The following is a 57671-nucleotide window of genomic DNA, read 5'->3' on the forward strand; positions in this document are numbered from 1 at the left end:
GTAACAGATCCGGGCTTCGCCAATACTTGACCTCGCTCAATCCCTTCACGGTCAACACCGCGAAGCAGAGCACCAATATTATCACCCGCTTGACCTTGATCTAAAAGCTTACGGAACATTTCAACACCTGTGACTGTTGTCTTAGATGTTGGACGAATTCCGATAATCTCGATTTCTTCCCCAACCTTAATAACACCGCGCTCAACACGACCCGTAACAACTGTTCCACGACCTGAAATCGAAAAGACATCTTCTATCGGCATCAAGAATGGTTGATCAACAGGACGTTCAGGGGTTGGAATATACTTATCAACCTCACTCATCAAAAGACGAACCGCATCTTCACCAATGCTTTTATCCTTGTCCTCAAGGGCAGCCAACGCTGAACCTTTAACAATTGGCACATCATCACCAGGAAAATCATATTTAGATAAAAGTTCCCGAACCTCAAGCTCTACAAGATCTAAAAGTTCGCTATCATCAACCTGATCAACTTTATTAAGAAAAACAACAATCGCAGGAACACCAACCTGACGGGCTAGCAAAATATGCTCACGCGTCTGAGGCATTGGGCCATCAGCCGCAGAAACAACCAGAATAGCACCATCCATCTGAGCTGCCCCTGTGATCATGTTTTTCACATAATCTGCGTGTCCGGGGCAATCAACGTGGGCATAGTGACGATTTTCTGTTTCATACTCAACGTGGGCTGTAGAAATGGTAATTCCACGGGCGCGCTCTTCTGGTGCTGCATCAATTTGGTCATATGCTTTAAACTCACCAAAAAATTTCGTAATCGCTGCTGTCAATGATGTCTTCCCATGATCAACGTGACCAATCGTACCTATATTAACATGCGGTTTTGTACGTTCAAATTTGCTCTTCGCCATTGCTATTAATCTCTTGTTTTATTCTCTATCTTTGTTAGCACCTAGAAACAGGCCTGCAAAACTGAATTCAACTGGACCGTACACCAAGCCCAATCACCACAACTCTTAACCTTAGACGGAAAATCCCGCCCACTTTAATAATGGAATACCTTCCATCATACCTACTTGCCTAATCATCAACAACCATTTGGAGCGGGTAGCGGGAATCGAACCCGCATATTCAGCTTGGAAGGCTGCTGCTCTACCATTGAGCTATACCCGCATGATCCACCTACTAACACTCCTTCGATGAATGGTGGAGGGGGTTGGATTCGAACCAACGTAGCATACGCAACGGATTTACAGTCCGCCCCCTTTAACCACTCGGGCACCCCTCCATTACACCGGCAAAGTCGCGCGATGAGGCATCACGACAATCATCTCGAACACCCATTCAATTCAATCTGATTGCGAAGTGGTTATGACGATTACGATTGTATCTGTCAACAGAATAAATACAATTCTGTACAAATTTCCTGCTCATATTTTTAAATCATAGATTTTTTCTAGCACTTTTTCTTATTAAAACGCTATAAAGAAGTTATGAAAGAAAAAACATCACAAAATTCTCATTATGCTCGTTTACGTCGCCGATATCGGGATACGAAAGGCTCTCCTTCTCGATCTTCCACAAATCTGAAGAAGGGAGCTGCTTCTTTACAGCAAGGGATAATCCATCTTTATGGCATTCATGCCGTTCAGGCTGCTTTAAAAAACCCAAAAAGAATTTTTAAATGTCTGTACGTTACACAAAATGCCTTAAAAAGATTAAATATATCCGAATCAGATTATCCTTGCTCTGTTAAATTATGCGCCCCCAAATATCTTGATTCGCTTGTTGGAAGTGAGGCAGTTCATCAAGGGGTTGTTTTGGAAACCTCTCCTCTCAAACCATGCAAACTATCGGAATTAACCAATACTGATCTGGTCATTGTCATGGATCAAATTACTGATCCACATAATGTTGGCGCTATTATGCGCTCTGCCGTTGCATTTAAAGCGAAGGCACTTATTACCACTTTCCGTCATTCTCCCCACGAAAGTGGCGTTCTTGCAAAAGCAGCATCAGGGGCTCTAGAAATGATTCATTATATTACCGTACGAAACCTCGCTGAAACTCTTCAAGAACTCCACCAAACAGGTTTTACAAGCTTTGGTCTCGATTCAGAAGGGGATCAACCTCTAGAAACAACATTAACAGGGAATAAAATTGCTCTTGTTTTAGGAGCAGAAGGTAAAGGTTTACGAAAAAAAACACGTGAAACCGTTTGTGCTCTAGCGCGCCTTGATATGCCTGGAAATATTAAATCATTAAATGTTTCAAACGCAGCAACAATAGCGCTTTATGTGGCGCATAAATATCTTAGATTCTAGTTTTTAATTTTTTTTGTGAAACATCAAAAAAGCCAACCAACAAAAAACCCGCTAAAAACCCGCCAATATGCGCTTCCCATGCTATTGAGAGACCATTTTCTTCAAACAGAATGGAAGAAATACCTATGATAAAATCAGCTGCCAGCCATACACTTATATAAATAAGTACGCCTTTGGAACAAAGGGCTTTTTTGATGGATAATAAAGACCCAAAAGGTTTTTCGTTCTGCGCATTGACACCTAAATAGCTGCTAGGGAAACCGTAACGTGCAATAGCTCCCATCATTCCAGATACGGAACCTGATGCCCCAACAAGTGATATGATACTTTCTTGATGAAATGTAAAATAAGTCAAAACAGAAATAACTGCCGTTAACACCCAAAAAACTAAAAAACGTAAAACACCAAAATGCCTTACTAAAGGAGAGCCAAAAACCAAAAGCCAAACCATATTAAGAGCAACATGTTTAAAACTACCATGCATAAATGAATAACTCACCATGGTATAGAAAAATGCGATAGGATCCTTCTTAAACAATGCTGGTGTAAATGAAAAAAACTCAAAACTCTCAATATAAAGCTGACGAGAAAAAAAATACTGAGGAATGCAATAAAGACAAAAACAAAATGCTATCAAGACAACAATAATAAACGGAACATTCAATAAAGGTTCTTTAGATTGTCTCGGCAATCGGGAAACATTCTTATATTGATGACGAGAATCTTTCATTATATAAAATCTCATATTCTTTAAAATAACTGGTTATTCTTTACACAAAATAAAGATACTACTATCCAAGTAATAAGGAATCTTTTAGCGCCTCTTAGCCCCCCTTTTTAATCTTCAATAGCTCACCGTAAAAACATGTGTCTCTTATACAAAAGATTTTGAAAAGTATGGATATCAAAAATATGATTCACAAAATGAGCGATATCCTGCTTATTGAAATATGAAGGTTTTCACGCAATATGCAAGAGCTTATGAATAAAGAAAATCACTTATAAAGCAGTCTATAATGAAAATGTAAAATACATAAATATTGCTTTTGCCAGAAATGTACCAATTTTTGCATTTTTTAATCAACCTATACTTCAATTGAAACTTTAAATAATCTTAAACTTCAATTGTTCCAACAACAGCGCTTGAATTACTTCTACTTTTTGAATAAAAAAGAAATCTCCATGAGAAGAAAGGCTCACCCAACACAGTTGTTTTCTCTCGATATAATCATTGGTGTTTCATAAATTACGCAATTGAATCAATCAAAACCATTCGCTTGCACATTACAAGCGGGAAGAGTCGTGTTGATAAAAACTGTACAAGAGAGGAATAAAAATATCTCTTATGAAGAGTCTTCAAGTGCCAAGGACTATCCGGTAATATTGGGCGCTGGCAGAGTGTGTGATGGTGTCTACTTGCTCCTTTACATGCGTAAAGGGAGAGAATACTCAATGGATTTATCGTTATAACATTCATGGGTTCTGTTGCAAAACGGATGTGACGAGCCTTAAGAGAAGAGGTCTCTTTAAAACAAGCCCGTAAATATGTAATACAATGACGTTCTGTTTTTCATGAGAGATGCAACCTATTCAATGCAAAAGAGTCAATTCATCTCTTGAACAAATATAAACAAACCTTTCATTTCTACCTCTAACAGATATAACTCAAGAATTTTTTCTATGGAACACTCAAAAAAATACGTTGATTTGCATAGTGAATCCTTGGATTTAAACGTTTCATAAGAGAAACTTTCATTCCTTTCTTAAACAGTAGTATTCACACGTCCACCGCTTGTAACAAATAAGGCAATAATTTTGATCGTTTCAATATAAGAAAGTTTGAAATGAGAAAATCATAGAAATGCGAACCTCTCATTCAAATTGTAAAATGATAAATCATCATTATAAATCAATGTATTATAAATAGATAACACACTATTCCTGAAGAGGTATATTTTGGGAATTTTGCTTGCAATCTTTTAACCACACATCATAAATAGGATGTTCAACAGCGTTCAAACCAGGACTATCTGCAAACATCCATCCTGTAAAAATACGCCGTATTTTTTTATCTAATGTTACTTCGTTGACTTCCACAAAACCTGTTGTACGCGTTGGTTCATCTTTAGAGCTCGTATAACAAGCACGGGGTGTTACCTGTAATGCACCGTACTGATAAATTTCACCAAGAGAAACTTCAAAACGTGTCGTCCGCCCCGTAATTTTATCAAGACCTGCAAAAACTGCAATTCCATTGCTAATACGCTCAGCCCGCCCCCCACTATTTAAGAATAAAAATACTAAAATTCCTATTAAAAAAATATGTATAAAATGCCTTAACCTTAACAATAAAAAAAAACTCACCATATCAAAACCAATCGCACCTTAAAAATAACTTTTGTCATAACGTAGAGCCAAACAAAACAAAAATACACGCGCCCATTAAAACATTTTATTTTTTAGGTGACCACGCATCATAATCTTCATGCACACAAGGACGCTCATCATTGTAAGGAATAGCCCCCTTTGGCCGATAAGCCTCACTTGTTCCTGTCATATTTGCGACATGAGGTTTTTCCCATTCATAGGGATGATAATCTTCTTGGGTTGGTGGACACTCAAAGCGATGATGAATCCAGCCGTGCCAACCTGGTGGAATAGTAGAGGCTTCAGAATAGTCTTTATAAATAACCCAACGACGCGGATAACCATCCTTATGAAGTCCCCCTTCATAATATATATTCCCAAATTGATCTTCCCCTATCCGCTTACCTTTGCGCCATGTAAAAAAACGCGTACCAATGGTATTACCACCCCACCACGTAAAGATTTGCTTAAAAAAACGAGCCATTTTCTATTCCATTTCTTCAGCATACTCATGAAATCAATCGCTGGAATAAACTTGCTAATGCTTGAAATTACCGAAAAAGTTACTGGTAATTCAGCCGCAACTTCAATTGATAGGATAACTCTCCATCCCTTAATTTCAAGAAGATATCATATTTATAGATTCTTCTCCACCCCATAAAATTTAATCTATGCCAAGTTTCATCTTAACCAACTCATTAACAGTTTGAGGATTTGCCTTACCCCCAGTTGCTTTCATTACTTGTCCAACAAACCAACCAGCTAAAGCAGGTTTTTGCTTTGCCTGCACAACTTTATCATAATTATTGGCAACGATCTCATCAACTGCTCTTTCAATAGCCTTTGTATCTGTTACCTGCTTCATATTGCGCTCTTCTACAATTTGGCGTGGATCTCCCCCCTCATTCCAAACAATCTCAAAAAGATCTTTGGCAATTTTTCCAGAAATTGTTCCCTCTTTTATAAGATCAATAATGCTTCCCAACTGATTTGGCGATACTGGTGATTCTTCAATTTCACGATTATCTTTATTTAAAGCCCCTAAAAGATCATTAATCACCCAATTGGCAACTATTTTTCCATCACGCCCATACGCTACTTCTTCAAAATAATCAGCAATAGCTTTTTCTGTCACAAGAATGGAAGCATCATACACCGTCAATCCCATTTCCTTAATAAAACGTGCTTTTATCGCGTCAGGTAATTCTGGTAAATCCGCTGCCAAAGCATCCACAAATGCTTGATTAAATTCTAATGGTAAAAGATCAGGATCAGGGAAATAACGATAGTCATGCGCTTCTTCCTTTGAGCGCATAGAGCGGGTTTCACCTTTAGTTGCATCAAAAAGCCGAGTTTCTTGCTCTATGATGCCGCCATCTTCTAAAATTGCGATCTGACGACGCGCTTCATACTCAATCGCTTGACCAATAAAACGAATAGAATTAACATTTTTTATTTCACAACGCGTTCCAAAATCTTCACCAGGACGACGAACAGATACATTAACATCCGCACGCATAGAACCTTCATCCATATTGCCATCGCAAGTCCCTAAATAACGGACAATCGTACGTAATTTTGTCATATAAGCTTTGGCTTCATCTGATGAGCGCATATCAGGTTTGGAAACAATTTCCATAAGAGCAACACCAGAGCGATTAAGATCCACGAAAGACATCGTTGGATGTTGATCATGCATCGATTTCCCAGCATCCTGTTCAAGATGTAATCTCTCAATTCCTACTTCGATATCCTCGAACTGGCCATTCGAATCTGGACCAACAGATATGATAATCTTCCCCTCTCCTACAATGGGATAGCGAAACTGAGAAATCTGATACCCCTGCGGTAAATCTGGATAAAAATAATTTTTACGATCAAAAACAGATTTTAAATTAATACGCGCTTTTAATCCCAAACCTGTTCGAACAGCTTGACGAACACATTCTTCATTCAAAACTGGCAACATCCCTGGCATAGCCGCATCAATAAGTGATACATGATTGTTCGGCTCTGCACCAAATTTGGTTGATGCTCCTGAAAAAAGTTTCGAATTTGATATGATTTGCGCATGAACCTCCATGCCAATGATGACTTCCCAATCACCTGTAACGCCAGAAATAAAACGCTTAGAATCAGGAATACGCGTATCAATGATGCTCATTGCCAATCCACTACCAATATTTTAAAATCTATCCCATGGTTTATCTAAAACCGTTCACAGTGCAAGCTCAAAATACAATCTCACAACAAGTCCGATTTTATCGGGCTTGTTATGTTTGCATAAATATTAAGCTTTTTTAGGAGCCTTTTTCTTAGCTGATGTTTTTTCTGCAGACTTTTCTTTCACAGTAGATTTTTTCTTTGCCGGCTTTTCTTCAGGGAGATCTAATTCATCATATTCTTTCATCAACTCTTCAATCGTCACTTCTTTATCTGTGACTTTTATCTGAGCTAACAAATGATCAATAACCTTTTCTTCAAAAATCGGAGCACGTAGATTTTCAACAGCTTCCGGAGTCTTCCGGAAAAAGTCCATAATCTCTTTTTCTTGTCCAGGATACTGACGAACTTGCTCAAAAACAGCCGCTTTTAGTTCATCTTCATTAACTTTAACACCAACCTTCATTCCAATTTCAGAAAGTACCAAACCAAGACGAACACGACGTTGTGCAAGGATACGATACTCCTCCCGTGCCTTTTCTTCTGTAATACCCTCATCCTCAAAACTACGTCCAGCCTTTTTCAAATCATCATTAACCTGAGCCCATATATTATTGAACTCAATTTCTAAAAGTCCTTCAGGAATCTCAAAATCATAATCAGCATCTAAAGCATCAAGAATTTGACGCTTAACTTTTTGACGTGTCATTGAACCGTATTGGCTTTCTATCTGCCCACGAACAACCTCACGCAAACGATCTAGAGATTCTAAACCAACTTTTTTCGCCGCTTCATCATCAATTTTTAATTCATCTGGCTTAAAGACAGCTTTGATAGTAATGTCAAACTCTGCTTCCCGTCCTGCCAAATGTGCCGCACTGTAATTATCAGGAAATTTAACAGAAATTGTTTTTGTATCCCCAGCTTTCACACCAACCAATTGCTCTTCAAAACCAGGAATAAATTGTTTGGATCCAAGAATTAGTTGTGCATCATTATCTGCTCCACCTTCAAATGGAACCCCCTCAAGCTTACCCAGATAGTCTATGGTAATACGATCACCTTCTTCAGAAGATCCCTCTTTTAGGGAATAATTACGCGTAGAAGAAAGGACACGATTGACTTGCTCATCAATATCCTTTTCAGGGATAGCTGCAATTTCACGAATAACCTCAATATGTTCAAAGTCCTTAATTTCAATTTTTGGTAAGACTTCATACTTTAAACTAAAAGTAAAATCGGCTTTTCCATCTAAAATTTTTTCATCTTCATCGATATCAATTTTCGGCTGCATCGCTGGACGTTCATTACGGTCCGCTAAAATAGAACGTGGCGCATCACTGAGTATCTCATTGAGAATCTCTGCCATAAAAGATTTACCATACATTTTTCGCAAATACCCACCCGGCACCTTACCAGGACGAAAACCATTAAGTCTGATCTTACCCTTGGTATCATCCAATCGTTCATTCAATTTTTCTTCTAAATCTTTCGCTGGAACCACGATCTTAATTTCGCGCTTCAGTCCTTCATTAAGCGTCTCGGTAACCTGCATTAAACACCTTCATTTTTCTAAGGAGAGGGATAAACCCACTCTAATCATCATTACATTCTAACACTTCAAGTGTTACATTACCATGAAGCGGAATTCCAGACACGTAGAAATCCGTAGCACTTAAGGGATTGCTTTGGTGCGGATGGAGGGACTCGAACCCCCACGGTCTCCCGCCAGAACCTAAATCTGGTGCGTCTACCAATTTCGCCACATCCGCTCAAACTTAGTAAGCTAATGACCTTATACAAGCGGCGTTTCTATACCATTAATTATAGAAAAAAAGCAAACAAATATATTAAAAAAACTCAATACACCTCATTCTTACAAAGAACAAAAACAAAATCTATGCTTTTCATACACGGCGGCTTACGCTAAAAGTCGATTATGTTAAAGATATTTGATACTCCAATTCATATTATCGGTGGCGGTCTTGCGGGGTGTGAAGCAAGCTGGCAAATCGCTCAATCAGGAATTCCTGTTATTTTGCATGAAATGCGCCCCCAAAAAAAATCAGACGCCCATAAAACCGGTAAATTGGCAGAACTGGTTTGTTCAAATTCATTCCGTTCTGATGATTCATCAACAAATGCCGTAGGACTTTTACATGCTGAAATGCGATTAGCAAAATCATTAATTATGGAAGCTGCTGATGCCAACCAAGTCCCTGCTGGGAGTGCCCTTGCTGTTGACCGTGATGGATTTTCAAAAACCGTGACATCAGCACTTGAAAGCCATTCACTCATAACGATCAAACGCGAAGAAGTTCAAGAAATTCCTAAAGATTGGAAACATGTTGTCATTGCAACGGGGCCCCTTACCTCACCAGCACTTGCTCAAGAATTAAAAGCAATAACCGGTATAAAAGCTCTTTCTTTTTTTGATGCTATTGCACCTATTATCCATACCGATAGTATTGATATGAATATTTGTTGGTATCAGTCTCGCTACGATAAAATTGGTCCTGCGGGAACAGGAAAAGACTATCTTAATTGTCCCCTCAACAAAGAACAATATGAAACATTCGTTGAAGCACTAAAAAATGCAGAGAAAACAGAGTTTCGCGACTTTGAAAAAACGCCCTATTTTGATGGATGCCTCCCTATCGAAATTATGGCTGAGCGCGGACTTGAAACTTTAAGACATGGGCCTATGAAACCTATGGGCTTAACCAATGCCCATAATCCCACCGTTAAACCCTATGCTGTCGTTCAATTACGCCAAGATAATAAACTCGGAACGCTTTACAATATGGTCGGCTTTCAAACAAAACTGAAATACGGTGAACAAGTCCGCATTTTTAGAATGATTCCTGGTCTTGAAAAAGCAGAATTTGCACGTCTTGGTGGTCTTCACCGCAATACCTATCTCAACTCTCCAATCATTCTTGATCAAACCCTTCGTTTAAAACAAAAAAAACAACTACGCTTTGCAGGACAAATTACCGGATGTGAAGGTTATGTAGAATCAGCAGCTATAGGGCTTCTTGCTGGACGTTTTGCCGCTGCAGAATATCATCACAACTGTCCTTGCCTCCCCCCACACACCACGGCATTCGGAGCTCTTTTGAATCACATTACGGGGGGACACATTATCGATGAAGAAGCAGAAAGGCAGTCTTTTCAGCCAATGAATATCAATTTTGGACTCTTTCCCCCTATTACTTCTATTAAACATTCAGGAAAACGCTTGCCAAGTAAAGAAAAAAAATTAGCAAAAAAACAAGCTATAACAGCGAGAGCTCTCAATGATTGTATTCAGTGGTTAACAAATAAAGAATCAAAGAACTCCTGTTTATAAAAAAAACACGCGATTCGTCACTCATCCCATCTACGAATAGATCTCTATGATTCTCATGAAAAAAATCATTCTAAAGCCTTGTTAAAACACTATCTCACTCAATAGACGCTGTTCTACACTTCATCATTTATTTAATAATGTAAAAGATATGAAATAATTACATCAGTATATTATAATAATAAATAGTTGAAAATAATACTTTATTTTTAATATTAATATTTTTCTACCCTATTTATTATTTGATAATAGTTTTTTTTAATTTTTACTTCCTTTGTTAATATTTATGAGCCCCTCTTATTTTAACTTTTGTGTGATGAAAAAAATTTTATGATGAATAAAAAATACTCGCTTGCATAGCGCAAGGGAAATAAAAATATTTAAGACAGAGTTGAATATATCTTTTCCAGCTCAAGTGCTAAAAAAAATCATAATACTGAAATTACAATGCAACTTTATAAATTTACAATGCATTGCTTCATAATAATAATTTATCTTTTTCTATAGTGATTGAGAAACCTAAGTATCGTATTTTTTTTGTTTCAGACTCTCTTATAGTCAATCAATAAAGACCATCTACTTAGTCAGTCAATTAGGCTGCGTCACACAAGCGAGGTTGGCTATTCTAAGTTAAGAGAACTACTAAAGAAAGGAATAAAAATGTCCCGTATGCACCCTCTCAAATGCCGAGAGCTAGTCGCAACATTATAGAAACTGAGAAAAATAGTATGATGGTGCCAATGTGCACCTCTATTAAGCGAAAAAATGGCGGTTTATGTAGGTTTTATACATTTCACAGAATGTTTTGTCTTATATCATTTACAGATACTGTTCTGAACAAACACTTTAGCTCTTTCACATATAAAAGTTAACGCCATATTTTATAAGCCACACAATGCTTCATTATTAAAGTGAAATATTTACTGAAAAGGCTAAAAATTATACATTCCAAGCCTATGGTATTTTATGCAATTTTTACAATCATTTTCAAAAACATTAGCAATTCATAAAATAAGAAAAATGGTACAAAGACCTCAAATTTCTATATGAAAAACATGTACAATATATCTGTTAAAAAAATATCTGTAAAAAAAACCCGCTTATAAATAAATCGGGTTTTTTTAAATGTTGTTTAAATTATTTTTTATTAACTGCTTCTTTAAGGCTTTTTCCTGCAGAAAATTTAGGTACAGAACGTGCTGGAATATCAATTTCAGCACCAGTTGAAGGATTACGCCCCTTTGTCGCAGCACGATGAGAAACTTCAAAAGAACCAAAACCTGGAAGACGAACATCGCCTCCTGAAGCCAAAGCTTCTGTTACAGAAGCCATAAAAGCGTCAACAACAGCACCAGCTTGCGCTTTCGAAACACCTGCCTTTTCAGCAACGGAACTAACCAATTCACTTTTATTCATGAGATATTTCCTTTCCCTATATTACACAACATGACCTAATCATGTTATTGGTTAGTTTATTGAAAAGTACAGCAAACAGAAGTCTTATTTTTATCCAAAACATTGTTTTTTTAGCAATAATCACAGTTATTCACGGAATTTTTCACTTTTTTTAACAAAAAAACAGAATAATAACCACAACAACACCTTCTGCCCCTTTAAAAATGCCGTTATAAACGAGATGAGTGAATCAGTGCGCAATCTGTATTCCTTCACTATCGCTACTCTCTGACCGGATAGGAACAGCCGCTGTAGAAGGTTCTTTCCACTCAATAGTGTCAGGGGAATGAACCAAAGCGTGTTTCAAAACTTCACTCACATGATTTACCGGAATAATTTCCATGTTATTTTTGACATCGTCAGGAATATCAACCAAATCTTTTGCGTTTTCTTCAGGAATAAGTACTTTTTTTATCCCTCCTCGAAGCGCAGCTAGGAGTTTTTCTTTTAATCCACCAATTGGTAAAACACGTCCACGTAAAGTAATTTCACCAGTCATTGCAATATCTTTATGCACAGCTATTCCTGTAAGGACCGAAACAATTGCTGTCACCATTGCAATCCCAGCAGATGGACCATCTTTCGGTGTCGCCCCTTCTGGAACATGAACATGGATATCGCGTTTTTCAAAAAGTGGAGGTTCAATACCAAAATCAACAGCACGAGAACGTACATAAGATGCTGCCGCAGAAATAGACTCTTTCATAATATCACGCAAATTTCCAGTTACAGTCATCTTGCCCTTTCCCGGCATCATCACGCCTTCAATAGTCAATAACTCTCCACCCACTTCTGTCCACGCAAGGCCTGTCACAACACCAATGTGATTTTCTCCTTCAATCTGATTATAGTGATAGCGTTTAACACCCAAGAAATCATTGAGATTATTTTCTATAACTTTTACAGATTTTTGATGCGTTTTGAGAATTTTTGTAACAGATTTACGGGCAATTTTCATGAGTTCACGCTCAAGATTACGAACACCTGCTTCACGTGTGTAAAACTGAATAATCGACCTTAGTGCTCCATCAGAAATGCTGAGTTCTTTTTTAGACAAACAGTGATCTTTGAGTGCCTTTGGTAAAAGATGCTGCTTAACAATTTCCATTTTTTCACATTCAGTATAACCAGCAATACGAATAATTTCCATTCGATCCATTAACGGACCTGGAATATTAAGCGTATTGGCAGTCGTGATAAACATGATATCAGAAAGATCATATTCAACTTCCAAATAATGGTCAATGAATGTACCATTTTGTTCAGGATCAAGAACTTCTAATAAAGCAGAGGAAGGATCTCCACGAAAATCTTGTCCCATTTTATCAATTTCATCAAGCAAGAAAAGCGGATTAGATTTTTTTGCTTTTTTCATAGACTGGATAATTTTTCCAGGCATCGAACCAATATATGTTCGGCGATGTCCGCGAATTTCTGCTTCATCCCGTACACCTCCCAACGAGATACGAACATATTCACGCCCCGTCGCCTTTGCAATAGAGCGCGCTAATGATGTTTTCCCAACACCAGGAGGACCTAACAAACAAATAATGGGACCTTTTATCTTTGACGCACGACTTTGTACGGCCAAATATTCAATAATTCTCTCCTTAACTTTTTCAAGACCGAAATGTTCATTATTCATGACCTTTTCAGCAAAATCTAAATTGTTTTTAATCTTAGATTTTTTACCCCAAGGCATTGCTAATAACCAATCAAGATAGTTACGCACAACCGTCGCTTCCGCAGACATAGGAGACATATTCCGTAATTTTCTCAATTCTGCTCCAGCTTTTTCCCGTGCTTCCTTGGAAAGTTTTGTATTCTTAATACGGTCTTCGAGTTCAGAGAGCTCATCGCGACTATCATCCCCTGCTCCTAACTCTTTTTGAATAGCCTTCATCTGCTCATTGAGATAATATTCCCGTTGGTTTTTTTCCATTTGCCGTTTAACGTGTGAACGAATACGTTTTTCAACCTGCAAAACAGAAATTTCTCCTTCCATGAAAGACAGAACACGCTCAAGACGGGCTCGTACAGGTAAGAGCTCTAATATTTCCTGTTTTTCTGCAAGTTTAATCATCAAATGAGAGGCAATCGTATCAGCAAGCTTAGAAGGATTATCAATCTGGCCAATCGCATTGACAACTTCAGGAGAGATTTTTTTATTAAGCTTTACATAGTTTTCAAAATAAGCAATCACCGACCTTGAAAGAGCTTCAATCTCAACATCACTCTCTCTAGGTTCTTCTGTAACAGTTGCAAAAGCCTGATGATAGCCTTCACTTAAAGAAAATTGACTAATTTTTGCACGCGCAGTCCCTTCAACCAAAACCTTTACAGTGCCATCAGGAAGTTTTAAAAGTTGAAGAATATTCGCAAATGTACCAATATGATAAATATCTTCTGATTTTGGATCATCATCAGAAGCATTTTTTTGTGTCACCAAGAGTATTTGCTTGTCAACCGTCATCGTTTCTTCAAGAGCACGAATCGATTTTTCGCGGCCCACAAAAAGTGGAACAATCATATGGGGGAAGACAACAATATCACGAAGAGGTAAAACAGCATAAACCCCATCTCTTACTTCATCTGTCTTTTCATCAATATATTGCATAACTCTCCTTTCTGGAGCCTATGAGCTATCTACAACACCAAGCCCACCCTTAAGAAAACCTCAGCTCTCCACAATACATGAAGTGGTAATTGGTAACATATAAATCAAGCATTATAACGATATTATTAGAAACACCCATTAAATACCGTTCATTACCACTTTTTATATCGTATATTGCACCACGTCATGCTGATACATTTTCTTTATCTTCTGCACGTTCTGAGTAAATATAAAGAGGACGCGCTTTCCCATCAACGACATCACTCGAAATAACCACTTTTTGAACGCCTTCAAGAGCTGGTAGTTCAAACATCGTCTCAAGAAGGATCTTCTCCATAATAGAACGTAAACCACGTGCGCCAGTTTTACGTTCAATTGCTTTCTTCGCGATAGCACGTAAAGCATCTTCATGAAATGCTAACTCAACATTTTCCATTTCAAAAAGACGCTGATATTGCTTTACCAATGCGTTTTTAGGTTGTGATAAAATTTGCACGAGGGCATTAATGTCTAAATCCTCTAAGGTAGCGACTATAGGAAGACGCCCAATAAATTCTGGTATTAAACCAAACTTTATAAGATCTTCAGGCTCTAAATCACGAAAAATTTCACCAACACAACGTTCATCAGGGGCCTTAACAGTCGCAGAAAAACCAATAGAAGTTTTTTCACCACGCCCTGAAATAATCCGCTCTAAACCTGCAAAAGCTCCCCCACAAATGAATAAAATATTTGTGGTATCAACCTGAAGAAACTCTTGTTGCGGATGTTTACGTCCACCTTGTGGAGGAACAGAAGCAATCGTTCCTTCCATAATTTTTAATAACGCTTGCTGAACCCCTTCCCCAGAAACATCTCTTGTAATAGAAGGATTGTCAGCTTTACGAGAAATCTTATCAACCTCATCAATATAAACAATACCACGCTGCGCACGTTCAACATTATAGTCCGCCGCTTGAAGAAGCTTTAAAATAATATTTTCAACATCTTCCCCCACATAACCTGCTTCAGTCAAAGTGGTCGCATCCGCCATCGTAAAAGGGACATCAATAATACGAGCTAATGTTTGTGCAAGATAAGTTTTACCGCAGCCCGTTGGACCAACAAGCAGAATATTTGATTTAGCCAACTCAATATCATTGCTTTTAGACTGATGCGCTAACCGTTTATAATGATTATGGACTGCAACAGAAAGAACACGCTTTGCATGCTGCTGACCAATAACATAATCATCAAGAACTTTTATAATTTCCTGTGGGGTCGGAACACCATCACGCACCTTAACCCCAGAAGACTTATTTTCTTCCCGAATAATATCCATGCAAAGCTCTACACATTCATCACAGATAAATACAGTAGGCCCCGCAATGAGCTTACGCACCTCATGCTGACTCTTGCCGCAGAACGAGCAATAGAGAGTATTTTTTGATTCGTTCCCGCTATTGCTAATTTTGCTCATTTTTCTTTCCTTTCACCACGATATATGAATACTTCGCTTTTTCAAAGGAAGCTTTTCATCATGAAAACTAAAAGACATATAGAAAACCATGAATGTCTCAATATTTTTAGGTGTTTCTCTTAATTTTTGCGATATTTTCTATAAAACTCTTTATCTAAAGTAGATGTTTTTTCTATAAAAATTCTTAATCTTTTTCTTCTTTTTCAGTTTCTGCACGATAGTGTATAACATCATCAACTAAGCCAAACGCTTTGGCCTCTTCTGCTGTCATAAAATGATCGCGATCAAGCGTTCTCTCAATAACCTCATAATCTTGACCTGTATGTTGAACATAAATTTCATTTAAACGCCGTTTCATCTTTATAATATCTTGTGCATGTCGCTCAATATCTGAAGCCTGACCTTGAAAACCACCAGATGGCTGATGCACCATAATACGCGCATTTGGCAATGCAAAACGATGACCTTTTGCTCCAGCTGTTAACAATAACGATCCCATAGATGCCGCCTGCCCCATGCAAAGCGTAGAAACAGGAGGACGAATAAACTGCATAGTATCATAAATAGCCATACCAGATGTTACGACACCACCTGGAGAATTAATATAAAGACTAATTTCTTTTTTAGGATTTTCGGCTTCTAAGAAAAGTAATTGTGCACAAATAAGCATTGCCATACCATCTTCAACAGGACCATTAATAAAAATAATCCGCTCCTTTAAAAGACGGGAAAAAATATCATAAGCCCGTTCACCACGATTGGTTTGTTCAATAACCATAGGAACAAGGCTTAATGCTGTTTTCATTGGATCACTCATATTTTTACTTTCCTTGTCATATAACAATCGCTTTTTACACAATCAATATTTTTATCCATAGGCTAACATTACTCTTTTGTGCAAGCGACAATCAAGAGCCATCTAGGATAGATTAAAATCTCAATGGTTAAAATAGCAATAATAACTCTACCTAAACAAATCATGAACTTCAGGAATGCGAGAGACTGCCCAATGGTAAAAACTTCCTTCCTGAGGTCTTTGCGTGGTCTTGGTTTTTCTGTGAATATGAAATCCTATCAAACGTGAATCTGTAAGCGGTTTTACGCCAAAAGCTGATTCAAAGATGTATTCAGTTTTTCGTCCAGTCCAATAATAAAAAGTTTCCTTTTCCTTTGCCTCGTGAAAAAAACTATATCGTTTTGCTAATCGTGAAATACCGTCATTGCCAAATATCGTAACGCCAAGATTTGCGGGTAAAACTGGCATTTTTTTTCTCTTTAACCAGAATGGTCTCCAAACACGACGCTTAAACCCAAGCCAATGAGGGATCATTTCTGTCCCTGCCCAATAATCTTCAAACACTTTTATAATAGGGTTATCTGGAGGAAAATAAAGGGCAGAAACGCCTACTCTTATATTATTTTCTCTTGCCAACCAAACCTTATTCGCATCGGGGTGAAATTGTTTAACGAGGTAAACATCTGTATCCAACCAAACACCTTGTTGATATTTCATCAGCATAACACGAAAAAAATCCGAGAACTGAACAATTGTACATCCTGGTTTATTATCAGAAAAATTGGGATCAAGGCGATAAATTGCTGAACGTGGTAAAATTGATTCGGCTTCAAGCAACTCAACACCAGCAGGTAAATTGTCTATTTCTTTATCATAACTAAAAAGCTTAACGCGCTGACCAGTTTTGACCATTGAGGACAAACAAAGCCTATCCACCAATCTTAACTGTCCACTATACCAAAAAGTACAAATATCCATAAATAATATATCAAAAATATTCCAAACTTACGCGAAAAAGTTGTTCAACATCACGAACCCTATCAGCAAGGGCAAAAATCACTATTCTATCACCAGACAAAATACGCGCTTCTGCTGAAAGCTGTATGATTGTCTTATTACGATAAATTGCCCCAATTCTCAAACCATCTGATAAATTAAGCTCTGATAATGACTTACCAACCAATGAAGATGTTTGCATCACTTCAGCTTCAATAATTTCTGCTCGACCATTAAAAACTGAATGAACAGAACGAATACGCCCACGGCGCATTTGTTGCAAAATTTTCGATATTGTAACGCTATGGGGATTAAGATAGGCATCCACACCAACTGCACGGCTAAATTCTTGGTAGGCAACATTATTAATCAACACCATATTGGCTTTACAACCCAATCTTTTAGCAATAATAGCACTTAAGAGATTAACCTGATCCTGATTGGTTAATGTAATCATTAAATCGGCCTGATCAATTCCCGCATCTTGAAGAATCACTGGATCTAACACGTTACCATATAAAACAGTTGTTTTCTCAAGCTGATCAGCAATTGTGAGAGCTCTTTCTCTCTGCGATTCTATAATCTTCAATTTTAATTTATGGAGACGCTTTTCAATAGCCTGAGCAACATAAAGGCCAATGTGACCACCCCCTGCAATAATCATGCGGTGCGCATCTTGTTCTTTATGACCAAAAAGTCCAACAGCACGACGCATCTGCTCACGAGCAACAACAAGATAGGTTATATCACCAACGCGTAATTGCGTTTCTGAATGTGCAATCAATAATTCCGAACCACGTTTAATAGCGGTAACCGTCGTGTGAAGATCTGGAAAAAGCTCTGTTAATTGACGCAAAGGTGTATTAATAACAGGACAATCTTCCATACATTCCAAAGCTAGTGCAACAATATCATCATTACAAAAATAAAGAACATCTATTGCACCAGGCAGCGCAATACGACGTAAAACCATTTCCCCAACTTCAACTTCTGGCGAAATAACCACATCAATGGGAATATTTTCTCTGGAAAAAAGCGTCTTATAGCGTGGTTCTAAATAAGATTGTGATCGGATACGAGCAATTTTTGTGGGAACATCAAATAATGAATGGGCGACCTGACAAGCGACCATATTCACTTCATCAAACAAAGTAACAGCAATCAACATATCAGCTTTGTCTGCATCTGCAGCCAAAAGAACTTCAGGACGAGAACCGTGACCAACAAAACCTCTCACATCCAATGTATCGCGAATTTTTTCAATTAATCTGGTTTCAATATCGATAACAGTAACATCATGATTTTCAGCAGCAAGACGCTCTGCTATTCCATAACCAACCTGTCCTGCACCGCAAATAATAACACGCATTTTTTAAGAAACTCCAAGCGCTTTAAGCTTACGATGCAAAGCTGAACGCTCCATGCCTATAAATTCAGCAGTACGCGATATATTTCCACCCAAACGCCCAATCTGCGCCACTAAATATCTCTTTTCAAACAATTCCCGTGCTTCACGCAACGGTAAATCCATGATACTCTCATCTGAATCCATTTGAAGAAGTGGTAAAGGATCACTCACTTCACTGGGAAGAAAATCTGCTGTTATAGGACCATCACCATCCCGTACAAGAATAAGAAGACGCTCAATATTATTCCGTAATTGCCGTACATTACCCGGCCAAGCATGCGTTTGCAAAATAGCAATCACATCATCACTGATTTCACGCGGCTTAATTCCAACCTGCTGTGATATTGTTTTTACGAAATGATGGACAAGTTCTGGAATATCTTCACGACGGGCTGAAAGAGGTGGAACAGTAATAGGAACGACAGAAAGGCGATGGAAAAGCTCTTCTCTAAAGCGCCCGTCAGAAATAAGGTTTTCAAGATTTTGTGCTGTTGAAGAAATGATACGAACATCCACCTTAACACGTTTTGTACCGCCAACTCTCTCAAATGTCTGTCCCGTTAACACCCGAAGAATCTTACCTTGAGTTTCACGGGGCATATCAGCAATTTCATCAATATATAATATTCCACCATGAGCTTCCTCTAAAGCACCGATCTTGCGCTCTCTTCCCTCCATTTCGCTGCCAAATAACTCTATTTCCATTCTTTCCGGCGTAATCGTTGCTGCATTTATTGTAACAAATGGCCCATTCGAACGTGTTGAGAGCGCATGAATAGTTCGTGCAACTGTCTCTTTTCCAGCCCCTGAAGGACCTGTTATCATGATGCGACTATTGGTTGGCGCTACTTTTTCTATGATTTGACGCAAATTTCTTATAACTGTCGATTTTCCGAGCAGCTCCAATGTCTCGTTTGAACGTTTTCGCAATTCTAAAAGCTCACGTTTTAAATTTGAGTTTTCAAGCGTTCTCTCTGCAACCAATACAAGTCTATCAGCTTTAAAAGGTTTTTCAATGAAATCATAGGCCCCGCGCTTTATAGCAGAAACAGCGGTCTCAATATTACCATGACCTGAGATCATAACGACTGGAAGAGCTGGATATTGCGTTTTAATTTCATCAAGCAATGCTAAACCATCGAGGCGACTTCCCTGTAACCAAATATCTAAAAAAATGAGCTTTGGAATACGCTCACTAATTTGAGCTAATGCTTCATCAGAGTTACAAGCAACACGCGTTTCATAACCTTCATCATCTAAAATACCAGAAACAAGCTCACGAATATCTGCTTCATCATCAACAATCAAGATATCTGATACCATACTATTCCCCTATCTTATGATTTATAGCTTGTATAATATTACCCTGCTTACCCCCATCTGAGGGAAATATCAAACGGATCATCGCTCCACGCCCTTCATAAAAACTCTCCGGTGCATCATGAAGCTCCATGGAACCACCGTGATCTTCAATAACTTTGCGCACAATGGCTAACCCGAGCCCTGTTCCTTTCTCCCGCGTTGTTATATAGGGTTCTAATAACTTTTGTCTTTGCTCTTTAGGAAGTCCTTTTCCGTTATCAATAACATCCACAACCACCCATTCTTCTTGCCGGTAAGAACGGACAAGAATATGACCGTGAATAGTCTCCTCTCGCATAACCGAATCTATGGATTCGCTTGCATTTTTGATAACGTTGCAAAAAGCCTGTACAATGAGACGGTTATCAAATGCCCCCATAAGGGGTAGACTCCCTAAGTCTTGCTCAAAATAAATATCATGTCGCGTCACTTCTATCAAGAAACATGCTTCACGCAACAATTCACGTATATCTAAAACATGCATTTGTGGTTTGGGCATACGTGCAAAAGAAGAAAACTCATCAACCATACGCCCAATATCTCCAACTTGGCGAATAATTGTGTCAATACACCGCTCAAAGACCTCTCTATCTTGTGTAATAACTTTGTTATAACGTTTACGAATACGTTCAGCGGATAACTGAATAGGTGTGAGGGGATTTTTAATTTCGTGTGCAATGCGCCGTGCAATATCCGCCCACGCTGCTGTACGTTGCGCTGCAACGAGGTCTGTAATATCATCAATTGTTAGAACCCAAGATTGCCCTTCTCCATCATCCTCTTCCATCGTAACTTGGACATTACAGACACGCTCTTTTCCTGCAACGTTTAAAGTAACCTGCTCACGATGATTTTTACGACCTAATGAACGCGCAAACTGAAAAACCTGCCAAATTTCAGCACTTAAAGATAAAAGACTTTGTCCAACAACCTGTTCAGAACGAATATCAAACATCGTTTCAATAGACCGATTGATAATTGTAATATCACCATTATCATCTATTCCTGCTACTCCCGCTGTTACACCCGATAACACAGCTTCAGAAAAACGCCGTCTCTCATCAATTTGATCACGCACTGCAATCAACTCATTGCGCCGACTTTTCAATTCACTGACCATGTAATTAAAAGTTTTGGATAATTGCCCAATATCTCCATCTTTTGCTCGTACTGGCACAAAAATTTCCATATTTCCAGACGCAACGTCATCAGCAGCACTAATGAGAAGACGAATAGGGCGAACTAAACGATCAGCAACAGCAATAGCTGCCCAAATGGAAGATAAGAATAAACTAAAAAAAAGACATAAATAAAGCATACCAAATGCAATTTGTGTCAACAGGCGATTTTCATTTAAATCACGATAACGATCCGTATTAACTTCTGTCAAACGCAAAGCAGATAAAACGCCTTTATCAACGTCACGCACCAAATATAAAAATGTGTTTGGAATATTGTTAAATTTTAAAATAATACCAAAATAATCATGAACGCCTGGTTGAAAAGAAAAAGGCCTCGCACTGGTTGCACGTTCAATAAGATTGGACGGAGGAATTGGTAGTTTATCCTCATCACCAAGAGCACTCGATACAAAAATAGTTCCGCTAGAACTTAACAAAAATGCACCACGCAAATTGCGTCCTAAAGCATGACGCGTCAATTGCATCCGATATTCAGCTGGATTACGTTCTAAAAGTTTTTTGTTATCAAGTGCAAATGCCATAGCGTAAGATAAATTTTTTAAATTTTGAAGCATTTCATCTGCATAAGCATTTGCTAAATCAATAGAAGAACCTACAATTTGCCGCGTTGTTGTATCAAACCATCGGTCAAGTCCTAAATTGAGTGCTGGCCCTGATACAAGAGCGACAGCAACAGCTGGCATGGTTGCAACAAGTGCAAACAATGAAATAAGGCGCACATGAAGACGCGAGCCTGCACGCCTTGAACGCCACGCACGAATGATGGGAATCATCTCATAAAAAACGATGACAACAAGCCCTAAAACCCAAAAACTATTAATCCCTATAAGAATAAGGGTTACTATTCTACTAGGAACAAAAGGGGTTAATCCGATAAGAATAATAAACGAAACAGAGGCTGTAAGTAAAGCCAATACAATAATTGCAATCCCTAAAAAGATATATACCTTACTTAATCGATACAATTCATCGTTATAAGTATTTTTATCGATGTCTTGAAGATTCGTCACAGCAGTTGTATTCATCATAAGCTTACAGACCCTTATCCCATTATTCTCATATAACCTTTTGTGACAAAAATTGACAATAATAATACTCCATTTAAAATAAGGCAAATATAGTCAATAAGAAAGAACTTCTTTATTTTGCAAAATATCTTTAAATTAGACTGCGTCCGACGATACTTTACAAAGGAAATGAGATGCGCTTAACAAAACAAACAAATTATGCTCTTCGAATGCTTATGTATTGTGCAGATAAGCAGGGATCGCTGTGTCGTGTTCCAGAAATTGCTAAAACATATGCCGTTTCAGAACTCTTTTTATTTAAAATCCTTCAACCACTTGTTCAAGCAGGTTTTATACAAACAGTGCGTGGACGCAATGGTGGTGTTAAATTGGCGAAACCCGCAGCAGAGATTTCTGTTGCTGATGTTGTGAAAGTAACAGAAGATAACTTTTCCCTCGCAGAATGTTTCAATACTGCAGAATCCAATTGCCCACTGATCGATTTTTGTGGTTTAAATACGGCACTTCAAAAAGCATTAAATGCTTTTTTTGAGGTGTTATCCGTGATATCCCTTGCTGATCTACAACAATCATCCTTTCACAATCATTTTAAAGTTAATAAATAATAAACTAAAGTTATAACATAAGGAGATTCAGTATTTCTATTGCAGCAATAATATTAGCCGCTGGACGTGGTGAAAGAGCAGGATCTCCCCATAAAATTCCAAAACAATATCGGCTTCTAGGACAAAAGCCGATTATTTATCATACCGTGCATTGTTTTTTGCAGCATCCAGCTATCACAACAATTATCCTTGTTATTCATCCAGAAGATCGTCAAATCTGTGAACAAGCACTCGCCGAATTGAAAGAGCGCCTTATTATCGTTGAAGGAGGCAATACACGTCAAATCTCTACCTTACATGGACTTCAGGCACTTAAAAAATTCAATCCCCAATATGTGCATATTCATGATGGTGCACGTCCCTTTATCGAAAATAAGCTCCTTGATAACATTCATAAAACTATCACGCCTCAAGAAGGCGTTCTTCCTGTTCTACCCATCTCTGATACCCTTAAACGCATCAATCATCAGCATGTTTTAGAAACAATTCCCCGTACCCATCTTTATAGTGCACAAACGCCACAGTGTTTTCCCTTTGAACATATCTTAGCAGCCCATAAACAAGCAAAAAAAGTTTGTAAAGAAGACTTCACTGATGATTGTGCGATTGCAGAATGGTTTGGTCTTCCGATGCTTACTGTTCCAGGTGATCCTCATAATATAAAAATCACATGGCACAAAGATTTTGATACCGCCCATTTATATCTCCAAAAAAAAATGCAAATGTTCCCTGATATCCGTACTGGCAATGGTTATGATGTTCATTCTTTCGAAGAAGGGGATTTTCTTATATTATGTGGTATAAGAATCCCTTTTCATAAAAAATTAAATGGACACTCCGATGCGGATGTTGCTCTTCATGCATTAACAGATGCCCTTCTTGCAACACGAGGTGCAGGAGATATCGGTACACATTTTCCTCCCTCTGATCCTCAATGGAAAAATGTATCATCAGAAATTTTTCTACGCCATGCTCTTGGTCTTCTAAAACAAGCTGGGGGTCGTATTGCCAATGTTGATATCACAATTATTGCTGAAAACCCTAAAATTGGTCCCTATCGTCATGCTATGACAGAAAATCTTATGACAATACTTGCAATGACACCGGACCGAATCTCTATCAAAGCGACAACAAATGAAAAACTGGGGTTTATTGGTCGTGGCGAAGGCATTGCGGCTTTGGCAACAGCAAGTGTTCTTTATCCAGGAGAAATTCCCCAATGACATATTTTTATGAAAAACAAGCGCATGAAGTTCTTAATGCCTGTCGCCAAAAGGGTTTATTATTAACAACTGTCGAGTCTTGTACAGGAGGACTCATTGCTGCAAGCCTCACAAATATTGCAGGATCGTCAGATGTCCTCGATTGTGGATTTGTTGTTTATTCAAATGAATCCAAAACACGCCTTGTTAGCGTGTGTGCTGAACTTATAAAAACCTATGGTGCCGTTTCAAAAGAAGTTGCTCTTGCAATGGCTGAAGGTGGATTAAAACATTCACAAGCTGACATTGCAGTTTCTGTAACAGGAATTGCTGGTCCAGGAGGCGCAAGTCTAAACAAACCTGTAGGGCTTGTGCATTGCGCAGTTGCTTACAAAAATCACTCCCCTTTGCACAAAGAAATGCACTTTGGCCATCTTGATCGCAAGACTATCCGCCATGCAACTGTTGAAAATGCTTTTCAAATGATTCTGGAACGACTTCTCTGAATTTCCATACCAATTTCAAAACTCTCTATTCAACATTGGAGTCCATAATCATCAATATCTTATCTAATAAATATTGTGATGTTCTGTTTAAAAGAGTTTCCCTTAAAAAAAAGAAATCACTAAAGATGGCAATCAATTCCCACCTTTACGCCTTTATAAACAATGTGTCTTATTAAAAAATAACAGAATAGATTATGTTATTGCAGAACCATAAATCTGATTGGCGCGCTTTTCAAAAGCATCGGTAAATTTACGAAATGCAATATCAAACATTGAGCCCATCACGCGTCCAAGTATTTTACTTTTAAATTCATAATCAATAAAAAACTCTACATTACATGCATTGGTATTTTCAATATTATGAAAGACCCAACGATTTTCAAGATATTTAAATGGACCATCAATATAATTAACCTCTATCAAAGCTTTCTTTGGCTGAAGAAAAACTTGGGTCGTAAACGTTTCTCGAATAACCTTATAGCCAACGGTCATATCTGCAAGAAGCAACGTCTTTTCCTCACATTTCTTGCGAGAACGTATTATTAAAGCCTCACACATGGGTAAAAACTCAGGATAACGTTCAATATCTGACACAAGATCAAACATCTCACGAGCACTATGGGCAACTTGCCGATGTGTTGAAAAAGTTGGCATAATTATCTCTGTAAGGCAAATTTTTCATCACGCGCTTTTTGCAAAATGGCAAAATCATCTCCTGCATGATGAGATGAACGTGTCAGAGGATTGGAAGCCATATGTAAAAAACCTTTTACTTTACCAATCTTGGCAAAAGATTCAAACTCTTCCGGAGGCACAAAGCGAATAACTGGATGATGTTTTCGCGTAGGCTGCAAATATTGTCCAATTGTCATAAAATCTACATCAGCAGAGCGTAAATCATCCATTAATTGCAGAATTTCATTTCGTTCCTCTCCAAGGCCAACCATAATTCCCGATTTTGTAAAAATTGTTGGATCAAGTTCTTTAACGCGTTGTAACAGACGAATTGAATGAAAATAACGCGCTCCTGGACGAACCTTCAAATATTTAGAAGGAACTGTTTCTAAGTTATGATTAAAAACATCAGGCTTAGCAGCAACAACAATTTCTAAAGCACCATCCTTATGACGAAAATCAGGTGTCAAAACTTCAATTGTTGTTTTAGGCGCTTTTCGACGAATCGCATAAATAACTTTTGCAAAATGCTCAGCGCCACCATCAGCAAGATCATCACGATCAACAGATGTAATGACAACATGCTTTAATTCCATCCGTGCAACAGCATCGGCTACACGCTCTGGCTCATCATCATCAACGGCAAGCGGAATACCTGTTGCAACGTTACAAAAAGCACAAGCACGCGTACATATCTCACCTAAAATCATAAAGCTTGCATGCCGCTGGCTCCAACATTCGCCAATATTAGGGCAACCTGCTTCTTCACAGACAGTCACCAACTTATGTGTGCGGACAATACCATGCGTTTCCTTATAGACCGGTGATGTTGGCGCTTTTACACGTATCCAATCTGGCTTTTTCTGAACGCTTGTATCCGGACGATGGGCCTTTTCAGGATGACGCAAACGTCTATTCGTAACTCTATCAACAACCGTAACCATTTAAGCCTTTGCCTTATAAATATAAAGTCGCAATGAAAAATATAAGATCTTTCACTCAAACCCAATCATCAAGCGTTTAAAACTTGACCATAAGCATCCAATACACTTTCTTTCATCATTTCCGATAAGGTCGGATGTGGAAAGACAGTATGCATCAATTCTTCCTCTGTTGTTTCAAGATTCATGGCAATAACAAAACCCTGTATTAGTTCTGTTACCTCCGCCCCGACCATATGGGCGCCAAGAAGCTGTCCTGTTTTTTGATCAAAAATCGTTTTTACTAACCCCTGATCTTCACCCAAAGCAATCGCCTTGCCATTTGCGGAAAAAGAATAACGACCAATACGTATATCATACCCTGCGTCTTTTGCTGCTGCTTCTGAAAGACCTACAGAAGCAACTTGTGGTGTGCAATAGGTGCACCCTGGAATTTTTTTCTTATCAAGCGGATGAACATTCTTTAAACCCGCAAGACGTTCAACGCATATCACGCCTTCTTCTTCTGCTTTATGGGCTAACATAGGAGGACCTGCCACATCACCAATAGCATAAATACCTCCAATCCCTGTCCAACTCCATTCATCGGTTACAATACACCCACGATCGGTTTTGACACCCAACGCTTCTAACCCGATATTCTCAATATTACCCTGCACCCCAACAGCAGAAATCACCCGGTCAACAGTCATTGTCTCTGTTTTGCCCTTAACATCAATATGTACTGTCACAGAATTGGAAGCTTTTTCAACCTTTGTTACTTTTGCTTGGCAAAGAATACGTAAACCTTTTTTCTCTAACCGTTTACGGGCAAATGTTGAAATTTCAATATCTTCAGCGGGCATAATGTGAGGCATCATTTCAACAACAGTGACCTCAGCACCCATATCACGATAAAAAGAAGCAAATTCAATACCAATAGCTCCAGACCCTATGACCAAAAGCGATTTTGGCATTGCTGGCGGGATCATCGCTTCAAAATAAGTCCAAATGAGCTTTCCATCTGGCTCAATACCAGGAAGGACACGAGGACGTGCGCCTGTTGCAATAATGATGTGTTTTGCTTGATAAGTCCCCTGCCCTAATATTCCTTTAGGGATTGGATTTTGCGGTTGCATAACCGGTTTAGAGGATGAAGAAACCATAATTTCCGCAGGTTGGCTTCCTTTCGCTTCTTTCGTAAGCTTTGCTTCACCCCAGATAATATCAATTTTGTTTTTTTTCATTAAAAAATCAACACCAGCATTTAAACGTGCTGAAACGCTGCGTGAACGTGTCACAACATCTTTGATGTTTGCTTCAATTGAACCATTAATTTTTAGTCCATAATCTTTCGCATGTTCAGCAAAATGTTTCACTTCCGCCGAACGTAAAAGGGCCTTTGTTGGAATACACCCCCAATTTAAACAAATCCCTCCCAGATGTTCACGCTCAACAATTGCAGTCTTAAAGCCACATTGCGCAGCACGAATTGCGGTTACATATCCGCCTGGACCTGATCCAATTACAATTACATCATAAAGATTTGCCACAGTAATTCCTCCATGGATATATATAAAATGGATATGCACTCTTTGAACTTAAGACTGAAAACCAACATGATAAAATTATCTTATGTTTTTACTCTATGCTTCACATAAATGCTTTACCCAAACCAGAAACAGCAATAGCATTACTCTTCAAACTTTTAAATTTGCTTTCACTCTCTTAACATACACGCTCATAGTTTACGTGAAGAATTGTCATTCAAACCAACATTGCTAATGGATTTTCAATCATCTTCTTAAAAGTTCGTGCCAGCTCTGCTGCTAAAGCACCATCGACAGCACGATGATCAACAGAAAGTGTAACCGACATAACTGTTGCAACGGCTAATGCGCCATTTTTAACAACGGCGCGTTGCTCACCTGCGCCAATCGCAAAAATCGTCGCATGTGGTGGGTTAAGGATAGCAGAAAAACTTTTTACACCATACATCCCCATATTGGATACAGCTGTTGTTCCCCCCTGATATTCTTCCATTTTTAACTTGCGTTCACGCGCACGCTTTGCAAAATCCTTCATCTCTTTGGAAATAAGCGATAACGGCTTTTCCTCTGCATGGCGAATAATCGGCGTAATTAATCCATTGGGAACAGAAACAGCAACCCCAACATCACAATGTTTATGATGAAGCATTCCACCTTCAAGCCAAGAAACATTCGCATCAGGAACCGCTTTCAAAGAAAGTGCAACCGCTTTGATTACCATATCATTAACAGAAAGCTTATAAGTAGGCTTAGCTTCTTCCAGAGTCTTAACCATTGGAGCAGCAGCATTCAATTGTGTACGCAACGCTAATAGCGCATCAAGTTCACACTCTACGGTCACATAGAAATGCGGAACTCTTTGCTTTGATTCCACCAAACGTGTGGCGATCGTTTTACGCATATTATTATGGGGTGCGAAAATATATTCATCCTCTTTAAAGAGTTGCAATATCTGTTTATCAGAAGCACCCGCTGCAACCGGCTTGCCGATTTGTGACGAATAAGAAGCTTGAGAAATATCACCGCCCATAGCTTTTTCTACATCGCACTTAATAATACGTCCATGGGGACCACTTCCAGAAATAAGCGATAAATCAAGACCTGCCTGAGAAGCTAATCGCCGTGCTAAGGGAGAAGCAAAAAGACGAGTCCTCTTTTTATCTTGCTGTATTAATTGCTGATCTGATGATTCATGAGACATTTTTGCTCCCTTTGCGTCCGTCTGCTTCAGAGAATCTGGTTGTTTTACACCCTCTGATTCTTGTCTTGTAGAAGAAGAGGTCTCTTCTACAACTTTTGCCGCTTCAGCTAAGTCTTCATCTTCTTCTGCTAAAACAACAATCAAAGAATTTACTTTAACACCTTGTGTACCAGCAGGAACAACGATTTTGGCAACCCTACCTTCATCAACGGCCTCAACTTCCATCGTCGCTTTATCCGTCTCAATTTCAGCAATAACATCCCCGGAGGAAACCTTATCGCCCTCCTTAATATTCCATTTTGTTAAATTTCCCTCTTCCATCGTAGGGGAAAGCGCTGGCATTGTAATTTTAATGGGCATTGTGCTTTCCTCCGTTATGCTCTGTACGTCACAGCCTTAACAGCCTCAATAACTTCAGCAGTATCAGGCAAAGCCAACTTCTCAAGATTAGCAGCATAAGGCATTGGAACATCTTTACCAGAAATCGTCGCAATTGGTGCATCAAGATAGTCAAAAGCCTGCTGCATAACACGCGTTGCTATTTCAGTTCCTACAGATGACTGAGGAAACCCCTCTTCAATTGTTATCAAACGACCCGTTTTTTTAACAGAAGAAAGAATTGTCGGAAGATCCATCGGACGAATGGTTCGTAGATCAATTAATTCAACGTCAATACCAAGTTTCTCAATTTCTGGTAACGCTTGAACAGCATAATGCATTCCAATCCCACAGGCAACAATCGTCACATCTTGCCCAGACTTATGAATACGCGCCCGACCAATAGGCAAAATAAAATCATCGAGTTGAGGAACCTCAAATTGATGCCCGTACAAAATCTCATTTTCAAGGAAGATAACAGGATTATCATCACGAATAGCAGCTTTTAGCAAACCTTTTGCATCTGCTGCACTATAAGGCATGATAACTTTCAGACCTGGAATATGACTATACCAGGCAGCATAGCATTGAGAATGTTGAGCTCCAACACGAGCCGCCGCGCCATTGGGACCACGGAAAACCATAGGAGCAGTCATTTGCCCACCAGACATATAACGTGTTTTTGCTGCTGAGTTAATAATTTGATCCATTGCCTGCATGGCAAAATTAAAGGTCATAAACTCGACAATAGGACGTAACCCTCCAAAAGCAGCACCAACAGCCAACCCGGCAAAGCCGTGCTCTGTAATTGGGGTATCAATAACGCGCCGTTCTCCGAATTCTTCCAACAAACCTTGGCTAACCTTATAGGCCCCTTGATATTGCGCAACTTCTTCCCCCATGAGAAAGACTTTTTCATCACGCCGCATTTCTTCAGCCAAAGCCTGATTAAGCGCTTCACGGACTGTCATTGTCACCATTTGTGTTCCCGCTGGAATATCAAAATCAGCAGGGATAGCAAAAGTCGGAGACTGCGGAACTGACGAGGGAAGAGAAGGGGAGGACGCTTTAGGTTTTTGTGCTGTATCCGTAGACTGTGAGATATCCTCAGCACGCTCACCTTCTTCTAATAAAACTGCAATAACACTATTAACCTTTACGCCTTCAGAACCTTCAGGCACAAAAATTTTACCAAGAGTGCCTTCATCAACAGCCTCTACTTCCATTGTCGCCTTATCCGTCTCAATTTCAGCAATAACATCGCCAGAGCGAACCTTATCACCTTCTTTCTTGAGCCATTTAGACAATTTACCTTCTTCCATAGTTGGTGAAAGCGCCGGCATCAAAATATCAATAGACATACTTGCTTCCCTCGCATCAAACTAAAATATCCGTGTAGAGCTCAGAAGCATCTGGCTCTTGATCACTTTGTGCAAAATCTGCCGCATCAGCAACAATTGCACGGACCTCTTTCTCAATAGACTTTAAATCATCTTCGCTCGCCCAACTCTGTTTAAGAATCCGACTTCTTACTTGATCAATCGGATCGTGTTCCTCTTTTATTTTTTGGACTTCTTCTTTAGAGCGATATTTTGCCGGGTCAGACATGGAATGACCACGATAACGATAGGTTTGCATATCAAGAATGATCGGCCCTTTACCCGAACGAGCCCAAGAAATTGCTTCATCAGCAGCACCTTTTACGGATCGAACATCCATACCATCAACAACAATACCTGGAATTTCAAAAGAAAGACCACGACGCGAAAAATCAGTTTCTGCAGATGCACGTGAAACGGATGTTCCCATAGCATACTGGTTGTTTTCAATAATATAAACAACCGGCAGCTTCCAAAGTGAAGCCATATTAAAACTTTCGTAAACCTGCCCCTGATTTGCAGCACCATCACCAAAATAAACCAATGTCACATTATCTTTACCAAGATATTGATTCGAAAATGCCAAGCCTGAACCTATGGGAACCTGCGCACCAACAATACCATGTCCACCATAAAAGTTCTTTTCTTTAGAGAACATATGCATCGAGCCACCTTTGCCTTTGGAAAATCCCCCTTGGCGTCCCGTTAATTCTGCCATGACACCACGCGGGCTCATCCCAACTGCTAACATATGGCCATGATCGCGGTAAGACGTAATAACTTGATCACCTTCTTTTGTTGCCTTTAATGTTCCTATAACAACAGCTTCCTGTCCAATATAAAGATGACAAAATCCCCCAATAAGCCCCATACCATAAAGTTGTCCTGCTTTTTCTTCAAAACGGCGAATTAAAAGCATTTCACGATAGGCATCAATTTCTTCCTCTTTTGTAAAAACTGCTATTGGTGCTTTTTTCGTGGTGCTTGATAATGCAGTGTGCGCTACCGACGCAGAATTTTTTTTAAGTCGTTCTGCCATATTAAACTCCCTTTTATGATTAGCTAGGAATAACCTTTACGAACGAAAGTTACAAGCCTTATCAATCGGCTTAAACAATATCATTACTGATTGTCGTTTAAATTAAGCGATTTCTCATTTACCTTTGATATCATTTCAAGGCATTAAGATTGTCAATTCATTTGGCTTAGAAAAATTTAAATTCTTTCGGACATACTCATCCAACATGTCCTTTTCAATATGTCCATTGCGTAAAAGAGAAATGCGCTTTTCAATGAATTTCCGCTCAGCTTCTATTTTATGAAGCTCCTTTTCTAATTCGCTAATATACTGATTAACTTCACTGCGTGAATACAATCCATACTCACCATGATAAATATGGTAACTGAAATAGCTTAAAACACCCACCGTCATAAGAGGTAGTACAAAGCGCACTTTGATTGATCTACGTTTCTGCTTTGTCCACATAAAATAGCACAGTCTTTACAGCACAAGTTTCTTAATATTCTGCCCAACTATGCACGATTTTGATTAACACCTCATTACTCAATCTACACACGCAAACAATTTGTTACCACCAATTTATCCCCCCCTTAAATACAATCAAAGTAAGCTGAATAACCCACTTTCTATATTATAAATATTGGATATCCTCTAAGTTGTGATTTTACACCCATCTTTGTCCTTAAAATTTCCTGTTAAAATGACTATAAAATCAATCAATACCCAAGGTGTAATTATCAAAAAAATTCCTATAAGCCCTACCGGCATAAATATTACACTTATTATACTTATTACACTTATTATATTTATAAGAAGCATTGCAATGCCCGTTCCAACTTTACCAACCATAAAACGATGAAGTCCTAGTCCACCTAGAAAAAAACAAACGACCGCTAACGTCACTTTTGATTGCTGTGACTGACCTTCAGTCAAGATAGGGAAAATAGATTTAATGGTATCCCCTTCACACACAAAATCAACGACGTCACCAACTTTCGGCGGCGTTTTTCCTGACCAATCCCAATTCGCAAACTGATAGCGCTTACCATCAGCCCCTGAAATGAAATAATCTCCTTGATCATGACCAATAATCTTACCTTTCATCTTCACCACCTATAAAATTGTTATTCATAAAGAAGCTTTTCTTCTAATATGATAATATGTTGAATAAACCTTACTGCCTGAATACAATCTGTATTCACCGTGATATATGACAATTTAAAAAGCTTAAAATCCCCCAACAACTTAAAATTCCCGCAATTATAAGTGGTAATATAAAGCACGCTGTTCGATTTGCACTTTCTCTTTTTTCATATGAAATAGTACAGTCTTTTTCAATAGTTTTATTTAAATATTCATAATTTTCTTTAATATTTCACATTTAAAGACATAGACTAAAATAATTTATATTATTAAATTAATATATTGACAACATTAAAAGTAAAGAAAATTCTTAGCTCTTTACATTTTATATTATTCTAAAATTTCTACCAATTTATAATTTTATCCCCATTTTCATCTCTAAAATATCCCGATAAAATAACTATAAAATCAATAAATGACCAAGGCCCAGTTATTAAAAGTATTCCTATCCCCATAGTAAATGGTATACTTAGTAGGCTTATAAGAAGCATTACAATGCCCGTTCCAACTTTACCTGCCATAAAGCGATGAATTCCCAACCATCCAAAAAACCAACAAACAAGTGCTATCGCCAATCTTGATTTTTCTGACTGTGATTCACTCAAAAGAGGGAAAACAGATTTAACAACATCATCTTCATATACAAAATCAACGGCATCCCCTACCTTTGGTGTTTTTTTTCCTAACCAATCCCAACTCGAAAATTGATAGCGCTTACCGTCAGACCCTGAAACAAAATAATCTCCTTGATTTTGACCAATAATCTTACCCTTCATCCTTACCCACCTATAAAGCTGCTCCTCATGTGTTATTCATAAAGAGATTATTATCTGATAATATGCTGATTAACCTCACTGCGTAAATAAAACGCATAGAAACCATGATACATGATAAATGTGGAATTGAAATAGCTTGGAGCCCCCCCAATAATTAGCGCTTTCCACTGCTATAAGCTGCAGCCCAAAGTACACTTTAACCGATTTGCGTATTTGTTTCACCCATATAAAATAGCACAGTCTTTTTCAATAGTTTTATTTAACTGTGCATATTTTTCTTAATATCTCACATTAAAGAAATAGAGTACAATAATTCTGCATTATGAACTTAATATATTTGTAAAAATAAAAAGCAATTCCCTGCTCTTTACATTATTATAAGATTTTTACAAATCTGTAATCTGATTCCCATTTTTATCCGTAAATTTTCCAGCAAGAATGAGTATGAAATCAACAATTGCCCAAATACCAGTAATCATCAATCCAACAACAGATAAAGATAACACAAGCATTAAAACACCCGTCCGAACTCTCCCAACCATAAAACGATGGACACCAAAGATCCCTGCAACCCAACAAAGAAGTGCAAACATTATCTTGGAATTCTCTGTACTTGGTCTCAACAACGGAAAAACAGAACTGACCACACCGCCTTCACAGACAAAATCAACAGTATCACCAATCCTGGGCGGTTTCTTTCCTAACCAATCCCAAGTCGCAAACTGATAACGCTTACCATCATCACCCGAAACGAGATATGTTCCTTGATCTTGACTAATAATTATACCTCTCATCTTAATCCCTATAAATTTAAATACCTATAAAATAATTGCTCTATGCCTTTGATAAGACAGCTCAATTTCATGATCTAAATGATCTTATACTTTCATATTTCGTGCTCACAACGATTAACGATATATATCACCCGCATAACGTGCTTGAACCCCTAGCATTTCTTCAATACGAATAAGTTGATTGTATTTTGCTAATCTATCCGAACGTGCCAGAGAACCTGTTTTAATTTGTCCACAATTCGTTGCAACCGCAAGATCTGCTATGAAAGAATCCTCTGTTTCGCCTGAGCGATGAGATATAATGGCACGATAACCTGCTTTATGGGCGACTTCTACAGCATCAAGTGTTTCACTCAATGTCCCAATTTGATTAACTTTTATGAGAATAGAATTGCCTACCCCCATCTTGATACCCTCACGCAAACGCGCTGAATTTGTTACAAATAAATCATCGCCAACAAGCTGACACTTATCTCCAATTGTATCAGTGAAGAGCTTCCAACCTTCCCAATCATCCTCTGCCATTCCATCTTCAATGGTAACGATAGGATAACTTTTCACAAGGTGCGCCAGATAATCTACCTGTTCTTGGATGTCACGACATTTTCCCTCACCTTTATAGAAATATGAACCATTTTTATAAAATTCAGTGGAAGCACAATCTAAACCAAGTGCAATCTGTTCACCTGGTTTATATCCACAAGCCATGATAGATTCCATAATAAAATCAATTGCTTGATCTGCACTTTTAAATTGAGGTGCAAAACCACCTTCATCACCAACATTGGTATTATAACCTGCATCTTTTAAACGCTTTTTCAACGTATGAAAAATTTCAGCACCATAACGGATGGCTTCTTTCACGCTAGGGGCTCCTACCGGAATAATCATAAACTCTTGAAAATCAATCAAGTTATCAGCATGAACGCCACCATTAATAATATTCATCATAGGTGCTGGAAGAATATGCGCTTGCGGTCCACCAATATAACGATACAAAGGTAAATTTAATGAGTTCGCGGCGGCTCTTGCAACAGCCAATGAAACACCAAGAAGTGCATTGGCACCAAGACGGGCTTTGTTTGGCGTTCCATCTAAAGCAATCATTGCTTGATCAATAGCGATTTGGTCTCTGGCATCCCGCCCACCAAGTTCTTCAAGAATTACGCCATTGACTGCAGCAACCGCTTTTTCAACACCTTTCCCTTGATAACGCAAACCACCATCACGAAGTTCTATAGCCTCATGTGCCCCCGTTGAAGCCCCTGAGGGAACCAGAGCGCGACCAAAAGCGCCATTTTCCAAATAAACATCAACTTCTACCGTTGGATTACCACGGCTATCCAGAACTTCACGTCCAATGATATCGACAATTATAGTCATCTGTATTTCCTTATCCAATCAAAGCCGCGATTCATTTCTAATGTCCTATTCATAAAATATTTTTTCTCTTCTTAATTCAACTTCTTTGACAGATCATCAAACTCCATTAAAGTCTCAAGCAATCTTTGTAAATCGTCAATTTTAACCATATTGGGTCCATCAGAAGGTGCATGATCTGGATCTTGATGTGTTTCTAAAAAAATACCGGCGACCCCAACAGAAACAGCCGCACGCGCTAAAACTTCAACAAATTGACGCTGTCCACCAGATGAAGCTCCCTGCCCTCCAGGTTCTTGAACGGAGTGTGTTGCATCAAAAATAACAGGAGCCCCAAATGAACGTAAAATAGGCAACGAACGCATATCCGAAATCAAACGATTATAACCAAATGATGTACCGCGCTCACAAAGCATAACATTGGGATTACCACTGTGAACAACCTTTTTTAAAACATTCTCCATATCCCACGGCGCCAAAAACTGACCTTTTTTAATATTAATAACACACCCTGTTTTGGCGGCTGCGATCAAAAGATCTGTTTGACGACATAAAAAAGCAGGTATTTGTAAAATATCAACCGTAGAAGAAACAATTGTACATTGCTCTTCGGTATGCACATCAGTCAATATAGGACAATCAAACTCTTTTTTTAAATCAGAAAAAACAGCCATTGCTTTTTCAAGACCAATGCCACGTGCCGCACTCAAAGAGGTTCTGTTGGCTTTATCGTAACTTGATTTATAAACAAATCCGATACCAAGCTGATCGGTCATTGTCTTAATACGACCAGCCATTTCAAAAGCATGATCGCGACTTTCCATTTGACATGGCCCTGCAATTAATGAAAGAGGCATTTCATTTGAAAAAATAATATTTCCAACTTTTACACGCGCATTTGGTTTCGTCATTTTATCCCTCAAAAGCAAAGTAACCAAATTTATGCCTTAAACCAATCGACTTTGTTCTACAGCGGCTTCAATAAAAGAAGAAAAAAGTGGATGTGGATCAAAAGGGCGTGATTTTAGTTCTGGATGATATTGAACACCAATGAACCATGGATGATCTGCATATTCTATTGTTTCCGGCAAAACGCCATCGGGAGACATGCCAGAAAAAATCAAACCACACTGTTCTAACTTATCTTTATAATCAATATTGACCTCATAACGATGACGATGTCGTTCAACAATCTTTGTCATCCCATATATTTTAGCAATATGACTTTCTTCTTTTAATTCAGCAGCAAAAGCACCAAGGCGCATGGATCCGCCGAGATCACCATTTCTTGTCCGCCTTTCAAGAACATCACCTTTAAGCCATTCTGTCATTAAACCTACAATTGGATTTTCTGTTTCGCAAAACTCACTTGATGAAGCATTCTCAATCTGCGCAATATTGCGCGCAGCTTCTATACAAGCCAATTGCATTCCAAAACAAATCCCTAAAAATGGTATTTTACGCTCTCGCGCAAATTGAATGGCTCGAATTTTTCCTTCTGCCCCTCGAGCCCCAAAAGCCCCAGGAACCAAAATTCCATGCGCTTTTTGTAAAGCTAAAACGGAATCTTCTTTTTCAAGAAGTTGCGAATCAATCCACTCAATATTAACTTTCACTTTATTCGCTAAACCACCATGCGCAATCGCTTCAATAAGAGATTTATAAGCATCCTTTAAGCCCGTATATTTTCCTACAACAGCAATCGTAACTTCTCCTTCAGGGTGGTGAATGCGATGCGTAATATCTTCCCACCGATCCATCTGAGGAAGAGGGGACGAATCTATCCCAAAAGCGCAAAGAACTTCAGAGTCTAAACCCTCTTTATGATAGGCCATGGGAACATCATAAATTGTTGGCATATCTAATGCCTGAATAACCGCTTTGGCGCGAACATTGCAAAAAAGTGATAATTTGCACCGCTCTGTTTCTGGAATAGACCGATCTGCACGCACAAGCAAAATATCAGGAGAAATACCAATTGATTGCAATTCTTTGACAGAATGTTGTGTTGGTTTTGTTTTTAATTCACCTGCCGAGGGAATATAAGGCATTAACGTAAGATGAACATAAACGACATTTTGTCGGGAGAGTTCATTCCCAAGCTGACGAATCGCTTCTAGAAAAGGCATAGCTTCAATATCACCAACCGTTCCACCTATTTCACACAAAACAAAATCAAATTCTTCATTGCCCGTCGTAATGAATCGCTTAATTTCATCTGTAACATGAGGAATAACTTGAACTGTTGCCCCCAAATAATCACCCCGCCGTTCTCGTTCAATGATATTGCGATAAATACGCCCTGTTGTAATATTATCCTGGCTATTTGCAGAACGCCCAGTAAAACGCTCATAATGACCAAGATCAAGATCCGTTTCCGCACCATCATCGGTCACAAAGACTTCACCATGTTGATAAGGCGACATCGTCCCTGGATCAACATTTAAATAAGGATCAAGTTTGCGAAGGCGTACACGATAGCCACGTGCCTGTAATAACGCCGCTAACGCTGCCGCTGCGATGCCTTTTCCAAGGGAAGAAACCACACCACCAGTAATAAAAACATAACGTGCCATGGGCTTATGGTGATAAGCAATTTATAATAATTTTTCCAGCAAAAAATACAAAAAGAAACAGTTTTTCTTCTAAAATAAAATAAACAAATAAAAAAGGTGAAAAAATCACCTTTTTAAAAGTCTATATTTTCTCTAAAGAACTATTTTGTACTGTTATCTGGAACTGTACTTTCAAGAACCGGTGGAACTGGGGTTTCCACTTCAGGATTTGTAAGCGATTTTTGTTCCTGCGAAGAATCCGAAGTGCCCCCTAACTGTTCAAGAATAGAAGGTTGAGACTCACCATCTGATGATGGAACTGATTCTGAGCCTTTATTGGTAGAATTCTGCTCTGAATTAACCGGTATACGCTTTAAAATATCAGAACTAGAATTTGATATACTTCCCACAACAGTCAGTGCAATGGACACAACAAAAAAACAACAGGCTAAAATAGCCGTCAAACGTGTTAAAGGATTCCGAGATCCACGGGTTTTCATCAGCCCTGAGCTATTACTCACACCGAGCCCACCGCCTTCTGAAGGTTGGATTAAGATCACCCCAACCAAAGTAATTACAATCAATAAGTGAATAACAATAAGTACTGTTTGCATAAACCCTGCTCTTCAAATAACTCTTTCATAAGCTCTTTACACATAAATAACACACAATCCAAGGGGGAACTCAAATTTCTCTGCTATAATTTACGACAAACATCGCAAATCGTTAAAAAATCAATCGCTTTTAAGCTGGCTCCACCAATCAAAGCCCCATTAACATGAGGAATACTTAAAAGCTCAAAGGCATTGGATGGCTTTACCGATCCACCGTAAAGCAAACGTATTTTGTTTCCTTCATCACCAAAACGAGAGCACATCTTATTACGAATGAAATGATGCACTTTTGCAATATCTTCTGAAGTCGCCGTATTGCCAGTACCTATCGCCCAAACAGGTTCATAAGCGATAATGGTATTTTCTGCTATTGTATCATCTGGTAAAGAGCCTTCAAGCTGCTGCACAAGAACATCCAGTACTTTATTATTATTGCGCTCCTCTAATGTTTCACCAATACACACAAGAGCCACAAGACCTGCGCGCCACGCTGCTTGCACTTTAGCACAGACAATTGCATCATTTTCTTGATACACTGTACGACGTTCCGAATGCCCAATAATGACATGACTTGCTCCCGCTTCTTTAAGCATAAAAGCTGAAATATCGCCCGTATAAGGACCATGATCGTCAAAGTGACAATTTTGTCCTCCTAAAAGGAGATTTTCACCATTCAGCGTATTAGAAGCACGCGATAAAAGCGTTGCAGGAACACAAATGAGCGCTTCAAATAGATGACCGAAATCAGAGCTAACGCCTGTAGCAATAGCGCGCAATTCTCCAAGCGATTCTCTCGTTCCATTCATTTTCCAATTTCCAGCAAGAAAAGGCCGAATATTTGGAGACATATTTTCACCTCAAGAGCTCTTATAACACTTTATTTATTTGTAGTATCAAATTATAAAACGAAAGCAAGTCTTTAAAAGCTTGCATCTTTCGTCTCTTTATTGCAAATTCCATTACTGCTTTGATAATAACTTATGTTTAAAATGGAATTGAACAATGCTTGACGTCATAAGAAGTGCTACAAATTCTTGGATTTTCAGAATTTTCCTTGCTATTTTACTCTTATGCTTCATTCTTTTATGGGGAATACCACACTTACACACAAAAAGCGAAAGAGATCTTATTACTTCTGGAAAGTCCATAGTTACTATCGATGATTATCGTCTCGCACTTGCCGATCAAAGCGCACGTTTAGCACAGGCGGCTCATCTTGGACGAATGTTTACACCAAATGAAATGCAACAATACCAAATTCCCGCTTTTGTGTTTAATCAATTGCAACAAAATGTACTGCTTGATGAACAAGCCCGTAAAATGAAAATAAGTCTTTCAAAAGATACAATCGCTCATACGATTGGTTCTGATAAGATGTTTCAGATAAATGGCACTTTTGATAAAAATTTATTTTATAACTATCTTCAGCATTTACGGATCAGTGAAAGTGCTTTTCTTAATTATTACACCAAACAAGAAAAGCGTAACCAACTTATTGCAGCTTTACTTTCTGATATGAAAGCACCCGATCTCTTTTATAAAGCACTTGCTCTTTATCAAGGAGAAAAGCGGAGCGCTGATTATCTCATTATTGATCTAAAAGAAAAGCAAATAATTGCTGATCCTGATCACGAAACACTACAAAAATGGTTTGAAACACATCAAAGTGAATTTCGCACTCCGGAATACCGTACTGTCTCTTTGCTATCGATGGAACTTAATGATTTCGTAAAACCTAAAGATATCTCAACAGATGAGGCAAAAGCCTATTATACTCAAAATGCTTCACGTTTTGTAACGCCTGAAAAGCGTACATTCGAAGAACTGCGATTCCCCACACGCGAAAAAGCCGATAATGCAGCAAAAAAAATAGCCGATGGATTGAGTTTTGATGAACTGGTAAAAGCTGAAAAAAAGACTCTTAATGACATAAAAAAAGGGCCTCTTGCAGAAAATGAACTGCCTAATCATCTCGCATCTGAAATTTTTGAACTCCAACAAGGGCAGGTCAGTCCTGTAATAAATGACTTACAGGGACCTGTTCTCATTCGCGTTACACATATTGAACCTTCAAGCTCTCTTCCTTTTGAAAGTGTAGAAGAAAATATTCGCCAAATACTTGCCAAAAATCGTGCGACTGGTGATATCCGTAACAATTATGTCGCCATTGAAAATGCTCGTTTTGAAGGTGCTTCTCTCAAAGAGCTTGCTGACCAATACAAATTATCTCTGCGCACAATTACCCTTGATAAAACGGGCAAAACGCTTGAAGGTGCAATTCTCACGGATTTACCTCAAAAAGATGCTTTACTCAATGCCATCTATCAATCAAATGAAGGTGTTGATCTTGATCCTCTCTCTTTTCAAAATGGTGGATATCTCTGGTATAAGGTCGATAAAATTATTCCTGCCCGCGATAAAACACTTGAAGAAGCTAAGCTCGATGTTCTGTCTCAATGGAAAAGTGAGGAAATTCAGCGCCTTCTTGATGAAAAAGCCCAAAATGCTCTCAAACAGCTTATGGAAGGAAAAAGTCTTGTTGCTCTTGCTCAGACACTTGGTGTTACAAAACAAACAACACCACCCCTCCGGCGTCAAGATCCCTCTGAAATTCTTGGTGTTGAAGGGGTTAAAGCATTATTTTCTGCTCCCCAGGGTCATTATGGCATTATAAAAGGACCGGTTGCAACAAATCGTATCATTTATCAAATAAAGTCTGTAACGATGCCTAAAGATATCACGCCTCATACTCTTTCACCTGAGGTTCGGGCGAGTATAGATATGATGATCAGAGAAGATCTCAAACTAGAAATGCTACAAATTGCCAATAAAGAACATCCTTTGGAAATTAATAGCAAAAATTATAATCAGATCTTTAACGCTCTCCAATAAAAAGGATATACATAATTTAAAAAGCTTATTTGATAGAGTTTTTTATCAGCACTTCATCTATCGTTGAAAAGGTAAGATCGATCTCTTGTTTGCTTATATCTTAAGATTGGCATTATAATGAGCTCTCTCGTAAATCAGCGTATGTGTGAATTTGCGAGAAAATAGTCAATTGAATGTAGAAGCTCGTTTTTTTTCAACGCAGTAAGCAATATTATCCATCCAAATTAAGCGATAAATTTCGCCCCTATTCTCATTCATTTACAGCTCGTCGTATTGCTCGCTCTTAATATTCATTCATAAGGGATCTTATTGCTTCTTCCTGAAATGATTTTCATTGACACACCCAACTCATGGAAAAAACCACTTTAAAATTCATTATAAACATGATTTAAAATAGGAAAATCTCTTCTTTTCAGAGCTCTCATTCAATATGAGAAAAAAACAAACTTCATGATAAATCAATATTTTTATATATCATAACAGTCATATAGCTTCTATGGCTTCATCATTTTAATTTCTCAAAATGAGCATTTTTTATAGACTTAATAGGCAGCCAAGATAACTTCTCTCATAATAAAATAGAAATTATATTTCATTTACAAATAAGACGCGACCAATACATTCAGAGCACTCAATATCAAAATTTTTCACCAAATGAACCAATGTATTAAGCTTTATCTTATGTTTTCCTTTACCGTATAATGCATTGATTTATAATGATAATATAGCGTCATTCATATTGAATAAAAATCCTTAATACCATAAGCTTCTTTTATTCCAAATCTGTTTATGATTAAATCAATCAAAATCTCTCGCTTGCACGTTATAAGCGGAATTAGCGTTTGGATATACATTAAAGAAAGGGCATGCCTCTTATGAAAAGTCTCAAATGCCAAGGACTATCGTAATATTGGAAGCTTGGCCGATATAACAATGGTGCCGGCTTGCCACTCAGCCATCCAATACACTACATTTTCAAGGTCTTTAAATCTCTTACTCTTTTGCGTTCATAGAAAGAACTATATCAATGTTTTTGATAACAAAGAAATGGTTTGGAATTACAATATCTCCTTTTATTTTCAACATGAAAAAATCAGCCTAACTCTAACGTCGTCATATTCTTTATAACATCTTTGGAAAATTACCACTTATTGCTGCTCTTGTTATCAACCAATAGCGATGTATCAATAGCAAAGTTGCACTTTCTTGAAAAATTGCAGCCCCCAGCTGTAGAGCCTTTTGAAGAGAAGCCGGTATAATAACCAATGGAAGAAATGCTGGCTTAAGGGTTCTAGGTAAAGCACGAGAATACGCGTAAAATTTACTATAATGATCGCGTGATAATGCTACCATAGCTTCAACAATCTGGCCCTTTTGTTGATCACTGAGACGATGAGAATCTAAATCTTCCCTATTCACCCCTAAAGCTTTCAGCATATCAGTAGGTAAATAATAGTGATATCGTGATTGCATGAATGATAAAAGACGCAATACACCGCTTAATCCTTGAGCAATCCCTCCATGTTCATAGATATCTATAAAATCTTGTGCAACATCAGGATCTAATATCTGACAAGAAAGCTGTAAAATTATGCTTGCTGTCTCACCACAATAATACTCGAGATCATGAAGCGTTTCTATCGGATTGTGGTAAAGATCTAAAATTTGTGCATCACAATACCGTAAAAAAGCTGTCTTAGGTAAATTAAAAAGGGTCATTGCTGCCAATAAATCACTCAAAATTGGATTACTTTCACTCGTTTGCATTTCACCCGCGATAGAATCATACCACCAGCGTAATCGTATTTCTCCGATGAATGGATCATGGACACTTTCACGAATACGAGAAATCTCAGCATTAAATGCGTAAAGAGCAGCCAATGCTTTGCGCTTTTTTTTAGGTGCGAATAAAACCGATATATAGCGATCACGATCTATGTTACGTAAAATATCAAAACTATAAGGAAGAGAACCTATCATTCTATGAGCCTATTAACGTTCCTTTTTTAGCAATTAAATTAATATTCTCTTTTTATTCATATTTAAAAATGAGAGATAAGAAAATACAACTCAGAGAATAAGATTTTTAATGTGTCTCTTAATGTATGATGAATTAAAAGTTCTTTTTTGAGTACCTTTTCTTTTCAACAAGAAAATTCTTTAAAATTAAATAAATCACTTTTTTGATAAAATTTCTCTCATAAGATTTAAGCTTTCATTTGTAGTAAAAACAGCTAAAAATGAATCGTAACATGCGTCATGAAACTTAGAGCCACAGACAATGCAAAACACTTTTTGACTGAATAGATGCCAATGCACTTTTATAGAAAATGAACTGATTACAAAAACTTAATCAAATTATTGACCTCTTCCGGCCCCCTCAAAGGACAAAGCTTCCTACCCGTACCAGTTTGTCAAAAATTCAATTGCTCTTGATAAGTTCCTACTGCTTGTGGCGAATTAATTTATAATAATAATTTATCGTTTTGTCTTTTGAATGGAAAAAACTAAGATCATATGTTTCTCTTATTTTAAATCTATTCCCTTTCACCTCACACGCAGAACGGGTGTGTAGTTACTCTTAAAAAAGGAATAAAAATGCCTCTTATAATCGCCTCAAGTGCTAGAGGCTTAATCACTGATGTGATACTCTAGGCGGCTACAGGCTAACTCAACTCTGAATATTTGCTGCTGTATTAAAAATACACTTAATGTGTTAAGTTATGTATACTTTATGTTCCTATATTACCGCCTTAAACGACGGTATTTTGCGGCACCGCAAAATAATCACACTCGTCTTTTATGCGAGATTAAAAGTATTTATTTTATTAAACAATACTTTATTCTACCGCAAATAATAACGCCGCAACAGCGCGATCTTCAGCCAATAAAACATTAAATGTACGCACTGCTGCTCCCGTACCCATTGTATCTGATGAAATACGCTTTTCCCATAAAAGGGCCCGTAACTCTTCAGGTAATCGTAATAATTCAGTTCCAGTGCCTATTAACAAAACTTCAATCTCATTTGCTTCTTCTAAAACACGAGATAGATCCCCTTGAGAGGGAATAGGCCCTACCATATCAATGCCATAAATTCCTGATGGGACACAAATAATAGAACCTCTATGGGACATATCAGCAAAACGAAATCCACCATTTCCATAAGCATCAATAGGCGCACGACTTGGAAAATGTGCTTCTCGAATTTGAATTGCATCAGACATGAATAAGCACCCTTTATTTTTGAAAATCCACTTGTCTTTTACGGCTCACTATAAAAGTTAATGGTAAGATAAAACATTGATATATTAACTATAATCCATCAGAATATTGAGGTAGAAATTTTTACTATAAAACCTTGATTGGATCATACAAAAATATGTGAAAAGTTGGCAATAAACCGCGATTAAATACTATATTTATCTACGTTTTAAAAATTTTTCTCAACTGAGTTGGCTAAAAAGTGAGAAACTTCTCTTTATAGAAATAAGGATATTGTTTAAAAAATAGGAAAATTTGCCGTAATACCCCATAATCGTAATACCCCATAATAAAGCAACTATTTTAATCGCCTACAGAAAACAAAGACAACACTCTCCCTTTCGTGATTATAAAAACCATCCCCCCTCATGAAATTGTCTTTATATTTCGATATTTTTTATAAAAATGCTTTTTAAAATAGTATAAATTGCATTCACACTTTAAGATGCATTTTCCTTATTTTCCTTTGACAGCGCTTTTTTCTCTTTAGAGATACTCACATTTTCTTCCGTTGTCGTCTTAGATTTAGACTTTTGTGGTGTTTTTGCTTTAGCATGAAGCTTTGATTTTTTTTCTGCAATCGGCTCACCTTTAACGCGCACATCGGCTAATGTTGAGCGAATAACACGAATATTCATACTCTCACCAATTTCAACCTCTAATTCACCACTCTCGTCATGAACCTTTGTAACCTTGCCAATAATACCACCACCCGTTATAACTGTATCACCGCGACGTACTGCATTGAGCATTTCCTGTCGTTTTTTCATTTGGGCTTGCTGGGGCCGAATGACAAAAAAATACATAATTGCAAAAATTAAAATGAATGGGACAGCATTAACAAATGAAATTCCACCGGAAACATCGCCTGCAACTTGAGCATAAGCGTTCGTAATAAACATTTTTATCTCCTATAGTTAAACTTCATATACTTCCCACTCTATTAAAATAAAATTCCGATTCAGAAAAAATATCCTCAAGAATTTATCATAAAAAGTAATGATGATATAACGTAATCTCAGCTTTATAAAAATGCAATAAATCCTTAAGAGACAGAATACAATAAGAAAAATCTTTAAAAAACAGATTTATTTTTCTTTATTATATATCCTACACTAGATATCCTTCTCACTCACTCAATAAATGATATAAAAAAATTTTTCTAATGGAAAAACTTTAATTTATAGAGATAATTCATTATTTCTAATTGTCGAATGATAGGGTTAAATACCGTAAAACGCTCTCATTTCAAACCCTTTGAATGAATCAAAACGATTTTCTTGCACATTACACCTGTGAAATGAACATAAAGATAAAAATTCTTTATGATAAGAAATTCAATATCTCTTCTCATGTCCCCTCTCAAATACAAGAGTATTGCGAACGTTGGGTGCTAACAAATAATATGATATGGTATATTGTTTTATACCTTCATAAACACAAAGATGATAATAGCTAACTAATAAACACAACGAACTGCTCTTTTAAACCAATGGTTTTCTGCTGACTCATTATGTTAGACATGGGGAAAACACCTTTCGATGATCGAGCGTAATGATAAAGTACATGAAGCATGTCAATACTTTATCAAATGTGAACGGCTTTGAAGAAAGGAGCAATCCCATAAATTGGTTATTCAACTCTTCAAGCATTGCTTTTTGCCTTGAAACATCTACAAAGGCAAATTGAGCAAAAAGATCATGTTATTGCAGAATTAGCACCGAAAGCAGAAGCTTGAGAAAATTTCAAACGTTCTGATGAGTGTTATTGATTTAAGAAAATAACTTGTTTTCATGAAATTTCTATAAACTATAAGCTTATTCAAATTGAATATCATCAATAAATTAGTTTTCTAAATATTTAAGAGGATCAACCGGTAACGAATTCTTACGCATCTCAAAATAAACACGTGGCGTTTTAACATTTCCAGAAACACCAGACTTAGCAATCTCATCACCCCGTCTTATCCTTTGTCCTTTGTTAACAACAAGCTGACTATTACATCCATAAATAGTGATAATATTATTTTCATGTCGAATCATAACAACATTACCCAGCTCTTTTAATCCATCTCCCGCGTAAATAACGACACCATTTTCCGCTGCCTTTACCGATGATCCTTCAGGCACTGCAATGTCTATTCCTCGATTCATTATGGTTCCTTTTTTTTGACCAAACTGGCTTAATAAACGCCCTCGTACTGGCCAACGCATTTTAGAAATTCCTGTGGCTTGCGGCGTCCTAATATTATCTGTATTCGTAACAGCACTTGATAAATCAGACTCATGGTTCAATTGCTTCATCTGTTTAGAAGAATTGTTTTCAAGATTTGATCTGTTCATCTGTGCAGAAGGTGGTATTGTTACAGGAGCTTTATATATAGGAGAAGTCTTCTTGTGCTTTATAGAAGATGTCACTTGAGATTGGAATGAAGATTCTGCTTTTGACGCTGCCCAATCGTTATGACTGGGCGGTTTGGGAGCTTCTAATGTACGCCGGCTTGGAACCACAAGGACCTGACCGATATAAATGGAATTGCTGTTTATACCATTTGCCGATTTTAAAGCCTCAACACTAACCCCTATTTGTCGTGCAATACTGAGGAGTGTATCTCCACTCTGCACAATATAAGAGTTCCGCCGAAAAATAGGAGAGTTATCCGTTTGTGAACGGGAAAGCGTTCCAAGATTACGTGGAGGAACTCCCATAACCCGACCATCAGAAGAAGCTCCCCTACCTTGCTGTGGAGAATTATAGGAAGAATTATCATCGATCCACGAATCATCACTTGGTTCTACAGGTGGCAATTCAGTGCTTTGTATCATCCCCCCACCATACGATAGCATTCGCGGATCTGTAGACATAGAGTTTGATATATTTGATTGAGATGATACCGTATGATGAGAGACAATATTAGAAAAACGTTGTGTACCAGAACTACAACCAGCAACAATAGTTGCCACCGCTAAAAAAGTTATTCTCTGAAAATTATGCCGGAAAATATTACCTAAAGCTTTTAAACACATAGTTTTGCTCACTCATCAATACTCAACTCACTCCATTAAAGCTTTTTTAAATTACCGAAGGGTTAAAATGAGATGTTTTATTCATAAATATCTTTAATTAAGATCAAAATGAATTTAACAAAAACAAAAAAAGTGAAATAATTTGCGCTATTTCTTAAATTTTAAAAATTAAAGTTTCTCCGCAATACCTTTAATAAAAGGTTGATAACGCACTTGAAAGAGTTCTAAACACTCAAATCGACACCCAATTTTTGTATAGCGCGTCACCGTTTGTACCCCTTCATCCGGTCCTATCGCCTGAATGAGAATTCCATTTTCAGCTAAAAGTTCTAAAAGCTCCTTGGGTTCATCAGAACGTGATGGCCAAACAAGAATGCGATCAAATGATCCCAAACCTGTCACACTATAACTTCCATCAATCTGCCGTATAACAATATTTTCAATGCCCAAAGTTTGAAACTTTTGGCGTGCCAAATCAACAAGCGTTTTATAACGATCAACCGTTGTCACACGGTCACTCAGACATGCCATAAGAGCAGTACAAAAGCCAGAGCCTGTACCAATTTCTAAGACACGATGCTTTTTTTTCAATGAGAGTGCCGAAAGAATCAAGAGTTGTTCTTCCAAACGTTCCATATATTCACCACACTCAAGGGGAATAACTTTATTATCATAAGCACTATTAAACCAAGGAGCAGAAACAAATTGTTGACGTGGAATTTTCTCTAATGCCGAAAAAAATCGCACGTCATCAATGCCTTTGCTACGCATTTTCAGTACAAGAGCAGCCAACTCCTCACGAAATTGTAAAATACCCTTTTGCCCCATAGTATCATTCACTCTCTTGGAGGTGCACTTTTATCATCCCTACAAACCACCTCTTTTAAAATGGCAAAATCTTGCGTTTGCATACCCTCTTTGCAATAACGCATATTGCCCTCCTTTCGCAAAATTAAGCAGCAATACAACGCATGCCTCCCATATAGGGTTGTAAAACATCTGGAACAATAATTGACCCATCAGCCTGTTGATAATTTTCAAGCACAGCAATAAGACAACGGCCAACAGCTGTACCAGAACCATTAAGACTATGAACAAAATGCAATTTTTTATCACCTTCTTTACGATAACGAGCATTCATACGACGACCTTGAAAGTCTCCACAAACTGAACAGCTAGAAATTTCACGATAACATTCTTGACCAGGAAGCCAAACCTCAATGTCATAGGTTTTACATGCTGCAAACCCCATATCCCCCGTAGAAAGAACTACTGTGCGAAAAGGCAAACCGAGTCGTTTTAATATATCTTCTGCACATTCTGTCATACGTTCCAATTCCATGAGAGACTGCTCTTCACTGGTAATCGAGACCATTTCTACCTTCCAAAATTGGTGCTGACGCAACATACCGCGCGTATCACGACCAGCGGCTCCCGCCTCTGAACGAAAACAGGGAGATAAAGAAGAAAATCGCAGTGGCAAATCTGATATTTCAAGAATTTCATCGTTGACCAAATTGGTTAAAGGTACTTCTGCTGTAGAAATAAGCCACCGACCATCTGTTGTTTGAAACAGATCTTCAGCAAACTTCGGCAATTGGGCTGCTCCGTAAACAATCTCATCACGAACAAGAAGAGGCACAGAAACTTCTGTATAACCATGCTCATTGACATGCACATCAAGCATAAATTGTCCTAATGCACGTTCTAGCCGCGCTAACGCCCCTGAAAGCACTGTAAAACGTGTTCCAGACAAACGACTAGCTCGCTCAAAGTTCATCTGCTTGAGATCTTGACCAAGATCAAAATGCTCCTTTGGTGTAAAATTAAATATTGGAGGTATCCCAAAATGTCGAATGACGACATTATCACTTTCATCTTTACCCTCTGGAACATCATCCAATGGAATATTGGGAAGTGCTGAAAGAATTTTTTCAAGACTTTCCGTCAGCTGTTTTTCTTCCGCTGTGGCAGAAGAAAGAAAGACTTTAAGCTCTTCAACTTCAGCCCTAAGGCGTTCAGCCATTTGCTCGTCAGAGATAGCTAAAGCTTGTCCTATTTCCTTTGAAACCGCATTGCGACGCTCCTGCGCCAATTGCACCTTAGCAACATGTGACCGGCGTGCAAGATCAAGTTGTATTAACCTTTCAGCTTGTGGCTCAAGACCTCTACTTGCGAGCGCTTTATCTAATTTCTCAGGATTTTCGCGAATCCACTTAATATCAAGCATCAAAATTCCTCATTTACATTATTTTTATTCTATATTGTTTTTACTCATTTCTCATCGCGTAAGATTATACACTTTTCTTAAGCGGATTTTCTTCTCTTTTCTATACCGTAAGCAATTAAAATTGAGATCTCATAAAGCGCTATTGTTGGTAAAGCTACTGCAAACATCGTAAAAAAATCCGACGGCGTTATCATTGCCGCAATGGTAAAAGAGAGCAGAATAGCCCATTTTCGTTTAGACACCAAATCATGAGACGTTAAAAGTCCAACTTTTGTTAAAAGACTAATGACCAGAGGCAATTGAAAGATCAAACCAAAAATGAGGATAAACGACGTCATAAAGCCCAAATAATCAGAAATACGCACTATAAACTCTATTTTTAAATGAGAATCTGGAAGAAATTGTTGAGAAAGGCTAAACCATAGTATTATGGGTGCCAATAGAGCATAAACAAATGCTCCTCCAATACAAAATAAAATAGGACCACCAATGAGAAATGGTAAAAAAGCCATGCGCTCATTTTTATAAAGCCCTGGTGCAATAAAACGATAAAACTGAAAAGCCGTATAGGGAAAAGATAAAATAATTCCCCCAAAGGCCGCAAGTTTCATCTTAGTTAAAAAAGTTTCCCATACTTGTGTTGATTGCAAACGAATACTCTCAGGATATCCACCTGCTATTTTCATCGCCCACTGATACGGCCATAGTAAAAAATTTAAGATATAATCTTTAACAAGAAAACACATCATAAAAGCGATCATAAATGCAACCAAGGCAGAAATAATTCGCTGACGAAGTTCAATTAAATGTTCTAAAAGTGGCGCCATATTGGCATCAACTTCATCTTTTTTTACATTCATGACACATCTTCTTTATCTTTAGAAACAACAGAAATGCTTTCAGAATGATGAGACGCTATAGAGATTGTTATATCTTTCTTGATTACCTTTTGATCACACTCCAAAACTTCTTTATCTTTTTTTGATTTATGGTGTGTTGCCTTAACATCCAAATTATCATGGATATCCTCTAATGTATTTTGAATAGGATCAAAAGTTTCTGCCAACTTCTTGCTTGAATCATTAATATCCGAAGATGTTTTTTGCAAATCATCGCTCTCGATTTGTTTTATTACATCATCAAACTGGTAACGAAGTTCATTTGCAGTTGAATACACATACGCTCTTACCTTTGCTATTGTCTTTAGTATTTTAGGTAAATCTTTTGGTCCAACGACAATGATGAGAACAAGTAAGATCACGACAAGCTCTGGTCCATCAATCCCAAACATCGCTTATACTCGACTTCCTCATAAAAAAATAATGCACAATGATGATGACGTTTTTGTTATTTGACACGCTGTTTTTTAGCAACAGATGCCTTGCCCCCTTTAGAGTCAGAAGACGCCTTTCTACGTGTTGCTGCACGTTTTACCGATAATGGCTGAGATTGTTGAGATTCTCCCTCAATTATTTGGGAACTATCAGCAATTCCAACTTTATCCTCAATACTCCCCTCTTCTTCCTTCATATTCTTTTTGAAGGCTTTAATGCCCTTAGCAACATCACCCATTAATTCAGAAATTTTACCACGCCCGAAAAGCACTAAAATAAGCAATAAAATTACAATTAAATGTGCTGGTGAAAAAATATTACCCATTACTCTCTCTAACCCTATGCTTTTAAATTTTATCTCACTTATTTATGCTTCCTCTGAAGAGAGTATCAAATATCGTATCCTCCTTGTATATTTCTTTCTCAACCGAAAAGCAATCACACGCTTTTTAATGGAAACGACGTAAACGAACTTTTATCGTCTCATCCCTTTTTAGCATATTACAACACAAACCATTCAAAAATGATAAACGACTCCCTACAAAATTCAAAAGGCTTAAAAACTTTTTTTAAGAAGCTTCCTATGATCTCTTGGACTGCTCATCTCCCTGCAAATACGGTATCCAATGTCTTTTCTTTTAAAAACGGTATCGTACATGAATTTGCAAATATCTCTTCCAAATCAACTTTACCAATGAGAATAATATCATAACCTTCCATAAAAAAATTTACATGTCTCTGAAAGTTTTTTCGAAAGTATATTCGCTGAAAGAGTTTTCTTTAACACATCATCTAATATTAAATTAGCCTCAAAACCTATCATTTTACGAATAATATTTTCAACAATTCTTTGCATTGCAGGAATCCTGTTATCAATTGTTTCATAAACAATATGAGCAATGATCGTAATCAATCAGTCAAATTTTTAAAAGGTGCAGGATCATACTTTTCTGAATATCATCATAGTTTTCTAAATATTAAGCGTGATACCGCAAGCCGGCACTCATCATCATTATATTTGCCAGTTCCCAATGTTGCGACAGCCCTTGCATTAAGACGATTCATAAGAACCATTTTTATTCCTTTCTTCTATAGTTTTTATCCACATGCTAATCCCGCTTGTAATGTGCAAACGAATGGTTTTGATTGACTCAATATAAACAGATTTGAAATGAGAGAATCTTACGGTATTCGGGACTCTCATTCAACATACAAAGAAATTAATTATTATAAATCAAAGAGTTGTAGCAATATGGACTCACTCAAAATGCGTATTAGACAACATTTGTTCCGTATGATCATATCTGGGAATATGTTTTATTAATGCGTAAAATATTAATAAGAATCATTCACTTATACATCACAAACAAGGTTAGCATAGAGAGATAAAAACTATTAAAATGGCTCTTATAGACCAACTCAAGTGTCAAGGAGGCTAGCCAATAAGTCGCAATACTAGGAATATGACGATGCCAGCTTTCATCGTTATTCACTAAAGAGCTTCCATTGAATTGTTTGCCTGCTTCTTATCCAACTTTCATATAAAAGATTTAAAATCCTAGTGAATAAATGCTCTCACGACATTAATATATATGTATAATTTTTTGATGAGAGTTTTATTTGATTTCTTCGAGAAAATTTTTATGGATATCAATTCTATTATTCTATGCTAATAATCTGATACAGTTATTCATATGATAGAGTTTTCTCCATGAATTATCGGCATATTTATCATGCTGGCAATTTTGCTGATGTTTTTAAACACATTGTTGTCACGCGCATTGTAGAGTATCTTAAACGCAAAGAAAAGGCTTTTCGCGTTATAGATACGCATGCTGGTATCGGTATTTATGACCTCTCTTCTTTAGAAGCCCATAAGACAGAAGAGTGGCGCGAAGGTGTACAACGAATTTTTTCAACGCCTATCCCAGAAGATTTAAGAGTGCTCCTTTCTCCATGGTGCGATATCATTGATACCCTCAATAAAGGGGAAAAAGAAATTGTATTTTATCCTGGATCTCCTGTTCTTATTCGTCACTTATTACGGAAACAAGACCGCCTCACCGCAATAGAATTGCACAATGAAGATTATCCTATTTTAGCAAAAAATTTTGCTGGCGATTATCAAACGAAAGTTCTTCATTTAGATGGTTGGCTTTCCTTAAATGCTCATTTACCACCAAAAGAAAAACGTGGGTTTATCCTTGTTGACCCTCCTTTTGAAAAAACTGGAGAATTTTCTCGCCTTATTGAGGGATTAATGAAAGCCTATCGCCGTTTTTCTGGAGGGATCTACGCTTTGTGGTATCCTGTTAAATATGACAAAGAAATTGAAAGTTTTCTTCACGCACTTTATCAAACAGGAATTCCTAAAATTCTACAGCTTGAAATGCGTATCCGAAAAAATTCAAGTCTACCTACAATGAATGGAAGTGGGATGATCATTATCAATCCTCCCTATGTTTTGGAAGAAGAAATGAAAAAACTCAGTCCCTTTCTTATCAGCCGTCTTGGACAAGATGAAAGTGCCCAAATAACGCATAAGTGGATTCAAAAAGAACATCTATTAAGTTAGATTTTGCCCTTATATATTTTCCCTAAAAAATACCCTTTTGTAAGATATAAAGGCAATGAGATTTTATTATTTTTGTGATAATATCAACACATAATATAATAATGGCAAGCTTATAACTATTCCGTGAATCATGGAACAATAAAGCTATTGAGCAACACCCTCTTTACGCCTCATACAAGAGCAAGTTGGCGCCATCATACATTTTGCCAACCCTCAATGTCGCAAACAGTCGTTGGCACTTGAGACGGCTCATAAGAGGCGTTTTTAGTCCTTTCTTATACAGTTTCACTCCACGCGACTCTCCCCGCTTGTAACATGCAAGAGACATGATTTTGATTGATTTAACATAGAATAGGTTTGAAATGAGAGAATTTTACGCTATTCAGAAATTTAATTCAATGTAAATAATGATAAATTATCTTTATAAATCAATTCATTATTTCGTAATTATTTTTTCTTTTAGAAAGTTCATTCTCTTATCATCATGGATTTTTTATTCCAATCATTTTTAATGAATCAATGGGGCGTATTCATAAAGCTGTCTTAAATAATAACTCTTATATTTTTTATGAAAGATAGGCACTCTAAAATTACATTCTTATGCTATAATGTGTTATTGATGGACAAAAACTATTAAAGATATAAACAATCGTTATTTAATAAAAAAGAATATTTAATAGAGTAAACAAAAAGCATTTCTTGATAAACGGAATGATCCTAGAAAATAATACAAATTGTCTGAAAAATAAACGAGAAAAGCTTTCTTTTCTCTCTAATCTTACATGGAACAATGTCAATCAAAGCAATGGGAAAAATCAATTCCAAGGTGTCAAATTCATACAAGAGTTTGTTAGACACCTTCCGCATAAGCCGGGAGTTTACCGGATGATTGGTGAAAATGGTGATATTCTCTACGTTGGCAAAGCCCGTAATCTCAAAAAACGTGTTTCAAACTATGCACGTGAACAAGGACACAATAATCGTATTACCCGCATGATTCGTGCAACATATCATATGGAATTTATCGTTACCCACACAGAGACAGAAGCGCTCCTTCTAGAAGCAAATCTCATCAAAAAATTGCATCCCCATTTTAATGTATTGCTCCGTGATGATAAAAGCTTCCCTTATATTATGATTACAAATGATCATCGAGCACCTGGACTTTACAAACATCGTGGTGCGCGAACACAAAAAGCCCATTATTTTGGGCCTTTTGCTTCTGCTGGTGCGGTAACACAAACAATTCATGTTTTACAACGCGCTTTTTTATTACGGACCTGTACCGATACAATTTTTGAAAATCGGACGCGCCCCTGTTTGCTTTATCAAATTAAGCGATGTTCTGCACCTTGTACCCATGAAATTAATGACAGTGATTATAAAGAACTGGTGAGAGAAGCAAAAGCGTTCCTTTCGGGAAAAGATCAATCTGTTAAAAATGATATGGTTCAAGCTATGCATAAAGCCGCAGAAAATCTTGATTTTGAACAAGCTGCTTCCTATCGTGATCGCTTATCAGCCCTTTCTCACATACAAAGCCATCAAGGTATTAATCCCCAAACGATAAAAGAAGCGGATGTCTTTGCAATTGCACAAAAAGAAGGAATGACCTGCATTCAAGTGTTCTTTTTTCGTATGGGGCAAAATTGGGGAAACCGTGCCTATTTTCCTAAAGCAGATTCCTCTTTTTCCCGTACTGAAATTTTAGCGAGTTTTCTGGCCCAATTTTACGATGATAAACCCCTTCCCAAAAGCATCCTTTTATCTGAAGAAATTGAAGAAAAGGCACTTCTTACAGAAGCATTTAGTCTCAAAGCAAATCACAAAGTATCTCTCTCTTTACCCAAGCAAGGTGAACGAAAAACGCTTGTTAATCACGCCTATCTCAATGCTCATGAAGCACTTGAACATAAGCTTGCTGAAACAGCTACCCATACAAAATTGCTTCAGGGGCTTGCTGAAACATTCCAACTCCCTTTTCCTCCGCGCCGTATAGAAGTCTATGACAATTCTCATATTATGGGAACAAATTCTGTCGGTGCCATGATTGTTGCGGGTCAAATGGGATTTGTTAAAAATCAATATCGCAAATTCAACATTCGCTCAACAGATATCACGCCTGGTGATGATTTGGGCATGATGAAAGAAGTCATTAAACGAAGATTTTCACGCCTTATCAAAGAATATGATTTGCCAAATAAAAATCATGACATACAAGATCAAGAGAAAGATCTTTTTCCCATTTGGCCTGATCTTATCTTAATCGATGGTGGTGAAGGACAAATCAACAGTGTACATACAATACTTGCTGAATTACAATTAAACAACCTGATCACAGTTATTGGAATCGCCAAAGGTATTGACCGCCATGCAGGACGTGAACGATTTTTTATAAAAGGTTTCCCTCCTTTTACACTTCCCCCCCGTGATCCTATCCTCTATTTTTTACAACGTCTGCGTGATGAAGCACATCGTTTTGCCATTGGAACGCATAGAATAAAACGAAAGAAAGCAACATTCAAAAATCCACTTGATGAAATAGAAAATATCGGTCCGACAAGAAAACGTGCGTTGCTTCATCATTTTGGAAGTGCCAAAGCTGTTGCTGATGCCTCACTTGAAGATTTGAAAAAAGTTACAGGAATCTCTGTCACAATTGCACAAAAAATTCATAACCATTTTCATGAAAAATAGGCTTGTTTCATCACCTTAGCCTTGTTACGTTTAGGGGATATATTCTCTTTTACAAGAATTAAAAATAGCTCTATGAAAAATCATACTTTTTCTTTTCCAAATATTTTAACTTATGCACGAATTGTTGCAGTCCCAATGGTTGTTGCCTGCTTTTTTGTAGAAGGACGCCTACAATCAAGCGATATCGCACGCTGGATTGCCGTTTCCATTTTTGTTGTTGCATCCATTACTGACTTTCTTGATGGCTACCTTGCCCGTATTTGGGAACAAACATCCAATATTGGTCGCATGTTAGATCCAATTGCCGATAAACTTCTTGTCTCTGCCTGCTTGCTCTTGCTTGCCGCAGATACTACCATTGCCGGATGGACTCTATGGGCAGCCATTATCATTCTTTGCCGAGAAATTCTTGTATCAGGATTACGTGAATATTTAGCTGAATTAAAAGT

At 37.7% G+C, this 57671-nt stretch carries 47 protein-coding genes, 3 tRNA genes and 1 pseudogene (1 of these 51 running past the window's edge); 10 read left to right on the forward strand and 41 right to left on the reverse strand.

What is annotated here, in order from left to right:
* The 3 genes from tuf to PVV57_RS01240 form a co-directional block, all read right to left on the reverse strand.
* A partial coding sequence (tuf, locus tag PVV57_RS01230; protein WP_273783286.1) for an elongation factor Tu occupies positions 1-890 on the reverse strand: 890 nt, incomplete at its 3' end.
* A 188-nt stretch (positions 891-1078) separates the two neighbouring features.
* Positions 1079-1152: transfer RNA gene (locus PVV57_RS01235), tRNA-Gly, on the reverse strand.
* Positions 1153-1183: 31 nt separating this feature from the next.
* Positions 1184-1267 (reverse strand) — tRNA-Tyr (locus PVV57_RS01240).
* A gap of 205 nt (positions 1268-1472) precedes the next feature.
* Between PVV57_RS01240 and PVV57_RS01245 the strand changes: the two genes are divergently transcribed.
* A complete protein-coding gene (locus PVV57_RS01245) occupies positions 1473-2303 on the forward strand; it encodes an RNA methyltransferase (protein ID WP_273718577.1) in 831 nt (276 codons plus the stop codon).
* Here the strand turns inward: PVV57_RS01245 and PVV57_RS01250 are convergent.
* The 6 genes from PVV57_RS01250 to PVV57_RS01275 form a co-directional block, all read right to left on the reverse strand.
* The gene (locus tag PVV57_RS01250) at positions 2293-3033 is read right to left on the reverse strand and encodes a rhomboid family intramembrane serine protease (RefSeq protein ID WP_273718576.1); all 741 of its coding nucleotides are present in this window, start codon (positions 3031-3033) and stop codon (positions 2293-2295) included. The genes PVV57_RS01245 and PVV57_RS01250 overlap by 11 nt on opposite strands.
* 1205 nt (positions 3034-4238) lie before the next feature.
* Positions 4239-4670, reverse strand: a complete 432-nt coding sequence (locus tag PVV57_RS01255) for a DUF2155 domain-containing protein (protein WP_273718575.1) — start codon at positions 4668-4670, stop codon at positions 4239-4241.
* Between the two features lie 85 nt (positions 4671-4755).
* On the reverse strand, positions 4756-5154 hold the full coding sequence (locus PVV57_RS01260) for an NADH:ubiquinone oxidoreductase subunit NDUFA12 (protein WP_273718574.1): 399 nt from the start codon (positions 5152-5154) through the stop codon (positions 4756-4758).
* Between the two features lie 180 nt (positions 5155-5334).
* Positions 5335-6834 (reverse strand): Asp-tRNA(Asn)/Glu-tRNA(Gln) amidotransferase subunit GatB, encoded by a 1500-nt coding sequence (gene gatB, locus PVV57_RS01265; protein ID WP_273718573.1) that lies wholly within the window; start codon positions 6832-6834, stop codon positions 5335-5337.
* A gap of 126 nt (positions 6835-6960) precedes the next feature.
* On the reverse strand, positions 6961-8388 hold the full coding sequence (tig, locus tag PVV57_RS01270) for a trigger factor (RefSeq protein WP_273718571.1): 1428 nt from the start codon (positions 8386-8388) through the stop codon (positions 6961-6963).
* A gap of 134 nt (positions 8389-8522) precedes the next feature.
* Positions 8523-8605: transfer RNA gene (locus tag PVV57_RS01275), tRNA-Leu, on the reverse strand.
* 167 nt (positions 8606-8772) lie between these two features.
* Here PVV57_RS01275 and trmFO point away from each other — a divergent pair.
* Positions 8773-10185: a methylenetetrahydrofolate--tRNA-(uracil(54)-C(5))-methyltransferase (FADH(2)-oxidizing) TrmFO gene (gene trmFO / locus PVV57_RS01280; protein ID WP_273718570.1), complete on the forward strand. Its 1413-nt coding sequence runs from the start codon at positions 8773-8775 to the stop codon at positions 10183-10185.
* A 1134-nt stretch (positions 10186-11319) separates the two neighbouring features.
* Here the strand turns inward: trmFO and PVV57_RS01285 are convergent.
* The 8 genes from PVV57_RS01285 to PVV57_RS01320 all read right to left on the reverse strand — a co-directional run bounded on the left by PVV57_RS01285 (position 11320) and on the right by PVV57_RS01320 (position 22502).
* Positions 11320-11598: an HU family DNA-binding protein gene (locus PVV57_RS01285; protein WP_012231443.1), complete on the reverse strand. Its 279-nt coding sequence runs from the start codon at positions 11596-11598 to the stop codon at positions 11320-11322.
* A 229-nt stretch (positions 11599-11827) separates the two neighbouring features.
* Complete coding sequence (lon, locus tag PVV57_RS01290; RefSeq protein WP_273718567.1) at positions 11828-14254, reverse strand: endopeptidase La; 2427 nt, start codon at positions 14252-14254, stop codon at positions 11828-11830.
* A 184-nt stretch (positions 14255-14438) separates the two neighbouring features.
* Positions 14439-15713 (reverse strand): ATP-dependent Clp protease ATP-binding subunit ClpX, encoded by a 1275-nt coding sequence (gene clpX / locus PVV57_RS01295; protein WP_273718565.1) that lies wholly within the window; start codon positions 15711-15713, stop codon positions 14439-14441.
* A gap of 184 nt (positions 15714-15897) precedes the next feature.
* Positions 15898-16530, reverse strand: coding sequence for an ATP-dependent Clp endopeptidase proteolytic subunit ClpP (clpP, locus tag PVV57_RS01300; RefSeq protein WP_273718563.1), 633 nt, complete (start codon positions 16528-16530; stop codon positions 15898-15900).
* Positions 16531-16677: 147 nt separating this feature from the next.
* Positions 16678-17487 (reverse strand): hypothetical protein, encoded by an 810-nt coding sequence (locus PVV57_RS01305; RefSeq protein ID WP_273718562.1) that lies wholly within the window; start codon positions 17485-17487, stop codon positions 16678-16680.
* 10 nt (positions 17488-17497) lie between these two features.
* Positions 17498-18874 carry a Trk system potassium transporter TrkA gene (gene trkA, locus PVV57_RS01310; protein ID WP_273718560.1) on the reverse strand — a complete coding sequence of 459 codons (1377 nt, stop codon included), beginning with the start codon at positions 18872-18874 and terminating at the stop codon, positions 17498-17500.
* Between the two features lie 3 nt (positions 18875-18877).
* On the reverse strand, positions 18878-20236 hold the full coding sequence (locus tag PVV57_RS01315; protein WP_273718558.1) for a sigma-54 dependent transcriptional regulator: 1359 nt from the start codon (positions 20234-20236) through the stop codon (positions 18878-18880).
* Between the two features lies 1 nt (position 20237).
* Entirely contained in the window at positions 20238-22502 is a 2265-nt protein-coding gene (locus PVV57_RS01320) for a PAS domain-containing sensor histidine kinase (RefSeq protein WP_273718650.1), read from the reverse strand.
* Positions 22503-22678: 176 nt separating this feature from the next.
* Here PVV57_RS01320 and rirA point away from each other — a divergent pair, with 176 nt between their 5' ends.
* Genes rirA through PVV57_RS01335 form a run of 3 tightly spaced genes read left to right on the forward strand, consistent with a single transcriptional unit; the run spans position 22679 to position 24818 of the window.
* Positions 22679-23110: an iron-responsive transcriptional regulator RirA gene (rirA, locus tag PVV57_RS01325; RefSeq protein WP_273718556.1), complete on the forward strand. Its 432-nt coding sequence runs from the start codon at positions 22679-22681 to the stop codon at positions 23108-23110.
* Between the two features lie 32 nt (positions 23111-23142).
* Positions 23143-24333, forward strand: a complete 1191-nt coding sequence (locus PVV57_RS01330) for a bifunctional 2-C-methyl-D-erythritol 4-phosphate cytidylyltransferase/2-C-methyl-D-erythritol 2,4-cyclodiphosphate synthase (RefSeq protein ID WP_273783352.1) — start codon at positions 23143-23145, stop codon at positions 24331-24333.
* A complete protein-coding gene (locus PVV57_RS01335) occupies positions 24330-24818 on the forward strand; it encodes a CinA family protein (RefSeq protein WP_273783288.1) in 489 nt (162 codons plus the stop codon). Before PVV57_RS01330 ends, PVV57_RS01335 begins: the two co-directional genes overlap by 4 nt.
* Before the next feature lie 192 nt (positions 24819-25010).
* Here the strand turns inward: PVV57_RS01335 and PVV57_RS01340 are convergent, their stop codons facing one another.
* The 15 genes from PVV57_RS01340 to tpiA form a co-directional block, all read right to left on the reverse strand.
* On the reverse strand, positions 25011-25472 hold the full coding sequence (locus PVV57_RS01340) for a type II toxin-antitoxin system RatA family toxin (RefSeq protein WP_273718552.1): 462 nt from the start codon (positions 25470-25472) through the stop codon (positions 25011-25013).
* Between the two features lie 2 nt (positions 25473-25474).
* Positions 25475-26437 carry a lipoyl synthase gene (gene lipA, locus PVV57_RS01345; protein WP_273718550.1) on the reverse strand — a complete coding sequence of 321 codons (963 nt, stop codon included), beginning with the start codon at positions 26435-26437 and terminating at the stop codon, positions 25475-25477.
* A 68-nt stretch (positions 26438-26505) separates the two neighbouring features.
* Positions 26506-27966, reverse strand: coding sequence for a dihydrolipoyl dehydrogenase (gene lpdA / locus PVV57_RS01350; RefSeq protein ID WP_273718548.1), 1461 nt, complete (start codon positions 27964-27966; stop codon positions 26506-26508).
* A 214-nt stretch (positions 27967-28180) separates the two neighbouring features.
* The gene (locus PVV57_RS01355) at positions 28181-29524 is read right to left on the reverse strand and encodes a pyruvate dehydrogenase complex dihydrolipoamide acetyltransferase (protein WP_273718546.1); all 1344 of its coding nucleotides are present in this window, start codon (positions 29522-29524) and stop codon (positions 28181-28183) included.
* A 14-nt stretch (positions 29525-29538) separates the two neighbouring features.
* Complete coding sequence (locus tag PVV57_RS01360) at positions 29539-30903, reverse strand: pyruvate dehydrogenase complex E1 component subunit beta (protein ID WP_273718545.1); 1365 nt, start codon at positions 30901-30903, stop codon at positions 29539-29541.
* A 16-nt stretch (positions 30904-30919) separates the two neighbouring features.
* Positions 30920-31960 (reverse strand): pyruvate dehydrogenase (acetyl-transferring) E1 component subunit alpha, encoded by a 1041-nt coding sequence (pdhA, locus tag PVV57_RS01365; protein ID WP_273718542.1) that lies wholly within the window; start codon positions 31958-31960, stop codon positions 30920-30922.
* Between the two features lie 135 nt (positions 31961-32095).
* The gene (locus PVV57_RS01370; protein ID WP_012231414.1) at positions 32096-32407 is read right to left on the reverse strand and encodes a septum formation initiator family protein; all 312 of its coding nucleotides are present in this window, start codon (positions 32405-32407) and stop codon (positions 32096-32098) included.
* A gap of 186 nt (positions 32408-32593) precedes the next feature.
* Complete coding sequence (locus tag PVV57_RS01375) at positions 32594-33046, reverse strand: TM2 domain-containing protein (protein ID WP_273718646.1); 453 nt, start codon at positions 33044-33046, stop codon at positions 32594-32596.
* Between the two features lie 383 nt (positions 33047-33429).
* Positions 33430-33861 (reverse strand): TM2 domain-containing protein, encoded by a 432-nt coding sequence (locus PVV57_RS01380; protein ID WP_273718539.1) that lies wholly within the window; start codon positions 33859-33861, stop codon positions 33430-33432.
* 386 nt (positions 33862-34247) lie between these two features.
* Complete coding sequence (locus PVV57_RS01385; protein WP_273718538.1) at positions 34248-34655, reverse strand: TM2 domain-containing protein; 408 nt, start codon at positions 34653-34655, stop codon at positions 34248-34250.
* A gap of 114 nt (positions 34656-34769) precedes the next feature.
* A complete protein-coding gene (gene eno / locus PVV57_RS01390) occupies positions 34770-36038 on the reverse strand; it encodes a phosphopyruvate hydratase (RefSeq protein WP_273718536.1) in 1269 nt (422 codons plus the stop codon).
* Between the two features lie 71 nt (positions 36039-36109).
* Positions 36110-36946, reverse strand: a complete 837-nt coding sequence (gene kdsA, locus PVV57_RS01395; protein WP_273718534.1) for a 3-deoxy-8-phosphooctulonate synthase — start codon at positions 36944-36946, stop codon at positions 36110-36112.
* 36 nt (positions 36947-36982) lie between these two features.
* Positions 36983-38611: a CTP synthase gene (locus tag PVV57_RS01400; protein WP_273718532.1), complete on the reverse strand. Its 1629-nt coding sequence runs from the start codon at positions 38609-38611 to the stop codon at positions 36983-36985.
* A 140-nt stretch (positions 38612-38751) separates the two neighbouring features.
* Positions 38752-39204, reverse strand: coding sequence for a preprotein translocase subunit SecG (gene secG / locus PVV57_RS01405; protein ID WP_273718530.1), 453 nt, complete (start codon positions 39202-39204; stop codon positions 38752-38754).
* An 83-nt stretch (positions 39205-39287) separates the two neighbouring features.
* Positions 39288-40052 carry a triose-phosphate isomerase gene (tpiA, locus tag PVV57_RS01410; RefSeq protein WP_273718528.1) on the reverse strand — a complete coding sequence of 255 codons (765 nt, stop codon included), beginning with the start codon at positions 40050-40052 and terminating at the stop codon, positions 39288-39290.
* Between the two features lie 154 nt (positions 40053-40206).
* Between tpiA and PVV57_RS01415 the strand changes: the two genes are divergently transcribed.
* Positions 40207-42096: a peptidyl-prolyl cis-trans isomerase gene (locus PVV57_RS01415; protein ID WP_273783289.1), complete on the forward strand. Its 1890-nt coding sequence runs from the start codon at positions 40207-40209 to the stop codon at positions 42094-42096.
* Between the two features lie 1122 nt (positions 42097-43218).
* Here PVV57_RS01415 and PVV57_RS01420 read toward each other — a convergent pair.
* The 3 genes from PVV57_RS01420 to yajC form a co-directional block, all read right to left on the reverse strand.
* Positions 43219-44076, reverse strand: a complete 858-nt coding sequence (locus PVV57_RS01420; RefSeq protein ID WP_273718524.1) for a phytoene/squalene synthase family protein — start codon at positions 44074-44076, stop codon at positions 43219-43221.
* Between the two features lie 860 nt (positions 44077-44936).
* Positions 44937-45323: an Mth938-like domain-containing protein gene (locus PVV57_RS01425; protein WP_273718523.1), complete on the reverse strand. Its 387-nt coding sequence runs from the start codon at positions 45321-45323 to the stop codon at positions 44937-44939.
* Between the two features lie 477 nt (positions 45324-45800).
* On the reverse strand, positions 45801-46262 hold the full coding sequence (gene yajC, locus PVV57_RS01430; RefSeq protein ID WP_273718521.1) for a preprotein translocase subunit YajC: 462 nt from the start codon (positions 46260-46262) through the stop codon (positions 45801-45803).
* Between the two features lie 627 nt (positions 46263-46889).
* Here yajC and PVV57_RS01435 point away from each other — a divergent pair.
* Positions 46890-47095, forward strand: a pseudogene (locus PVV57_RS01435) (phage antirepressor Ant); the annotation flags it as partial.
* A 109-nt stretch (positions 47096-47204) separates the two neighbouring features.
* Here PVV57_RS01435 and PVV57_RS01440 read toward each other — a convergent pair.
* The 6 genes from PVV57_RS01440 to tatA form a co-directional block, all read right to left on the reverse strand.
* Positions 47205-48386 carry a M23 family metallopeptidase gene (locus PVV57_RS01440; protein ID WP_273718519.1) on the reverse strand — a complete coding sequence of 394 codons (1182 nt, stop codon included), beginning with the start codon at positions 48384-48386 and terminating at the stop codon, positions 47205-47207.
* 168 nt (positions 48387-48554) lie between these two features.
* A complete protein-coding gene (locus PVV57_RS01445) occupies positions 48555-49214 on the reverse strand; it encodes a protein-L-isoaspartate(D-aspartate) O-methyltransferase (protein WP_273718645.1) in 660 nt (219 codons plus the stop codon).
* Between the two features lie 124 nt (positions 49215-49338).
* The gene (serS, locus tag PVV57_RS01450) at positions 49339-50616 is read right to left on the reverse strand and encodes a serine--tRNA ligase (RefSeq protein WP_273718517.1); all 1278 of its coding nucleotides are present in this window, start codon (positions 50614-50616) and stop codon (positions 49339-49341) included.
* Between the two features lie 77 nt (positions 50617-50693).
* Positions 50694-51476, reverse strand: a complete 783-nt coding sequence (gene tatC / locus PVV57_RS01455; RefSeq protein WP_273783290.1) for a twin-arginine translocase subunit TatC — start codon at positions 51474-51476, stop codon at positions 50694-50696.
* Positions 51473-51907 (reverse strand): twin-arginine translocase subunit TatB, encoded by a 435-nt coding sequence (locus tag PVV57_RS01460; protein ID WP_273718513.1) that lies wholly within the window; start codon positions 51905-51907, stop codon positions 51473-51475. The genes tatC and PVV57_RS01460 overlap by 4 nt, the downstream gene beginning before the upstream one ends.
* Before the next feature lie 56 nt (positions 51908-51963).
* Positions 51964-52275, reverse strand: coding sequence for a twin-arginine translocase TatA/TatE family subunit (gene tatA, locus PVV57_RS01465; RefSeq protein ID WP_273718511.1), 312 nt, complete (start codon positions 52273-52275; stop codon positions 51964-51966).
* A gap of 1386 nt (positions 52276-53661) precedes the next feature.
* On the opposite strand from tatA, the gene PVV57_RS01470 reads away from it, so the two are divergent.
* From PVV57_RS01470 to pgsA, 3 genes are all read left to right on the forward strand, one after another.
* Positions 53662-54525: a 23S rRNA (adenine(2030)-N(6))-methyltransferase RlmJ gene (locus tag PVV57_RS01470; protein ID WP_273783291.1), complete on the forward strand. Its 864-nt coding sequence runs from the start codon at positions 53662-53664 to the stop codon at positions 54523-54525.
* 711 nt (positions 54526-55236) lie between these two features.
* Entirely contained in the window at positions 55237-57222 is a 1986-nt protein-coding gene (uvrC, locus tag PVV57_RS01475; RefSeq protein WP_273783292.1) for an excinuclease ABC subunit UvrC, read from the forward strand.
* Between the two features lie 72 nt (positions 57223-57294).
* Positions 57295-57671, forward strand: the 5' portion of a protein-coding gene (pgsA, locus tag PVV57_RS01480) for a CDP-diacylglycerol--glycerol-3-phosphate 3-phosphatidyltransferase (RefSeq protein WP_273718506.1). It continues 205 nt past the right edge of the window; the window shows 377 of its 582 coding nt (coding positions 1-377); its start codon is at positions 57295-57297; its stop codon lies beyond the right edge, outside the window.

It is taken from the genome of Bartonella sp. AU15XJBT (assembly GCF_028618615.1).
Lineage (GTDB): Bacteria > Pseudomonadota > Alphaproteobacteria > Rhizobiales > Rhizobiaceae > Bartonella.

What these genes read in the sequence shown, in the direction of transcription:
- PVV57_RS01245 (WP_273718577.1), top strand. Translation starts at nt 1,473, where the DNA reads ATGAAAGAAAAAACATCACAAAATTCTCATTATGCTCGTTTACGTCGC.
- PVV57_RS01250 (WP_273718576.1), bottom strand. Translation starts at nt 3,033, where the DNA reads ATGAAAGATTCTCGTCATCAATATAAGAATGTTTCCCGATTGCCGAGA.
- PVV57_RS01255 (WP_273718575.1), bottom strand. Translation starts at nt 4,670, where the DNA reads ATGGTGAGTTTTTTTTTATTGTTAAGGTTAAGGCATTTTATACATATT.
- PVV57_RS01260 (WP_273718574.1), bottom strand. Translation starts at nt 5,154, where the DNA reads ATGGCTCGTTTTTTTAAGCAAATCTTTACGTGGTGGGGTGGTAATACC.
- gatB (WP_273718573.1), bottom strand. Translation starts at nt 6,834, where the DNA reads ATGAGCATCATTGATACGCGTATTCCTGATTCTAAGCGTTTTATTTCT.
- tig (WP_273718571.1), bottom strand. Translation starts at nt 8,388, where the DNA reads ATGCAGGTTACCGAGACGCTTAATGAAGGACTGAAGCGCGAAATTAAG.
- trmFO (WP_273718570.1), top strand. Translation starts at nt 8,773, where the DNA reads ATGTTAAAGATATTTGATACTCCAATTCATATTATCGGTGGCGGTCTT.
- PVV57_RS01285 (WP_012231443.1), bottom strand. Translation starts at nt 11,598, where the DNA reads ATGAATAAAAGTGAATTGGTTAGTTCCGTTGCTGAAAAGGCAGGTGTT.
- lon (WP_273718567.1), bottom strand. Translation starts at nt 14,254, where the DNA reads ATGCAATATATTGATGAAAAGACAGATGAAGTAAGAGATGGGGTTTAT.
- clpX (WP_273718565.1), bottom strand. Translation starts at nt 15,713, where the DNA reads ATGAGCAAAATTAGCAATAGCGGGAACGAATCAAAAAATACTCTCTAT.
- clpP (WP_273718563.1), bottom strand. Translation starts at nt 16,530, where the DNA reads ATGAGTGATCCAATGAAAACAGCATTAAGCCTTGTTCCTATGGTTATT.
- PVV57_RS01305 (WP_273718562.1), bottom strand. Translation starts at nt 17,487, where the DNA reads ATGGATATTTGTACTTTTTGGTATAGTGGACAGTTAAGATTGGTGGAT.
- trkA (WP_273718560.1), bottom strand. Translation starts at nt 18,874, where the DNA reads ATGCGTGTTATTATTTGCGGTGCAGGACAGGTTGGTTATGGAATAGCA.
- PVV57_RS01315 (WP_273718558.1), bottom strand. Translation starts at nt 20,236, where the DNA reads ATGGTATCAGATATCTTGATTGTTGATGATGAAGCAGATATTCGTGAG.
- PVV57_RS01320 (WP_273718650.1), bottom strand. Translation starts at nt 22,502, where the DNA reads ATGAATACAACTGCTGTGACGAATCTTCAAGACATCGATAAAAATACT.
- rirA (WP_273718556.1), top strand. Translation starts at nt 22,679, where the DNA reads ATGCGCTTAACAAAACAAACAAATTATGCTCTTCGAATGCTTATGTAT.
- PVV57_RS01335 (WP_273783288.1), top strand. Translation starts at nt 24,330, where the DNA reads ATGACATATTTTTATGAAAAACAAGCGCATGAAGTTCTTAATGCCTGT.
- PVV57_RS01340 (WP_273718552.1), bottom strand. Translation starts at nt 25,472, where the DNA reads ATGCCAACTTTTTCAACACATCGGCAAGTTGCCCATAGTGCTCGTGAG.
- lipA (WP_273718550.1), bottom strand. Translation starts at nt 26,437, where the DNA reads ATGGTTACGGTTGTTGATAGAGTTACGAATAGACGTTTGCGTCATCCT.
- PVV57_RS01355 (WP_273718546.1), bottom strand. Translation starts at nt 29,524, where the DNA reads ATGCCCATTAAAATTACAATGCCAGCGCTTTCCCCTACGATGGAAGAG.
- PVV57_RS01360 (WP_273718545.1), bottom strand. Translation starts at nt 30,903, where the DNA reads ATGTCTATTGATATTTTGATGCCGGCGCTTTCACCAACTATGGAAGAA.
- pdhA (WP_273718542.1), bottom strand. Translation starts at nt 31,960, where the DNA reads ATGGCAGAACGACTTAAAAAAAATTCTGCGTCGGTAGCGCACACTGCA.
- PVV57_RS01370 (WP_012231414.1), bottom strand. Translation starts at nt 32,407, where the DNA reads ATGTGGACAAAGCAGAAACGTAGATCAATCAAAGTGCGCTTTGTACTA.
- PVV57_RS01375 (WP_273718646.1), bottom strand. Translation starts at nt 33,046, where the DNA reads ATGAAAGGTAAGATTATTGGTCATGATCAAGGAGATTATTTCATTTCA.
- PVV57_RS01380 (WP_273718539.1), bottom strand. Translation starts at nt 33,861, where the DNA reads ATGAAGGGTAAGATTATTGGTCAAAATCAAGGAGATTATTTTGTTTCA.
- PVV57_RS01385 (WP_273718538.1), bottom strand. Translation starts at nt 34,655, where the DNA reads ATGAGAGGTATAATTATTAGTCAAGATCAAGGAACATATCTCGTTTCG.
- eno (WP_273718536.1), bottom strand. Translation starts at nt 36,038, where the DNA reads ATGACTATAATTGTCGATATCATTGGACGTGAAGTTCTGGATAGCCGT.
- kdsA (WP_273718534.1), bottom strand. Translation starts at nt 36,946, where the DNA reads ATGACGAAACCAAATGCGCGTGTAAAAGTTGGAAATATTATTTTTTCA.
- PVV57_RS01400 (WP_273718532.1), bottom strand. Translation starts at nt 38,611, where the DNA reads ATGGCACGTTATGTTTTTATTACTGGTGGTGTGGTTTCTTCCCTTGGA.
- secG (WP_273718530.1), bottom strand. Translation starts at nt 39,204, where the DNA reads ATGCAAACAGTACTTATTGTTATTCACTTATTGATTGTAATTACTTTG.
- tpiA (WP_273718528.1), bottom strand. Translation starts at nt 40,052, where the DNA reads ATGTCTCCAAATATTCGGCCTTTTCTTGCTGGAAATTGGAAAATGAAT.
- PVV57_RS01415 (WP_273783289.1), top strand. Translation starts at nt 40,207, where the DNA reads ATGCTTGACGTCATAAGAAGTGCTACAAATTCTTGGATTTTCAGAATT.
- PVV57_RS01420 (WP_273718524.1), bottom strand. Translation starts at nt 44,076, where the DNA reads ATGATAGGTTCTCTTCCTTATAGTTTTGATATTTTACGTAACATAGAT.
- PVV57_RS01425 (WP_273718523.1), bottom strand. Translation starts at nt 45,323, where the DNA reads ATGTCTGATGCAATTCAAATTCGAGAAGCACATTTTCCAAGTCGTGCG.
- yajC (WP_273718521.1), bottom strand. Translation starts at nt 46,262, where the DNA reads ATGTTTATTACGAACGCTTATGCTCAAGTTGCAGGCGATGTTTCCGGT.
- PVV57_RS01440 (WP_273718519.1), bottom strand. Translation starts at nt 48,386, where the DNA reads ATGTGTTTAAAAGCTTTAGGTAATATTTTCCGGCATAATTTTCAGAGA.
- PVV57_RS01445 (WP_273718645.1), bottom strand. Translation starts at nt 49,214, where the DNA reads ATGGGGCAAAAGGGTATTTTACAATTTCGTGAGGAGTTGGCTGCTCTT.
- serS (WP_273718517.1), bottom strand. Translation starts at nt 50,616, where the DNA reads ATGCTTGATATTAAGTGGATTCGCGAAAATCCTGAGAAATTAGATAAA.
- tatC (WP_273783290.1), bottom strand. Translation starts at nt 51,476, where the DNA reads ATGAATGTAAAAAAAGATGAAGTTGATGCCAATATGGCGCCACTTTTA.
- PVV57_RS01460 (WP_273718513.1), bottom strand. Translation starts at nt 51,907, where the DNA reads ATGTTTGGGATTGATGGACCAGAGCTTGTCGTGATCTTACTTGTTCTC.
- tatA (WP_273718511.1), bottom strand. Translation starts at nt 52,275, where the DNA reads ATGGGTAATATTTTTTCACCAGCACATTTAATTGTAATTTTATTGCTT.
- PVV57_RS01470 (WP_273783291.1), top strand. Translation starts at nt 53,662, where the DNA reads ATGAATTATCGGCATATTTATCATGCTGGCAATTTTGCTGATGTTTTT.
- uvrC (WP_273783292.1), top strand. Translation starts at nt 55,237, where the DNA reads ATGATCCTAGAAAATAATACAAATTGTCTGAAAAATAAACGAGAAAAG.